Below are 57671 nucleotides of genomic sequence, written 5' to 3' on the forward strand. Positions count from 1 at the left end.
ACGCGGCCTCGGTAAGCGCGGCGTCGGCGAGCGGCAAGCAGGATGCGGTCACCCAGCTCTGGTCGGCGGCGGTCACGAACCCGGACGGCAAGGCGCAATCGCTCGCGATCTACAAGGGCCGGCCGATCGTGGTCAACTTCTGGGCCTCCTGGTGCGGCCCATGCGTCGAGGAAATGCCGGAGCTTTCCGCGCTCCAGCGCGAATACGCGAAGAAGGGAATTCAGTTCGTCGGCGTCGGTGTCGATTCGGCCGCGAACATCAAGACGTTCCTCAAGAAGGTGCCCGTCGATTACCCGATCTACATCGCCGGCTTCGGCGGCGCGGACGTCGCACGCGCATTCGGCAACAACGCGGGCGGCTTACCTTACACGGTGGTAATCGACGCGAACGGCGCCGTTCGTGCGACAAAATTAGGGCAAATCAAGCCGGACGAGCTTCGGCACACGCTCGACGCGCTTTGACGCAGCAGATCGTCTGACAAGATCTTAAGCGCCGTAACGGAGCTTTTGTCGTGAAAATCCTGTCATTTGACTGAAGATCGGCCCAGACCCTCGCCGCAAGGTGTAGTCGGGGCCATATCCCCTTATCGGAAAACTAGACAAATTTCTCTAATCGGCGCTAAAGTTCGCGCAATTCCACGGAAAAAGAAGCGACCATGACGCGACTGCTGGTTCTGCACGGCCCCAACCTCAATCTTCTCGGCACCCGGGAACCGGAGGTGTATGGGCGCGTGACGCTGCCGCAGATCGATCAGGCGCTCTCGGACCGTGCAGCGGACGCCGGCGTCGAACTCGCGACCTTCCAGAGCAATCACGAAGGCGCACTGGTCGACCGCATTCAGTCGGCCCGCACCGAGCAGACCGACTTCATCCTGATCAACCCGGCCGCGTACACGCATACGAGCGTTGCGATCCGGGATGCGCTGGCAGGCGTCGGCATCCCGTTCGTCGAGATTCATCTGTCGAACGTGCATCGCCGCGAGTCCTTCCGGCACCATTCGTATTTTTCCGACCAGGCCGAAGGTGTGATTTGCGGCCTCGGCTGGAAGGGTTATCTCTACGCGCTCGAATACGCGCTCGACCGGCTCGCTGCCCGGTCGGCGGCCTGATTCCTGCGCCGGATGACCGTCAATACCTGAACAACAACCCGTGTCGGGACGCGCGCGCCCCGGCACTTCACGTATTCAAAGTAAAAGGGGCTGCACCATGGATCTACGTAAGCTGAAGACTCTGATCGACCTCGTCTCCGAATCGGGCATCTCGGAGCTCGAAGTGACCGAGGGTGAAGGCAAGGTGCGCATCGTCAAGAACGCGCCGCCCGTTTACGTGCAGCCGGGCCCCGCGCAATACGCGGCGCCGGTCATGGGTGCTCCGCTCGCTGCGCCCGCCCATGTCGGCGAAGCAGCCGCTGCGGCTCCCGCCGCGCCCGCCGTGCCGCAAGGCCACGTCGTGACCTCGCCGATGGTGGGCACGTTCTACCGCGCGCCGTCGCCGGGCGCCGACCCGTTCGTCCAGGTTGGCGACACGGTCAAGGAAGGCCAGACGCTTTGCATCATCGAAGCAATGAAGCTGCTCAACGAGATCGAGTCGGACACGGCCGGCGTGGTCAAGGAAATCCTCGTCGAGAACGGTCAGGCAGTCGAATACGGCCAGCCGCTCTACGTGATCGCCTAAGCTTTTCTGCGCGCGGCGGCGGCCTTCCTTTTTGGCCGCGCCGCGTTTGTCGCGTTTGGCGCCCCATGACGGCGACGCACGCGACCGATCCTCTGAGGTGTACGCACATACGACTTGCGACGCCCATTGATGAGTCGAATACCCACCATGTTTGAAAAAATCCTCATTGCCAATCGTGGCGAAATCGCGCTCCGCATCCAGCGCGCGTGCCGCGAACTCGGCGTCAAGACGGTCGTCGTCTATTCGGAAGCCGACAAGGAAGCCAAGTACGTGAAGCTCGCCGACGAGGCGGTCTGTATCGGCCCGGCGCCTTCGAATCTCTCCTACCTGAACATGCCGGCGCTCATCAGCGCGGCCGAAGTCACCGACGCAGAAGCAATCCACCCCGGTTACGGCTTCCTCTCCGAGAACGCCGACTTTGCCGAGCGTGTGGAACAGTCGGGCTTCACGTTCATCGGCCCGCGCCCGGAAACGATCCGCATGATGGGCGACAAGGTCACGGCGAAGCAGACCATGATCAAGACCGGCGTGCCCTGCGTGCCGGGCTCGGAAGGCGCACTGCCCGACGATCCGAAGGAAATCGTGAAGATCGCGCGCGCGATCGGCTACCCCGTCATCATCAAGGCGGCGGGCGGCGGCGGCGGGCGCGGCATGCGCGTCGTGCACACGGAAGCGGCGCTCGTGAACGCGGTCAACATGACCCGCGAGGAAGCCGGCCGTGCGTTCGGCAACCCGCAGGTCTACATGGAGAAGTACCTCGAGAACCCGCGTCACATCGAGATCCAGATTCTCGCGGACTCGTTCAAGAACGCCGTGTGGCTCGGCGAGCGCGACTGCTCCATGCAGCGCCGCCACCAGAAGGTGATCGAAGAAGCGCCGGCGCCGGGCATCGCGCGCCGCCTGCTCGATCGCATCGGCGATCGCTGCGCCGACGCGTGCAAGAAGATGGGCTACCTCGGCGCGGGCACGTTCGAGTTCCTGTATGAGAACGGCGAGTTCTACTTCATCGAAATGAACACGCGCGTGCAGGTCGAGCACCCCGTCACCGAGCTGATCACGGGCATCGACATCGTGCAGGAGCAGATCCGCATTGCTGCGGGCGAGAAGCTCTCGTTCCGCCAGCGCGACATTCAGCTGAAGGGCCACGCGATCGAGTGCCGTATCAACGCGGAAGATCCGTTCAAGTTCACGCCGTCGCCGGGCCGTCTCACTTCGTGGCACATGCCGGGCGGCCCTGGCGTGCGCGTCGACTCGCATGCCTACAATGGCTATTTCGTGCCGCCGAACTATGATTCGATGATCGGCAAGCTGATCACCTACGGCGCGACGCGCGAGCAGGCTATTCAGCGCATGCGCATCGCGCTCTCGGAAATGGTGGTCGAAGGCATCCAGACCAACATCCCGCTGCATCGCGAGCTGATGCTCGACGCGAAGTTCGTCGAAGGCGGCACGAGCATTCACTACCTCGAAAGCCGTCTGGCCGAACGTCAGGCAGTGAAGAAGGACGAAGCGTAATTCATGAGCTACCGGGAACTGATCGTCGAGCTCGAGCGTGACCGCGCGGAAGAACTTTCCGACGCGTTGATCGAGCTTGGCGCCCTCTCGGTGTCGGTGGAAGACGCCGACGCCGACACGCCCGATGAGCAGCCGCTCTTCGGCGAGCCGGGCTTAACGCCCGAGCGCACCGCGTGGCAGCACTCGCGCGTGATTGCGCTGATCGGCGCCGATCAGGATCCCGCCGTGCTGCTCATGGCTGCTTCGAACGAGCTGGGTCTCACGCAAACGCCGAAGTTCTCGCTGCGCGAAGTCGAGGAGCAGGACTGGGTGCGTCTGACGCAATCGCAGTTCGACCCGATCCAGATCGGCGAGCGTATCTGGGTCGTGCCGTCGTGGCACGATGCCCCGGACCCGAACGCGCTCGTGCTCGAACTGGACCCCGGTCTCGCATTCGGCACGGGCAGCCATCCCACCACGCGTCTGTGCATGGAATGGCTCGAACAACACGTGCAGCCGGGCAATTCGCTGCTCGACTACGGCTGCGGCTCGGGCATCCTCGCGATCCTCGCGAAGAAGTGCGGTGCGAATCCCGTGATCGGCATCGACATCGACCCGCAGGCAGTCGAGTCGGCGCGCCACAACAGCGAGCGTAATCGCACGGAGGTCACCTACGGCCTGCCCGACGATTGCCCCGCCGGCGAGTTCGACATCGTCGTCGCCAACATTCTTTCGAATCCGCTCAAGCTGATGGCCTCGATGCTCTCCTCGCGCGTGAAGCCGGGCGGACGCATCGCACTTTCGGGCATTCTCGCGCGCCAGGCCGAGGAAGTCGCGCAGGTGTACGCGCAGTGGATCGACATCTCGGTCTGGCGCGAACACGAAGGCTGGGTCTGTCTCGCGGGCATTCGGCGCGCGTAATCCCTCTGCGTTCCGATCAGGCTCGCGCGAGCCTGATCGCGCCCCAAGCGGCAAGACCGAAGTCGTAGACTGCGGTGGATTGCCAGTAGAATGCGGGTATCACCAATCCTCCGGTCTACCCAGATCCTCGGCCCACATGCTTCTGGCAACGCGCTGCCCCTTCTGTGAAACCGTATTCCGCATCCAGCCAACGCAGCTTGCCGTGCGGCGAGGCCTCGTGCGTTGCGGACATTGTCAGGAAGCGTTCGACGCGTCGGGCAGTTTGTACGAGATGCCCGAAGGCGGCGACTTCACACGCGCCGTGCCCGTTGCTGCCGAAATCGCGGCCAGTCTGACCTCGCCACCGTCGGAGCCCGCTTCACACTTTGCTGCTCAGTCCGCTTCACAGTCCGCTTCACAGTCCGCCTCACTGATCGCATCGCAGCAGCCCGATGTTCAGCCTGACGAGGCGAATCAACCCGCAGCAGCAGCGCCATCGCAAGAGCCGCCCCCAACACTGGGCGCCACACCCAATTTCACGAATCGCACGTGGGACCCGTGGGCACCGCCGCAGGACAGCCAGCGCGATCCGCGCCTGAAATACGAGGCCGACAAACTACCGGGAGCAAGCGTTGGCCGTGGCGCCACGCCTGAGGTGACGCCCGAAGCCGAATCGCGGGTCGCCTTCGACGACGAACCGACGCTTGCGCGCGCACCACAAGATGCGCCACACGCGCCCGCGACGGCAGCGACGCCGCCCCAGCAGCCCGCAGCGGCCGAACCCTTCCCGCCCGCCGCGCGCTGGACGCGCAGCGAGCCGAACCTGGGCACGAGCGGCCCGGCAGAGCCGACCTTTTCGGCCAACGAAGCATCGGCTGCGGCTCACATGAACGACCCGGAGCCCGCGCTCGGCCCGCGCACTCGCGAACCCGCACCCGAGCCTGCGTTCAGCGCGCTCTCGCCCAACGACGGCACCTCGCCTTTCGCTGTCACCCGCGAAGCGCCTGCGCGCCCGCGTGGTTCGCGCGGCCTCGTCTGGCGTATTCTCGGCACGCTCATCGCCATCCTGCTGTTTGCGCTGCTCGTCGTGCAGCTCGCGTGGTGGCAGCGTGAAACGGTCATGGTCTACTGGCCTGACTCGCAGCCGCTCTATCAGCAGGCGTGCGAGCAGCTCGGCTGCCGCGTGCTGCCGCCGCGCGACATCGACGGCCTGCTGGTCGAGCCGTCCGATCTGCGCCAGGTCGACAACGAGCCGCATCATCTCGAACTGAAGGTGCCGCTGCGCAACCGCTTCAACGTCGCGCTCGCGTACCCCGCGATCGAGCTTTCGCTGCTCGACCGGCAGAACAACATCGTCGTGCGGCGCGTGCTGTGGCCGCAGGACTACGTCACGCCCGGCACGTCCATCGAAGCCGGTCTGCCCGCACGCACCACGCAGACCATGATCGTGCGGCTCGACACGGGCGACGTGGTGGCGTCGAACTTCCGCATCGAAATTTTCTACCCCTGATTTTCCGTCTGTGCGCGGGCGCACTGGGGTGCCCCGCGCGTTTCCCGGCGTCCCGCATCGCGGGCAGGCCATTCACCACAACATGCATTCCCGGAGAGCAAATCATGAGTCAAGTCACGCTAGGCGGTAACCCGATCGACGTCGCCGGCACCTTCCCGAGCGTCGGCCAGAAGGCCCCGGCGTTCTCGCTCGTCGGCAAGGATCTGAAGCCTGTCTCGCTCGCCGATTTCGCCGGCAAGCGCAAGGTGCTGAACATCGTGCCGAGCCTCGACACGCCGACCTGCGCCACCTCCACGCGCAAGTTCAACGAAGCCGCTGCCGGCCTGAACAACACGGCTGTCGTCGTGATCTCGGGCGACCTGCCGTTCGCCGCTGCGCGCTTCTGCACGACCGAAGGCATCGCCAACGTCGTCACGGCCTCGACCTTCCGCGGCCATGAATTCGCGCAAGCCTACGGCGTGGACGTGACGAGCGGCCCGCTCACCGGCCTGACCGCGCGCGCCGTCGTCGTGCTCGACGAAAACGACAACGTCCTGCACGCCGAGCGCGTTGGCGAAATCAAGAACGAACCGAACTACGACGCCGCACTCGCCGCGCTGAAGTAATCCGGCGGCGGCGCACCCGCGCCTCGCGCCTGCGCTTTCAGGTCAATGCGCAGGCGACGCGCAGGCCGGTGCGCCGCCCCCTTCCCCTACCACGCCCTACAGGAATTTCCGCCTTGGCTACGCTGATCTGCGGCTCGCTCGCCTACGACAACATCATGACCTTCGAAGGTCGCTTTCGGGAGCACATCCTGCCCGAGCAGGTGCACATCCTGAACGTGAGCTTTCTCGTACCGACGATGCGCCGCGAGTTCGGCGGCTGTGCCGGCAACATCGCCTACGCGCTGCATCTGCTCGGCGGCGACGCCCGCATCATGGCGACGCTCGGCGCCGCCGACGCGCGCCCCTACCTCGAACGCCTCGACACGCTCGGCCTCTCGAAGGCGCACGTGCGCGTGCTGGACGATACGTGGTCCGCGCAGGCGATGATCACGACCGACCTCGAGAACAACCAGATCACCGCGTTCCACCCGGGCGCGATGATGCAATCGCATTTGAACCGCGCCGACGAAGCGCCCGGCATCAAGCTCGGCATCGTCGCGCCGGACGGCTTCGACGGCATGGTCCAGCACGTCGAGCAGTTCGCGAAGGCCGGCGTGCCGTTTATTTTCGACCCGGGCCAGGGTCTGCCGCTCTTCGACGGCGCATCTTTGCGCCGCGCCATTGAACTTGCGACCTACGTAGCGGTCAACGACTACGAAGCCAATCTTGTCAGCCATCGCACCGGCTGGTCGTACGACGAAATCGCCAGCCATGTCGACGCGCTGATCATCACGCGCGGCGAGCACGGCTCGCAGATCTACCACAGCGGCAAGATCGAGGAGATTCCTCCGGTCAAGGCCGCTCAGGTGCTCGACCCGACCGGCTGCGGCGACGCTTTCCGCGGCGGCCTGCTCTACGGCATCGAGAACGGCCTCGACTGGGCAACCACGGGGCGTCTCGCGAGCCTGATGGGCGCGCTCAAGATCGAGCATCTCGGTCCGCAAAACTATGCGCCTACGCGAGCGCAGATCAACGAACGGTTCAAGGAGGCATTCGGCTACGAACTGCCGAACTGAACGCGGGAGCCGCACACGAACGGCGCCCATTGGAGCTACGGGAATGAAAATAACAAGTCGTCTGATTGTTGCAGCCATGCTCGCGGGGTCGCTCGCGATGTCGGGCTGCGCCTATAACAGCAGTTCCGCCGACGTGTACACGGCCTCGCAGGCGCAGCGCGAGCAAACGGTGCGTATGGCGACGGTCGAAAGCGTGCGCGCGGTGAAGATCAGCTCCAACAACGGCCAGCCGAGCGGCCTTGGCGCGATCGGTGGCGGCGCGCTCGGCGCGGTGGCCGGCAGCCAGATCGGCGGCGGCACGGGCTCGATCGTCACCGGCATCATCGGCGGCATTGCGGGCGCCGTGGCCGGCAACGCGGTCGAGAACGGCGTGGCCATGCGCGACGGCCTCGAGATCACGGTGCGCCTCGATAACGGCGACTATCGCGCCATCACGCAATCCGCGACCGGCGAAGTCTTCAACGCGGGCGACCGCGTGCGGCTGCTCTCGAGCGGCGGCGTGACGCGCATCACGCACTAAAGCTTTCCCCTGTACCGCAGCGGCGCCTCGCGCCGGATGCGGAACCTCAGGCGCATGTGCTCCCCTGTGCATGCGCCTTTTTTCATGCCCGCACGCGGCATGCGCGTGGCCTCACGCCAACTATTACGAACTCCAGACGAAAAAAATCCCGCCGCGGAAAACCCAGCGACGGGATCGGGATCGAGCCTTGCGCATCATGCCGCCTGGCCCGAACGACGAAGCGCGCGTACGGCGTAGCCTGCGCGCTTCGTCTCGGACTGCTTACGGACGGCTGCCGGTCGGGAACGGCCATGCTGCGGCCGGATTCAGGGCAGTCTTGACCGTTGCTGCGGGCGCGGACGGTTGCGCAGCAGGGGCAGCAGGTGCGGCAGCGGCCTTCGCAGGCGCCTTCTTGGCAGCCTTCTTGGCGGCAGCCTTCTTCGCAGGCGCAGCCTTCTTGGCAGCAGCCTTCTTCGCAGGCGCCTTCTTGGCTGCAACCTTCTTCGCAGCAACCTTCTTCGCGGCGGCCTTCTTCGCCGGCGCTGCCTTCTTCGCAGCAACCTTCTTCACGGCGACTTTCTTGGCTGCAACCTTCTTCGCTGCGGCCTTCTTCGCCGGTGCTGCCTTCTTCGCAGCAACCTTCTTCACGGCGACTTTCTTGGCTGCAACCTTCTTCGCTGCGGCCTTCTTCGCCGGTGCTGCCTTCTTCGCAGCAACCTTCTTCACGGCGACTTTCTTGGCTGCAACCTTCTTGACCGCGACCTTCTTCGCTGCGGCCTTCTTCGCCGGAGCTGCCTTCTTCGCTGCAACCTTCTTCACTGCGGCCTTCTTAGCCGCCGGTTTCTTCTTGGCAGTAGCCATTTTTTTCTCCTTCAGGTTCAGATGAGAGTCAGTTCAAACTACACCCTTCGTCAAAACCCGCTTCCCGCGAACGCTTCTCACGGCGCACGCTGCGAAGCGGGCTATTCATCGGCGTACGCTGATCCCGCGCGCTTACGCTAATGAATGCGGTAAGGCGCGCCGTGCCACGAGGCACAGCGCGCCAAGTCATTCCGGCGTCGGCTACCGACACCGGGCAACGTTCGTTGAAAGCGGCGGCCTCACGACACGCGAAGCCTGCGCGCTTTTCCGGGGGGAAGTTTGCCCATCCCTCTGAAGGGTTCGCAAAGTGCCTGTCACGTCGGTGAGCCAACCTGGCTCCGGGCATGCTTTGCATCAGGCGTTCCTGCTCCTAATCATCATGCCGGTCGAGGCGCCTGCACGGCGCCTCGCGGCAACCCCAAAAGACTTGCACCGCAGTGCGCCCGGGTTATTCCCAGGACAGCGCACCGCCCGTCTGATATTCGATCACGCGCGTCTCGAAGAAGTTGCGTTCCTTCTTCAAGTCGATCATCTCGCTCATCCACGGGAACGGATTCTCTTCGTTCGGGAACAGCTGATCGAGACCGATCTGCTGGCAACGGCGGTTGCAGATGAAGCGCAGATAGCTCTTGAACATCGATGCGTTCAGACCGAGCACGCCGCGAGGCATGGTGTCCTCGGCGTAGCGGTACTCGAGGTCGACCGCATGCTTGAACAGTTCGGTGATCTCCGCACGGAACGCCGGGGTCCACAGGTGCGGGTTTTCAAGCTTGATCTGGTTGATGAGGTCGATGCCGAAGTTGCAGTGCATCGACTCGTCACGCAGGATGTACTGGTACTGCTCCGCGGCGCCGGTCATCTTGTTCTGGCGGCCGAGCGCGAGAATTTGCGTGAAGCCGACATAGAAGAACAGGCCTTCCATGATGCAGGCGAACACGATGAGCGACTTGAGCAGGTTCTGGTCGGCTTCGAGCGTGCCGGTCTTGAACGACGGATCAGTCAGCGTCTGGATGAACGGGATCAGGAACTCGTCCTTGTCGCGGATCGACTTGACCTCGTGGTACGCGTTGAAGATCTCGCTTTCGTCCAGACCCAGCGACTCGACGATGTACTGGTAGGCGTGCGTGTGGATCGCCTCTTCGAACGCCTGGCGCAGCAGGAACTGGCGGCATTCGGGCGCCGTGATGTGCCGGTAGGTGCCGAGCACGATGTTGTTCGCGGCGAGCGAGTCGGCGGTCACGAAGAAGCCGAGGTTACGCTTGACGATGCGGCGCTCGTCCTCGGTCAGACCGTTCGGGTCCTTCCACAGGGCGATGTCGCGGGACATGTTGATTTCCTGCGGCATCCAGTGGTTCGCGCAGCCCGCCAGGTATTTTTCCCAAGCCCACTTGTACTTGAACGGGACCAACTGATTCACGTCGGTCTGGCCGTTGATGATGCGCTTGTCGGCGACATTCACGCGCGCTTCGGTCGAGACCGGCGCTTGCGGCGGCGGTGCGACAGCGAAGTCGCTGGCGAAGATGTTGGTCGCCGTGGAAGCCTGAGGAGCGGAACGCAGACCAAACTGCACCTCGGCAGCCTGGACAGCCTGACCCGCGGGGTTGCGCATTGCGTTTTGCTGCGCACCGCTCGACGGAGTTACGGCCGTGATCTCGTCATCCCAGTTGAGCATAAATGTCACCATCAATTTAGATCGGTTTGTACCATCTTTTCGTGAGCGATAAAAGGGTTCGCACACGAAAAATCCTGTTTTCGATTCGCGTTGCGACCTCGATACAACACTTTGTTATCGCATCGTGTCGATTGCATCGCGTGAGCACTGTGTAGAGAGCACTGATTCGTCGTGCTCACTTCGCATGTGCGATGTGCTTCGAAGGTCTTCGCGACATCGAGAGCGTGTGTGAAAGACGGTGTTCGCCGCGCGCTTTTCGCTCGCGCTGCGAGTGCGTTTTCACTCGCCGCTCACTGCCTGCCGCGCGCGGCGCTGGATGCTCGCGCGGCCTTGAGTCTTGTCCCTGCGAGAAACTCCAGGGATTCCTTCCTGTTGCCTCTTTCGCGTACTGCAACGCGCGTGGTGCGAGTTGCCGGGAGAGTCGGCGCGCATTGCGCGCGCCTCGTTCGCTGTTACATCTCGCTACGACTGCTTCGACTACTGTTTACTACTGATGCTTCGGTCCTCGCATGATGCGAGCGGCGTTGCACCGCGCGCATCATGCGTAGCCAGCTTTACTGGCAAGCCTCGCACTCTTCGAAGCCGGGGTCGCCCGGACGCATCATGCATACCGGACCATCTGCTTCCGGCGCCGCTTCAACCGCGGCTTGCGGTGCGGCCTGCATCGTGGTCGAGCCTGCTGCACCGCCGAATGCGCCGCCCGTTGCACCGCCGAACGCGCCGCCTGCATTGCCGCCGCCTTCGCCACCCGTCGGCACGGCGTTGAGCGCGCCGTGCGCAACCGTCGACTTCTCGACGTGCGTCGCCCCCATCGTGCGCAGGTAGTACGTGGTCTTCAGACCGCGCACCCATGCGAGCTTGTAGATCTCGTCGAGCTTCTTGCCCGAAGCGCCCGCCATGAAGATGTTCAGCGACTGCGCCTGGTCGATCCACTTCTGGCGACGCGATGCGGCTTCGACGAGCCACGTCGGGTCGACTTCGAACGCCGTTGCATACACAGCGCGTAGATCGGCCGGCACGCGGTCGATGCGCGAGAGCATGCCGTCGAAGTACTTCAGGTCGGCGACCATGACTTCGTCCCACAGGCCGCGCGCCTTCAGGTCGCGCACCAGGTAGTCGTTCACCACCGTGAATTCGCCCGAGAGGTTCGACTTCACATAGAGGTTCTGGAACGTCGGCTCGATGCAAGGCGACACGCCGATGATGTTCGAGATGGTCGCGGTCGGGGCGATCGCGATGCAGTTCGAATTGCGCATGCCGTGCGTCGCGATGCGCTCGCGCAGCGACGTCCAGTCCATCGACTCGCTCGAGTCGACTTCGACGTAGCCGCCGCGTGCTTCGGCGAGCAGCTTGAGCGTGTCCTGCGGGAGGATGCCGCGATCCCACAGCGAGCCGCGGTAGGTCGAGTAGCGGCCGCGCTCGGCTGCCAGCTCCGTCGACGCCCAGTACGCGTAGTAGCAGACGGCTTCCATCGAGCGGTCGGCGAACTCCACGGCTTCCTGCGAAGCAAACGGCGTGCGCAGAACGTGCAGGCAGTCCTGGAAGCCCATGATGCCCATGCCCACCGGACGGTGCTTCAGGTTCGAGTTGCGCGCCTTCGACACCGCGTAGTAGTTGATGTCGATGACGTTGTCGAGCATGCGCATCGCCACGCTGATGGTGCGCTTGAGCTTGTCGTGGTCGAGCGCGAACGTGCCGTCGGCCTGCTCCACCATGTGCGCGACCAGGTTCACCGAGCCCAGGTTACACACGGCGATTTCGCTGTCGCTGGTGTTCAGCGTGATTTCCGTGCACAGGTTCGACGAGTGGACGACGCCCACGTGCTGCTGCGGCGAACGGATGTTGCACGGATCCTTGAACGTGATCCACGGGTGACCCGTTTCGAACAGCATGCCGAGCATCTTGCGCCACAGTTGCGCGGCCGGCAGCTTCTTGAACAGCTTGATCTCGCCGCGCGCGACCTTCTCTTCGTAAGCCGTGTAAGCCTGTTCGAACTCGGCACCGAACTTGTCGTGCAGATCCGGGCAGGTCGACGGCGAGAAGAGCGTCCAGTCGCCGCCTTCCATCACGCGCTTCATGAACAGGTCGGGAATCCAGTTCGCCGTGTTCATGTCGTGGGTGCGGCGGCGGTCGTCGCCCGTGTTCTTGCGCAGCTCGAGGAATTCTTCGATGTCGAGGTGCCACGATTCCAGGTACGCGCACACCGCTCCCTTGCGCTTGCCGCCCTGGTTCACGGCGACAGCCGTGTCGTTCACGACCTTCAGGAACGGCACGACGCCTTGCGACTTGCCGTTGGTGCCCTTGATGTGCGAGCCGAGCGCGCGCACGCGCGTCCAGTCGTTGCCCAGACCGCCGGCGAACTTCGAGAGCAGCGCGTTGTCCTTGAGCGCTTCGTAGATGCCGTCGAGGTCGTCGGCAACCGTCGTGAGGTAGCACGACGAGAGCTGCGAGCGGTGCGTGCCCGAGTTGAACAGCGTGGGCGTGGACGACATGAAGTCGAACGACGAGAGCACGTTGTAGAACTCGATCGCGCGCGCTTCGCGGTCGATCTCGTTGAGCGAGAGGCCCATCGCGACGCGCATGAAGAATGCCTGGGGCATTTCGATGCGCGTGCCGCCGACGTGCAGGAAGTAGCGGTCGTACAGCGTCTGCAGGCCGAGGTAGCCGAACTGCAGGTCGCGGCTCGCGTCGAGCGCGTTACCGAGACGCTTGAGGTCGAACTGCTGGAGCTTGTCGTCGAGCAGGCCCGCTTCCACGCCGCGCTTGATGAACTGCGGGAAGTAGTCGGCGTAACGCACGGCCATTTCGGCTTGCGTCACTTCCTCTTCGAGAATTTCGCGACGGATCGTGTGCAACAGGATGCGCGAGGTCACCTGGCTATATGCCGGGTCCTTTTCGATCATCGTGCGCGCAGCGAGGATGGCCGAGTCGTAGACCTGGCTCATCGGCACGCCGTCGTACAGATTCTTCACCGTCTCCGCGACGATCGGCTCAGCGTTGACCGCGTCGCCGAGACCGTCGCACGACGAGTCGATCAGCGCGCGCAGCGCGTGCATGTCGAGCGGGCGCGTCACGCCGTTGTCCGTGACGTTGATGCCGGGCGCTGCGGGCGCTGCCGTTTCCGGCGCGTTGGCGCGCTCCTGGTTGCGCTTCTCGCGATACAGCACGTAGGCGCGCGCGACGTTGTGCTCGCCGCCGCGCATCAGCGCGAGTTCGACCTGATCCTGGATGTCTTCGATGTGGAACGTGCCGCCATTCGGACGGCTGCGCACGAGTGCGCGCACGACGTTCTGCGTGAGCTGTTCGACGAGCTCGCGAACGCGCGCCGAAGCCGCGCCCTGGCCGCCGTTCACGGCGAGGAAGGCCTTCGTCATCGCGATCGCGACTTTCGAAGGTTCGAACGACACCACGCTACCGTTGCGGCGAATCACCTTATGGTCGGCGAACTGCTGCGCGCTCGTCTGGCCGTCTTGCGGTTGGCCACCCAGCGTGTGCGCGGCGGGCGCGCCTTCATACCGGGTCGAGACGTTATCGGTCGTTTGCATGTGCAAAGCTCCTGGGTCCTGGAAAGGTGCGAAGAGAGTTCGCGGATTAAGACGGACGCCGACGTCGTGCCCCCGTGTGCACGCTCGATCGGGCAGAGAAAAAAGTCCAGCCTGGCGAGGCTGCCGGATGCGACAAGGCAGATGAATCACGGACTGCTTCGGTCTTCATCGTGGATGTCGCGATCATTGGCTGTACCTTCTCTCTCGATTACAGCCGGTGCGCCGGTTCTCTCGGCCGACGGCACCGTACAAAGTTTCTGTTTTTTCTATGCTGGCAACGCGCGCGGCGCCTTGCTCGTGAAACGGAGCGCCGCGGTACAACACAACATATGGTGTGAAGCCTTGTTTCGGGTACCAAGTATAGTGGAAGAAACAGTACGATCAAACGGCTTTTTTTGCTGGTCCTATCTTGACAAGACCACAAGCCAAGCAGCGCGGGGCTTGGCGGCGAATGCCACTTCGAGTGGTCTGCGAGGCGCGCGCAACGACCCCGCGTTTGCGCGCGAGAGATGCTTATTTCTTGTGCAGCTGACGAGGGTTTAGCAGGCGTTCGAGCGCGTCACGACACCGCGTTCTGCGTGCCGTGCCCCTGGATATAGGGGAAGCTGGCATCGGCGAGCTGCGTATCGTGTTTGAGGCGCGCCCAGTCGAAGTGCGGGCCGGGATCGGTCTTGCGCCCAGGCGCGATGTCCGAGTGGCCCGCCAGCGCCTCGATCGGATAGTGCGCGACGAGCGCCTTCACGAGCGCGGCGAGCGTCGCGTATTGCGTCGCCTCGAAGGTCGTCGTGTCGCTGCCTTCCAGCTCGATGCCGATGGCGAAATCGTTGCAGCGCTCGCGGCCGAAGAAGCTCGAAGCGCCCGCGTGCCACGCGCGCTCGTCGCACGAGACGAACTGCTCGAGCGCGCCATCGCGATGAATGACGAAGTGGGCCGAGACGCGCACGCCGCGCAGGTTGGCATCGAAGTATGGATGCGCGTCGCAGTCGAGGCGGTTGAGAAAGAGATCGGCGATCTCGGGCCCGCCGAAGACGTTGGGTGGCAGGCTGATGTTGTGGACGACGATGAGCGTCGGCACGGCGCCTTGCGGGCGGGCCTCGAAGTTAGGCGAAGGCAGGTGTTGCGCGCCGGGCACCCAGCCCTGCGCATCGACTTCGTACGTGCGCGATCCCGGCAGTCCTGGCGATGCAGCAGCGCTCATCGTGCGGGGCGATCCTGGGCCGTGGTGCGAGCGTCGTACGCGCGCGCGTGCTCGGCGCTGCAGAACGAGCGCACGCCGACATTCACCGATTCGCTGCGCGGCGCATGCACACCGCACTCGGCGCAGCGGACCATCGGCTCGGGCAGCGCAGCCTTGCCGCTCGCGCTCGCGCCATTGGCGTTGCGCGCGGCGCCCTGTCCCGGCTGCGCGCCTTGCCCCGGCTGCGCACCGGTACGCGTTTGCGTCTGCGCACGGCGCAGCGCCTTGACGAACCACTGTCCGACCACGAACAGCAGTACGAGGAGAAGAATCTGTCTCATCGGAACACGCGACTCACACGACTCAAACCACAGGGCGGTGCAGCAGCACCTCGAAGACGAAACGGCTGCCCACATAAGCGAGCAGCAAGGCGATGAACGATGCGATCACCCAGCGCAGCGCAGCGCGGCCGCGCCAGCCGGAAACCTTGCGCGCGGTGAGCAGCGTGCCGAACATCAGCCACGAAAGAATCGCGAAGACGGTCTTGTGATCGAGCGAAAGCGGCCGGTCGATCAACTGCTCGCTGAACACGATGCCCGAGACGAGCGTGGCCGTGAGCAGCACGAAGCCCGCGCCGATCAGGCGGAACAGCAGCTTTTCCATCGTGAGGAGCGGCGGCAGCGTCTCGATCCAGTTCGACAGCCAGCCACCGCCGCGATTGCTCGCGTTGCGCTGGAAGCCTGCGCCCTTCAGCGCATGCAGCCGGCGCTCGACAGCGAGCATCAGCACCGCATGCAGCGCGGCGATCGCAAAGAGCCCGTAGGCGATGTTCGCGATGACGAAGTGCAGCTTGAACATCGGCGCGGCCGCATAGGGCAGCACGCGCACGCCGCCGAACACGAGCGGCAGGATCGACGCGAAGGCGGCCAACGGCAGCAGCAAAAGACGCAGGCCGTCGAGCGAAAAGAAAAAGCTCTCGATCCAGTAGATACCCGCGCCGAGCCAGAACATGGCCGACAACGCGAAGGCGAAGCCGAACACCATTTCGTTGGCGGGGAAGATCGTCATGTGCAGGAGCATGCCGTGCGCGGCGAGCGCGGCGAAGAGCAGCGCGCGCGAAAGCGGGCCGAAGGTCCGCGCGCGCAGGGCGTCGCCGCCCGCGCCGAGCGTCACCGGAACGGGCGGCACGCTGCCTGGCAGCGACATGCCGCCCGCGCGGCGCAGCGCGCGCCAGTCGGCGCCGCACAATCCGCCGTACAGGAGCACGGTGAGGGCATACAGTACAATATCCATGTTCGAAGTTTACTATAGGCCCCCTGGCCGCGCGCTCCCCTAACGAATCGGCGACGAAACGCGGCGCTTTCCCGTTTAGCGCGCGCGGGCCGGGCCGCACTGCTCACCGCCTCCCCATGCTCGACAATCTCACTCAACGGATGGCGCGCGTCGTCAAGACGCTGCGCGGCGAAGCCCGGCTGACCGAAGCCAATACGCAGGAAATGCTGCGCGAGGTGCGTCTCGCCCTGCTCGAAGCGGACGTGGCGCTGCCCGTCGTGCGCGAATTCATCGCCAAGGTGAAAGAGAAGGCGCTCGGCGAGGAAGTGATCTCCAGCCTCTCGCCGGGCCAGGCGCTCGTCGGCGTGGTGCAGCGCGAGCTGACCGCCGTGATCGGCGGCGACTATGAAGGCAAGGCGGCCGAACTCGATCTCGCCGTTACGCCGCCCGCCGTCATCCTCATGGCGGGTCTGCAGGGCGCCGGTAAAACGACCACCACCGGCAAGCTCGCCAAGCTCCTGCGCGAGAAGTACAAGAAGAAGGTCCTCACCGTTTCGTGCGACGTCTACCGCCCTGCCGCTATCGCGCAGTTGAAGACGGTGACGGAACAGGTCGGCGCGGACTTCTTCCCCTCGCAGCCGGACCAGAAGCCCGTCGAGATCGCCGCCGCGGCGGTCGACTGGGCCAAGCGCCACTATCACGACGTGCTGCTCGTCGACACGGCCGGCCGCCTCGGTATCGACGAGGCGATGATGAACGAGATCACCGCGCTGCACGCATCGCTCAAGCCCGCTGAAACACTCTTCGTGGTCGACGCCATGCTCGGCCAGGACGCGGTCAACACCGCGAAGGCGTTCAACGACGCCCTGCCGCTCACCGGCGTCGTGCTCACCAAGCTCGACGGCGACTCGCGCGGCGGCGCGGCGCTCTCCGTGCGCCACATCACGGGTAAGCCGATCAAGTTCGTCGGCGTCGCGGAAAAGCTCGATGGCCTCGAGGTGTTCCACCCGGACCGCATGGCGAACCGTATTCTCGGCATGGGCGACATTCTTGCGCTCGTCGAGGAAGCGCAGCGCGGCGTGGACGTCCAGGCCGCGCAAAAGCTCGCCGACAAGGTCAAGAAGGGCGGCGACTTCGACCTCAACGATTTCCGCGCGCAACTTTCGCAGATGAAGAGCATGGGCGGCCTGTCGTCGCTCATGGACAAGCTGCCCGCGCAGTTCCAGCAGGCCGCCTCGGGCGCCGACATGGGCCAGGCCGAGAAGCAGATGCGCCGCATGGAAGGCATCATCAACTCGATGACGCCCGCCGAGCGCGCCAAGCCCGAACTCATCAAGGCCACGCGTAAGCGCCGCATTGCGGCGGGCGCGGGCGTGCAGGTTCAGGAAGTGAACCGCATGCTCAACCAGTACGAGCAGATGCGCACCATGATGAAGAAGCTCAAGGGCGGCAATCTGCAAAAGATGATGCGCGGCATGAAGGGCATGATGCCCGGCATGCGCTGATCCTGCGGGCCGACGGCGCACATCGCGCACACGGCGGCCCCACTCGACGCGGCGCGCGACGGACCAAATGCGCGGGTTTATGCTGTAGCGCGCGCCGCCGTTATTTTCCACACTTCAGTAGCTACAGCTACCTTCCCGCCAGAGTCATGAATCGCGAAGAAGCCCTGCACATTTTCCGCCACTCCGAAGAGATCGTTTCGGAGGGCGACGTCAATGCGTCGATCGGCCGGATGGCCGAAGCCATCCGCGCCGAGATCAGCGAGGACTTCCCGCTCGTGCTGTCGGTGATGGGTGGCGCCGCCGTGTTCACCGGCATGCTGCTGCCGCACCTCGACTTCCCGCTCGAGTTCGACTACATCCACCTCACGCGCTACCGTAACGCGATCAAGGGCAGCGCCGAGATGCAGTGGCGCGTGGCGCCGCGCGAGTCGGTAAAGGACCGGGTGGTGCTCGTGCTCGACGACATCCTCGACGAAGGCGAGACCATGGCCGCGATTCGCGACCGCATCATGGACATGGGCGCGAAGCGTTTCCTCTCGGCCGTGCTGTGCGAGAAGACGCTTACGAAGGCCAAGCCGCTGCATCCCGACTACTGCGGCTTTTCGGTGCCGGACCGCTACGTGTTCGGCTGCGGCATGGACGCCAAGGGGTACTGGCGCAATCTGCCGACTATCCGCGCGCTGACCGAAGGCGCGTGAAACGCGCGTCGACTATCTGACGCACCATGAAAAAAGCAGCCCGCGGGCTGCTTTTTTGTTGCCTGCGACGCCCGCTGCATGCGGCGTCAGAGGTGATGCACGAAGTTGGCGATGCCCGCGAGAATCATCTCCACCGATATCGCCACGAGCACGAGGCCCATCAGCCGCTCGAAGGCCGTCACCACGCGCTCGCCGAGCCACTGCTGGATGCGCTCCGCCATCACCAGCACGACCGCGCAAATCACCATCGTCACGACGAGCGCCGCCACCCATTCATAGAGCTTGCCGGGCGCCTGCGAGGTGAGCAGCATGACCGTGGCGAGCGCCGAAGGCCCCGCCAGCGCGGGAATGGCGAGCGGCACGATGAGCGGCTCCCCGCCCTTGTCGCCGCTGCCGAACGGGCCGCCCGGATGCGGAAAGATCATGCGCAGCGCGATGAGGAACAGCACGATGCCGCCGCCGATGCGCAGCGAGGTATCCGTGAGCCCCATCATGCGCAGGAAGCTGTTGCCGGCGACCATGAAGATCAGCAGGATCACGAATGCGATCGCGACCTCGCGCAGGATCACGACCGCGCGGCGCTGCTTGGCAACGCCGCGCAGGCAACTGATGAAGAGCGGAATATTACCGAGCGGGTCGGTGATGAGGAGCAGCAGGACCGTAGCGGACAGAAAACTGTACTCCACGCTCGCAGCGCTCCTTTAACCGGGATGGAAAGTCGTTAAACCGCGAGTGCCGCGCGGATCTTCTGCACCACTGCCTGCGCGGCCTCATCGGCCGGCAGCAGCGTCGCTTCGGTATCGCGGCGGCCCTGGTACTCGATCTTGCCGTCCTTCAGGCCGCGCTCGCCGATCACGAGACGATGCGGCACGCCGATCAGCTCCCAGTCGGCGAACATCACGCCCGGACGCTCGCCGCGGTCGTCGAGAATCACATCCACGCCCGCTTCGAGCAGCTCGTTGTAGACGCGCTCGGCGTGCTCGCGCACGAGCTCGCTGCGGTCCATGCCCATCGGGCACACGACGACCTGGAACGGCGCGATCGACTCAGGCCAGATGATGCCCTTCTCGTCGAAGTTCTGCTCGATGGCTGCACCGAGGATACGCGTGACGCCAATGCCGTAGCAGCCCATCTGCATCGGCGCGGGCTTGCCGTTCTCGGCGAGGAACGTGGCGTTCATCGCTTCCGAGTACTTCGTGCCGAGCTGGAACACGTGGCCCACTTCGATGCCGCGGCAGATGTCGATCACACCCTTGCCGTCCGGCGAGGGATCGCCCTTCTTCACGTTGCGGATGTCGGCGACGACCGGCTCCGGCAGGTCGCGGCCCCAGTTCACGCCCGTGGTGTGGAAATCGACTTCGTTCGTGCCGACCACGAAATCGCTCATGTTCGCGACCGTGCGATCGGCGATCACCTTGACCGGCTTCTTCGTGTTGAGCGGACCGAGGTAGCCCGGCGGCGTGCCGAACCACTCGACGATTTCCGCTTCGGTCGCGAAGCGGAAGCCGCTCAGGCCTTCGAGCTTGCCGACCTTGATCTCGTTCAGATCGTGGTCGCCGCGCAGCATCAGCAGCCAGATCGTGGGCTCGGCGCCTTCGTTGTCCGTCGCGAGGATGATCGACTTGATCGTGCTTTCGAGCGGAATGCCGAGCAGCTCAGCCACAGCCTCGCACTTGGCCGCGCCCGGCGTGGGCGTCTTCGTGAGCGCTTGCGTGGGGGCGCCGCGCTGCGCGATGAGCGGCAGCGCTTCGGCGGCTTCGACGTTGGCCGCGAAGTCAGAGGTCGGGCAGTAGGCGATGTCGTCCTCGCCCGTTTCCGCGATCACGTGGAATTCGTGCGAGCCGCTGCCGCCGATCGAGCCGTTGTCGGCCGCGACTGCGCGGAACTGCAGGCCGAGACGCGTGAAGATACGCACGTAAGCGTCGTACATCTTCTGGTACGAGAGCTTGAGACCTTCGACGTCCTTATCGAACGAGTACGCGTCCTTCATGATGAATTCGCGCCCGCGCATCACGCCGAAACGGGGACGGATTTCGTCGCGGAACTTCGTCTGCACCTGATAGAAGTTCACCGGCAGTTGGCGATAGCTCTTGATCTGGCCACGCGCGATGTCGGTGACGACCTCTTCGTGCGTCGGGCCCATCACGAAGTCGCTTTGCTTGCGATCCTTGAAGCGCAGCAGTTCCGGCCCGTACTGTTCCCAGCGACCCGATTCCTGCCACAGCTCGGCCGGCTGCACGGCCGGCATGAGCAGCTCAATGGCGCCGGCACGGTTCATTTCTTCGCGCACGATCTGCTCGACCTTGCGGATCGAACGCAGGCCGATCGGCAGATAGTTATAAATGCCGCCAGCGATGCGACGGATCATGCCCGCGCGAACCATCAGCTTGTGGCTGACGATTTCCGCGTCAGCGGGCGCTTCCTTCAGGGTGCCGATAAAGAAACGGGAGGCTTTCATTCAAATTATCCAAAAGCGGCGGCCCGGTGCAGACCGCCCGAAGAAGTGACCAACGGAGGAGTTCACGAACCCGCCATTATGACAACGCGCCGGGTGCCGCGCCGATGACGCCGGCCAGATTCGAGGCCGATCGCGCCCCGAGACCGTTTTGCGCGGTCGCGGCCATTCGCCGACCTTTCCGGACGCGGGTCACGGACGGCGGGTGCGTGAGGACCGTTATCTGTTTATAATCAAAGCAATTTTAAAGGATTCGAAGGTGGTTGTATGCTGGATCGTGAGGGGTTTCGCCCGAACGTCGGCATCATCCTCTTGAACGCGCGAAACGAGGTGTTTTGGGGCAAGCGGGTTCGCGAACATTCCTGGCAGTTTCCGCAAGGGGGCATCAAATATGGTGAAACCCCCATGCAGGCAATGTTTCGGGAGTTGCACGAAGAAACCGGTTTGCATCCGGAGCACGTCAAGATCGTCGGTCGCACACGCGACTGGTTGCGTTATGAGGTGCCGGACAAGTTCATCAAGCGCGAAGTGCGCGGCCATTATCGCGGCCAGAAACAGATCTGGTTTCTGCTGCGTATGGTCGGGCGCGATTGCGATATCTGCCTGCGGGCAACGGAGCATCCCGAGTTCGATGCGTGGCGCTGGAATGAATACTGGGTGCCGCTCGAAGCGGTCATCGAGTTCAAGCGTGACGTCTATCAGCTCGCGCTGACCGAGCTCTCGCGCTTCCTGCGCCGGCCTGCGCCGCGTCAGGAGCGCCTGGGCGTGCAGGCTCACGAGGTGCGCTACCCGCGCATCGTGACGTCGGCACACGCAGACGCGGTGCACGCCGAGCCGTATGAGGCCATGCCGGAAGGCGCAGCCGAACGGACAGCGCGTACGCCGATCGAAAGCGATTGCGCGTCGGCGCAGAGTATCATCGAGCCTGCGCAGGACGAGCAGGATCAAGGGGCTTGAGCCAACGCAAAGAACGCCCGAACCGGCGGGACCCGACGCATCACGCGCCGGGCCCCGCCGGTTCGCATTCGCGGCGCAGTTCGTTCGTAACTGACGCCCGTGCTTCGAGGAAAACCAATTTGAAACGATTTGCTCTTGCTGCGGCATGCGCCGCAGGCGGTGTGCTGCTTGTGTCAGGACTGGCCGCGTGCTCCAGTTCCGGTTCCACGAACAAGGACGACAGCGCGTTCGTCTACCTGCTGGACCGCAAGGGCGAATGGCAGGAGAACAAGCTCGAAGGCCTGCCGCCGCTGCCGCAGGCCGGCGCGACGCTGCTGCCGTTCGACGTCTCGAACAATTCCCCGCTCAAGTTCGCCATCGACCCCGCATCGCTCACGGTCGGCACGGATGGCGTCGTGCGCTACACGATCGTCATCTCGAGCCCGAGCGGCGCGCGTAACGTGAACTACGAAGGGATTCGCTGCGACACCTACGAGTGGCGCCTCTATGCGAGCCTCGACGCCGATCACAACGGCTGGGACCAGACCGTCGCGAACAACTGGTCGCGCATCGAGAACGGCACGCTCAACGCGTACCAGTCGAGGCTCTATCAGGACTACTTCTGCGCCAACAAGATGCCGATCGCGAAGGCGTCAACGCTTATCGAGAACCTGCGCTACGGGCGCACGCAGTCGACGCTGGTGCGTTAACTGCCTCTGATGGGCATGAAAAAAGCCGCTGCGGCCTTTGGCCACAGCGGCTTTTTAACTTTTGAAGATGTGCGGTTGGCTGGGAGACGCCATCAAACCAGCACGAGATTGTCGCGGTGGATCAGCTCCGGCTCGAGCATATAGCCCAGGATGCCCTCGATCTCACCGCTCGGATGACGCTGGATCAGCTTCGTTTCTGCGCTGCTGTAGTTGGTAAGCCCGCGCGCCACTTCAACGCCGACGCCGTTCAGGCAAGCGATCACTTCACCGCGTGCGAATGCGCCCTGCACGCCGGTCACGCCGATGGGCAGCAGGCTCTTGCCGTCTGCCGTGAGCTTTTGCACCGCGCCGTCGTCGATCACGACGTGGCCGCGCACCTGCAGGTGGTCGGCCATCCATTGTTTGCGCGCCGCCATGCGCGCCGTGCGTGCGATGAGCTGCGTGCCGATCGCCTCGCCCGCAGCGAGGCGCACGAGCACATGCGCTTCGCGCCCGCTTGCGATCACCGTGTTCGCGCCGCTATGCGCGGCGCGCTTGGCCGCGAGGATCTTGGTAAGCATGCCACCGCGGCCGATGCTCGACCCCGCGCCGCCCGCCATTGCCTCGAGTTCCGGCTTGCCAGCGTCGGCTTCCTGCACGAGCGTCGCACTCGGGTCCTTGCGCGGATCGGCCGTATAAAGGCCGCTCTGGTCGGTGAGGATGATGAGCGCATCGCCTTCGATCAGGTTCGCGACGAGCGCGCCGAGCGTGTCGTTGTCGCCGAACTTGATTTCGTCGGTGACCACGGTGTCGTTCTCGTTGATGATCGGCACGACGCCGAGGCGCAGCAGCGTGAGCAACGTCGAGCGCGCATTGAGATAGCGTTCGCGGTCAGCCAGGTCGGCATGCGTGAGCAGGATCTGCGCCGTGCGGATGTCGTGCTCGGCAAAGCGGCTTTCATATACCTGCGCGAGCCCCATCTGCCCGACTGCCGCGGCAGCCTGAAGCTCGTCGATCTCGCGCGGCCGCTTCGTCCAGCCGAGCCGTTGCATGCCTTCGGCGATCGCGCCCGAACTCACGAGCACGACTTCCTTGCCCTGCGCACGCAGCGCCGCAATCTGCGCGGCCCAGCGGCCGATTGCCGCATGATCGAGCCCGCGGCCATCGTTGGTGACGAGGCTCGAACCGACTTTCACTACCAGACGCCGCGAATCGGCGATGACGGAACGCATGCTGCGCGGTCTCCCAAATGACTGATGACGCGTGAAGTTTCCTTCGTGCGGCCTGCGCGGCTCGCGCGCCGGCCGTTGCCGAAATTACTCCTGCGGCTGCTCCGCGTTCCCGCCCTGTCCCTCGCGGAAGCGCACGTCCGATGCGAGGTCTTCGGCTTCGGCCGCACGGCGCGCGTCCGAGTGCGAGGAGACGTAGTCGTACACCGCGTAACACAGGTTTTCGCAGCCCTGCCCCGTGAGCGCGGAAATCTCGAACACCGGACCGTCCCACTCGAAGCGCTTCACGAAGTCGGCAATGCGCTCGGCGCGCTCGTCCTCCGGCACCATGTCGAGCTTGTTCAGCACGAGCCAGCGCGGCTTTTCAAAGAGCGTCTCGTCGTACTTGCGCAGCTCGCCGACGATCGCTTTCGCCTCCGCAACCGGATCGACGCTTTCGTCGAACGGCGCGAGGTCGACCAGATGCAGCAGCAGGTTCGTACGCTGCAGGTGGCGCAAGAACTGGTGACCGAGGCCCGCACCTTCCGACGCGCCTTCGATCAGGCCCGGAATGTCGGCAATCACGAAGCTCTTGCTCGGCCCCACGCGTACCACGCCCAGATTCGGCGCGAGTGTCGTGAACGGGTAGTCGGCGATCTTGGGCTTCGCGTTCGACACCGAGGAGATGAACGTGGACTTGCCCGCGTTCGGCATGCCGAGCAGGCCGACGTCGGCGAGCACTTTCAGCTCCAGCTTGAGCATGCGGCGTTCGCCGGCCTTGCCGTCGGTCTTCTGACGCGGCGCGCGGTTCGTGGACGACTTGAAATGCAGGTTGCCGAGGCCACCCGCACCGCCCTGCGCGACCATGACTTGCTGCTCGTGCTCGGTCAGGTCGGCGATCAACTCGCCCGTATCCTGGTCGGTGATGACCGTGCCCACCGGCATGCGCAGCGTGATGTCGTCGCCGCCCTTGCCGTAGCAGTCCGAGCCACGGCCGTTCTCGCCGTTGCGCGCCTGGTGCTTCTTTGTGTAGCGGTAGTCGATGAGGGTGTTGATGTTGCGGTCCCCGACTGCGTAGACGCTGCCGCCACGCCCGCCGTCACCGCCGTCCGGCCCGCCGAACGGGACGAACTTCTCGCGTCGCATCGACGCGCTGCCATCGCCCCCATCGCCGGCGATGACTTCGATCTTCGCTTCGTCAATGAACTTCATGAGTTACTCCGTCCCGTGAATATCGGTATTTTGCCCGCCATGGCGGAAACTGGCCAACCTGGCCAACCTGGCCGAACGGCCAACGACGCTCAGCAAGTCAACGGAAGCCCGTTACGACCCCGAAAGATTACGGATAAATAAAAAGGCCCCGCAAACTTCGCGGGGCCTTCTTTGCGTCGCGTGTAGCCCGCTCGCGAGCGGTCTAAAGCTTAGACCGCTGCCGGGACGACGTTGACCAGTTGCTTGTTGGCTGCGCCCTTGATCGTGAACGCGACGTGGCCGTCGACCAGCGCGTAGAGCGTGTGGTCCTTGCCAATGCCGACGTTCAGGCCCGGGTGCATGCGCGTGCCGCGCTGGCGAACGATGATGCCGCCTGCGAGGATCGCCTGGCCGCCGTACACCTTCACGCCAAGTCGTTTCGACTCTGAGTCGCGGCCGTTACGTGACGACCCGCCTGCCTTTTTGTGTGCCATTTGTTTGCTCCTTTACCTGCGTGCGCTTACGCGTTGATCGCGTCGATGCGCAGTTCGGTGTAGTTCTGGCGGTGGCCGCCATGCTTCTGGTAGTGCTTCCGGCGACGCATCTTGAAGATGGTCACTTTGGCGTGTCGGCCTTGCGACACAACGGTGGCCTTGACGGAAGCCCCACTGACCAGCGGCGTACCGAACTTAATCGATTCGCCTTCGCCCACTGCGAGAACCTGGTCGAGCGTGATTTCTGCGTCAATGTCAGCCGGTATCTGTTCTACTTTAAGTTTTTCGCCAACGGCAACTTTGTACTGCTTGCCGCCGGTTTTTATGACCGCGTACATTGAGAACCTCACTCTGAGTAATCTTTTCAGGCACACTGCGCGCCCGAAACCTTAGATTATACATAGAGTTAGCTTCGCGGTCAAAAGACACGTACGTCCGTTGCGCGAGTGCGTGCGAGGGACTTGGGGCCCGTCAGATGGGCCCTGGGGCTATCCGAACGGCATAGCGCCAGCATCCATGCGGCCGCCCGGGCCGCGGGAAAATAGAGGGAGCCATCAGCCGGACGGTAGCGGAGCGTCCGGCATGCAGTCGATTCGCCTTATAATCCGCGGCACTACCCATATTTGCCATCATGTCGTCCACCGCCACCCCATCCCCCAGCGCAGCCACCCTGCTTGCACCCATCGCCAGTGACATGGAGCAGGTGAATCGTGTCATCCGGCAGAGCCTGGCGTCCGAGGTGATGCTGATCAACCAGATCTCCGAGTACATCATCGGCGCGGGCGGCAAGCGGCTGCGTCCGGCGCTCCTGCTCATGGTGGCCGGCGCGCTCGGCGACCACGGCACGGAGCGTCATGTGCTCGCGGCGGTCGTCGAGTTCATTCACACGGCTACGCTCCTGCACGACGACGTCGTCGACGAATCGGACCTGCGGCGCGGCCGCCAGACGGCCAACGCGCTGTTCGGCAACGCTGCCAGCGTGCTGGTGGGCGATTACCTGTATTCGCGCTCGTTCGAGATGATGGTGGGCGTCGGCAAGATGCGCGTGATGGAAATCCTGTCCGCCGCCACGACGATCATCTCCGAGGGTGAAGTCCTGCAGCTCCTGAACATGCACGACGCGGACGTGGACACCGACCGCTACATGCAGGTGATCCGCTACAAGACCGCCAAGCTTTTCGAAGCCGCGGCGCAGCTCGGCGCGGTGCTTTCGGGGGCGGATGCGCGCACCGAGGAAGCCGCGGCCGAATACGGGCGGCGCATCGGCACGGCATTCCAGATCATGGACGACTGGCTCGACTACACGGGCACGCCAGAATCGATGGGCAAGAACGCGGGCGACGACCTGCGCGAAGGCAAGCCCACGCTGCCGCTGATCTGGCTGATCGAGCACGGCACGGCTGCGGAAGCCGCGCTTGCACGCGAAGCGATCGAACAAGGCGGCACGACGCGCTTCGACGAAATCTTCGCGGCGATCACGCGCTCGGGCGCGCTCGAGCACACGCTGCAATGCGCGCGCACTGAAGCCCAAGCCGCCGCCGATGCGATTTCGGCGTTCCCCCCTTCCATTTACAAAGATAGCCTGCTAGAATTATGTTCTTACTCGACGACGCGCCAGTCTTGAAACAGACGAAGCGGGTTGTGGAGTCCAGCAGTAAATTCGGGGTGTAGCTTAGCCTGGTAGAGCGCTACGTTCGGGACGTAGAGGCCGGAGGTTCGAATCCTCTCACCCCGACCAGAATTCGAGAAAAACCGCGCATGCATTGCGCGGTTTTTTTTCGCCTGTAGCTCCCGCACTCGCATCCTGTCCGGCAACTCGCGGCGCACCACGCCTCGCACAGCCGGCAGCGGCCTTATCCGTTCGGCCAGTCGCCCTGGAACTGCGGTACCCCTCTGTTATAGTTTCCCCATCCGCCCCCCTCACTTTCTCGACGCGTGGACCACCTTCCCTTATGGGCGCAGATTTGCGCCGTCTTCGTCCTGCTCATCTGCTCCAGCTTTTTCTCCATCTCCGAAACGGCGATGATGGCGCTCAATCGCCATCGGCTCAAATACCTCGCCAATCACGGCACGCTCGGCGCGAAGACCACCCAGAAGCTGCTCGCGCGCACCGACCTGCTGCTTTCGGTGATCCTGATCGGCAACAATCTCTTCAACACCATCATCCCGGTCCTCACGACTTCGATTGCGCTCCATACCTTCGGCCGCAACAATCTCGTGCTCTCGATCGCAACGGGCATCGTCGCGTTCCTCATCATCGTGTTCGCGGAAATCACGCCGAAGATTGTGGGCGCAACGTTTCCGGAAAAAATCGCGCTGCCCGCGAGCCTCTTGATCGCGCCGCTCATGCGTGTGACGAAGCCACTCATCTGGTTCGTCAACATGTTTGCGAACACCATCCTGCGCATCCTGCACATCAATACGCACAAGGCGCATGACCAGCGGCTCTCCACCGAGGAGTTGCGCACCATCGTGCTCGAGTCGGGCAGCTTCATGCCGACCAAGCACCGCAGCATCCTGCTGAACCTGTTCGATCTGGAGAACATCACCGTCGACGACGTGATGATTCCGCGCCGGCGCATCGAGGCGCTCGATTACGATGCCCCGCTCGAAGACATCCTGCATCAGCTCGAGACCTGCTATCACAACAAGCTGATCGTCTATCAAGGCGACATCGACCGCGTGCTCGGCGTGCTGCATGTGCGCAAGACGCTGGCCGCGCTGCACAACCAGGAATTCGAGCGCGAGACGCTGCGCGAACTGCTCGCCGAACCGTACTTCGTGCCCACGGGCACGCCCGGGTTCCAGCAGCTCCAGTACTTCCAGGAAAGCCGCCACCGCATCGCGCTCGTCGTGAACGAGTACGGTGAGATGGAAGGACTCGTGACACCCGAAGACATCATCGAGGAGCTGATCGGCGAATTCACCACGTCGATGCCGCGCAGCGGTACCGGACGCGGCGGCTGGAACGACGAAGGCGAATGTATCGTGCCGGGCAGCATGCCCTTGCGCGAACTCAATCGCTGGCTGCATATCAAGCTGCCCACGGATGGGCCCAAGACGCTCAACGGCCTGATCCTCGAAGTGCTCGAAGAGATTCCCGAAGGCGACGTGTGCCTGCAGATCGGCGACGTGAAGCTCGAAGTGCTGCGCAGCGACGACCAGGCCGTACGCACGGTCAAGCTCTTCAAGCCCGGCGCCAAGCCGCGCCAGGGCACGCTGCAAAAGGCCAAGAAGCTGCTGCCCGGACGTTAGCCGTTCTGCCAGGTGGCGGCGCAGTGCGCCGCGCGCCATGATGAAGGCGTCATCTGTCCGAGGCGGCTTCGCGCCGGCATGCCGATGCTTTCTACTCCTTATCGTGCGTATCGTGCGCGCCCTTTCGCCGCCGTGGCTGCCGATGGCGGTACGGGCGGTGGGTCAACGGCGCGCACACCTCCACTAGTCTCCGCACCGCAGGCCGACGACGCACCCGCCGTTCGCCTGCTCTCCGAAACGCTGCGCGAAGCCGCGCGGCGCAATGCCTCCGATCTACACATCGAGCCGATGGAACAGGGCTGGCGCGTGCGTCTGCGCATCGACGGCGTGCTGCACGAGATGGCACGCCCGCCTGTGCATCTGCGCGACGCGTTCGTCACGCGGATCAAGGTGCTCGCGCGCATGGACATCGCCGAGCGGCGCGTTCCGCAGGACGGCAGGCTGCGGCTCGCGCCCTCGGGGGCGTCGCAAGCCGCCGAGGACTATCGCGTGAATTCGCTGCCCACGCTTCATGGCGAGAAGCTCGTCTTGCGCAGGCTCGAAGCGCTTCCCGCCGACTTGTCGCTTGCCGAACTCGGGCTCGATGAAGCTCAACAGCGTGCCGTAGCCGAAGCGATCAGCGCGCCACACGGTCTTGTCCTCGTCACGGGCCCCACAGGCAGCGGCAAGACACTCTCGCTCTACTGTTTCCTGCAAAGACTCAACGGTACGGCACGCAATCTCTGCTCGGTGGAAGATCCTGCCGAAATCCAGCTCGCGGGCATCAATCAGGTCAACGTGCGCGAGAAGGCCGGGCTCACCTTTGCGGTGGCGCTGCGTGCGCTGCTGCGCCAGGACCCGGACGTCATCATGATCGGCGAAATTCGCGACGAAGAAACCGCCAGCGTGGCCGTCAGGGCCGCGCAGACCGGCCATCTCGTCCTCTCGACCGTGCACACGAACGACGCGAGTGCGGCCTGCGCACGGCTCGTCGACATCGGCGTCGAGCCGTACAACCTGGCGGGCTCGTTGCGGCTCGTCACCGCGCAACGTCTCGTGCGGCGGCTATGTCCGCAATGCCGCGTGCGCGGCGAGGCTTCGCAGTCGGCGCTCATCGCAGCGGGACTGAACGTGCGCGACAGTGACACGACACAGCCTTATGTCGCGCGCGGCTGCGAGGCTTGCCATGGCATCGGCTATCGCGGTCGCGTGGGTATTCACGAGGTCTTGCCGATATCGGAGACCATCCGCGAGCTAATCGTCGCTGGGCGCGGCGCGCACGAAATCGCACGCGAAGCACGCCGAGGCGGTGTGGCAACCTTGCGCGACGCAGCGCTCGCACGCGTGCGCGACGGCACCACGAGCCTCGCCGAAGCGCTTGCCGCGACGCAAGCGCCATGAGCGACACGCACGCCCGTCGCGGCCCATCCGAGTGGCGCTTCGCGTGGCGCGGTCTCGATGCATCGGGCGCGACGAAGCGTGGCACCGTGATCGCGCTCGACGCTACAGCTGTGCGCGACGCGCTCAAGCGCGATCGCATCACCGTGCTCGCCATCGAGCGCAAATCGAGTGCGGCCGCGCCCAAGGCAAGCCACGCGGACGTCACGCGCTTTACGCGCCAGCTCGCGAGCCTCTTGCGCGCGGGCCTGCCGCTTGCGAATGCGCTCGATCTGCTCGCGCTGTCGCCGGGGCCGAACGGCATGCCGCGCATTGCCGCGGCGCTCGCGCGCGACATCGCCGGCGGCCTGCGCTTTGCCGACTCGCTCGCGCAACATCCGGCGCGCTTCAACGCGCTGTATTGCCAGCTCGTTGCCGTTGGCGAAGCTTCGGGTGCGCTCGCTGCAGTACTCGGGCGCCTCGCCGACGACCGCGAGCGTGCCGCCGCGCAGCGCGCCAAAGTGCGCGCCGCGCTCACCTACCCCGTCGCGGTGCTGTTGCTCGCGGTTGTCATTACCGCGGCGTTGCTGGTCTGGGTCGTGCCCACGTTCAAGCAGATCTTCGACGGCTTCGGCGCCGCACTGCCCGCGCCCACGCAGTTCGTGCTGATGCTCTCGGCGGGCGCCGCGCGCTGGAGCGTGCCGGCCGCCGTAGCCGCGGCCACCGGCACGCTCGCCCTGCAAGCGGCCTTACGGCGCTCGGAAGCCTCGCGCATTGCGTTCGGACGCGCGATGCTAAAGCTCCCGCTTTGCGGCACGCTGCTCACCACACTGTGCGCCGCCCGCTGGAGCCGCGCGCTCGGCACGCTCCTCGCCGCCGGCACGCCACTCGCCGACGCGTTCGATTCGCTCGTGCACGCAAGCGGCAACGCATTCTTCGATCGAGCAAGCGCGGGGATCAGTGAGCGCCTGCGGCACGGCGAGCGGCTCGCCGCAGCCATGCGCGCGGCGGGATGCTTTCCTGCAGACGTGGTTCAGCCTGTTGCGGTCGCGGAAGAATCGGGCGCGCTCGACGCGATGTTGCTCGATGTGGCTTCGCTCGCCGACCGTCAGGTCGACGAAAAGATCGCGCTCGTCTCGAGCCTGTGCGAGCCGCTCGTGATTGTCGTGCTCGGTGCGCTGGTCGGCGGCCTCGTCGTTGCGATGTATCTTCCCATCATTCAACTGGGCAACGTGGTGTAGCATCGCTGCCAGATTCCGGTTCCGTCTCATGCCCGTCCAACTTCTTTCCGCGCCCGATACCGCAACGCCGCTCGCAGCCGCTCTCGCCGGACTGCCCTTCGGCGTGCTCATGGTCTTCACCATTGCGTTCGGCCTCGTCATCGGCAGCTTTCTCAACGTCGTCGTGCACCGGTTGCCGATCATGCTGGAGCGCGCGTGGCGCGCCGATGTTGCGGAAGCGACCGGCACGCCCGGTCCGCTCTTCGAAGAAGACGGGGTGCCCGCGCGCTACAACCTCTGGCTCCCACGCAGCGCGTGCCCGCACTGCGGCCACGTCTTGCGCGCCTGGGAAAACATTCCGGTGCTCAGCTGGGTCGCGCTGCGCGGGCGCTGCTCGCACTGTCATGCGCGCGTGAGTGTGCGCTACCCGCTCATCGAAATCGCGAGCGCGGCTTGCGCGGCCGGCGCGTTGCTCGCCTTCGGGCCCACCGGCAAGGCGCTCGCCGCCTTCGTGCTGTGCGCCACGCTCATCGCAGCGAGCGCCATCGACCTTGAACACCAGATGCTGCACGATGAAATCACCCAGCCGCTGCTGTGGGCCGGGTTGCTGATCAATTTTGCAGGGACCTTCGTCACGCTGCGCGAAGCGGTGATCGGCGCGGTCGCGGGTTATCTGGCGCTGTGGTGCGTCTACTGGGTCTTCAAGCTGTTGCGTGGCGTGGAAGGCATGGGCCACGGGGACTTCAAACTGCTCGCCGCACTCGGCGCATGGCTCGGCTGGAGCGCGCTGCCGCAGATCGTCGTGATCGCCGCGGTGGCCGGCGCGCTCGTCGGCATAATCTCTACGTTGACGGGACGCATGCGTTTCGAAGAGCCGCTGCCGTTCGGCCCGTATCTGGCCGCTGGCGCGCTCGTCACATTGTTTGCGGGCACACCGCTGTATGGCGTATTTGCGTGGGGGAACTGATCAAATGTTCGCGGTCGGATTGACGGGTGGCATCGGCAGCGGCAAGTCCACGGTCGCGGATGGCTTTGCCGCGCGCGGCGTGACGATCGTCGACACCGATCTCATCGCGCATCGCATTACTGCGCCGCATGGCGTCGCGATGGCGCAGATCGCCGCGGAATTCGGCCCTGAATTCGTCGCGCCGGACGGCTCGATGGACCGCGTGCGCATGCGCACGCTCGTGTTCGGCGACGAGTCCGCGCGCAAGCGGCTCGAGGCCATCACGCACCCGTTGATCCGCTCCGAGACCGAACGCGAAACGCGAGAGGCAAGCGGGCCTTACGTGATCGTGGTCGTGCCCTTGCTCGTAGAGTCGGGCACCTGGAAGACGCGTGTCGATCGTGTGCTCACCGTCGATTGCAGCGTGGAAACGCAGATCGAGCGCGTCATGCGCCGGAACGGCTTCACACGTGAGCAAGTACTCGCGATCATCGCGCGGCAGGCCACGCGCGAAGCACGCCTCGCAGCCGCCGACAACGTGGTGGTCAACGACAACGGCGCGACGCTCGAATCGCTCGATCAGGACGTCGACGCATTGCATCAGACGTATCTCAAGCTTGCTGCCGCAAAGGCCGGTAAAGCGTAAAACGCGCCATCCGCGCGCGATTAGCGGGTCACATCGGCATAGCGCCAGGCCGGCGCGATTGCGACCGTAGTCCCACGGCATTAGAATGTCCTGCAATCCGTCACCTACCACGCCCGAGGCGAGCGCGCTTGATTCTTTACGAGTATCCCTTCAACGAGCGAATCCGAACGCTGCTGCGCCTCGAAGACCTGTTCGAGCGCTTCACGTTTTTCCTGACCCAGGAGGATCCGAGGGAACATCACGTCGCGCTCACGACGCTCTTCGAAATCGCCGAAGTCGCAGGCCGTGCCGACCTGAAGTCGGATCTCATAAAGGAACTCGAGCGGCAGCGCCAAACGCTCGCGCCGTTCCGCGGCAATCCCGGCATCGAGCAGAATGCGCTCGAAACCGTGCTGGGTGAAATCGAGCAAACGCTCGCCGGCCTCACGCAGATGCAAGGCAAGACGGGCCAGCATCTGATGGACAACGAGTGGCTCACGAGCATCCGCAGCCGCGCGATCATTCCCGGCGGCACCTGCAAGTTCGATTTGCCGTCGTATTACGCCTGGCAACAGTTGCATCCCGATCAACGCCGTCAAGACATCGCGAAGTGGGTCACGCCGCTGCTGCCGCTGCGCGACGCCGCCGCCATCGTGCTGCGCCTCGCGCGCGAGTCGGGCCAGGCGTCGAAGGTGATGGCGATGCAGGGCAGCTATCAGCAGATGCTGTCGGGCCGTGCGTATCAGCTCATGCAGGTACGCGTGGCACCGGAATTGCGCATGATTCCCGAAGCGAGCGCCAACAAGTACATGCTGTGGGTGCGCTTCACCGTGCAGGATGGCGATCTGCGTCCGCGGGCCGTCGATCAGGACGTGCCGTTCCAGCTCACGCTCTGCAGCCTGTGAAACCGAGCGCGTCGCCAGGCCAGACTCAACGCAACCAAAGTTCTATCGCATGACCACTGTCGTCAAATGTCCGACCTGCGGCAAGGAAGTCCGCTGGGTGCCGGAGAACCGCTTCCGGCCTTTCTGCTCCGAGCGTTGCAAGCAAATGGATCTCGGCGCATGGGCAGCCGAAAAGTACCGCATCGGCGGCGCCGACGACGAAACGCCGCCGGAAGACGCGCCGCCCACGGATACGCGCCAATAAGCAACAGTAAGCAATAAGCGCCGCGACGCGCTTGCGCCAGACAAAAAAGGCCGCTGTGCATCACGCACAGCGGCCTTTTGCATTGTCGTGGCCCTTAGAGCGTCACTCCGCGGCGAGCCATTCCAGCACAGGAATCGTCGCGGGCAGGAGCGGCTCGACGCTCGCCGGCAGCGACTGCCAGACAAACGCCTGACCTTCGCGGCCATGCGGCTCGCCGGTCCACTCGGTCACCTTGCAGAAGTAGAGCCGCACATAGGCGTGCGGGTAATCGTGTTCGAGCGTGTGCCACAGATGGCACGCCTTCACGTCGATGCCCAGTTCCTCGTGCAACTCGCGCGCGAGCGCCGCTTCGACTGTCTCGCCCGCTTCCAGCTTGCCGCCCGGAAACTCCCAGTAGCCTGCATAAGGCTTGCCTTCGGGGCGCTGGGCGAGCAGGTAGCGGCCATCGGGCTGCACCAGCACACCCACCGCGACTTCCGTCACGGGGCGTGCGTTCGCGGAAGCATCCTTCGTGGTGTTGGCTTCGGCGCTCATGCCTCTTGCGCCTTCTTGCCCGACCAGTCGCGTGCGAATTGCCACGCCACGCGGCCGGAACGCGAGCCGCGTTCCAGCGCCCAGACGAGCGCGTCGCCGCGCGCCGATTCGACTTCGGCGTCGTCGCAGCCGAAATGGCGCAGCCAGTGGGCGACGATCGTCAGATAGTCGTCCTGCTTGAACGGATAGAAGCTCACCCAAAGGCCAAAGCGCTCGGACAACGAGATCTTCTCTTCCACGACTTCGCCCGGATGAATCTCGCCGTCGGGCATGTGCTTGTATGTCTCGTTATCGCTCATGTACTCGGGCAGCAGATGGCGCCGGTTCGAGGTCGCATAGATCAGCACGTTGTCCGACTGCGCGGCCACCGAGCCGTCCAGCGCCACCTTCAGCGCCTTGTAGCCCGATTCGCCTTCCTCGAACGAGAGGTCGTCGCAGAACACGATGAAGCGCTCGGGGCGCGTCGAGATGAGATCGACGATATCGCCGAGGTCATGCAGATCGTCCTTGTCGACTTCGATCAGGCGCAGGCCCTCTTGCGCGTACGCGTTCAGGCAGGCCTTGATCAGCGACGACTTGCCGGTGCCGCGCGCGCCGGTGAGCAGCACGTTGTTCGCCGGCTTCTTCTGCACGAACTGGCGCGTGTTGCGGTCGATGAGATCTTTCTGCCGGTCGATGTTCTGCAGGTCGTCGAGCGAGATCAACGAGATCGCCGGCACCGGCTGCAGGAAGCCGCGCCCCTGGCGCTTGCGCCAGCGAAACGCGACGGCCGCGTTCCAGTCGACATCGGGTGCCGACGGCGGCAGCACGGCTTCGAGGCGGCCGAGCAGCGCTTCGGCGCGGGTCAGAAACTGTTCGAGCTTGTCCATGTGGTGAAGGCGCTTGAAATCAGGAGCGGTAATCCGCGTTGATGCTCACGTAGTCGTGCGAGAGGTCGCAGGTCCAGATCGTGGCCTGCGCGTCGCCGCGGCCGAGCAGCACGCGAATCAGGATCTCGCTCTCCTTCATGACGCGCTGGCCGTCCTCTTCGCGGTAAGCCGGGTTGCGACCGCCCGCTTTCGCGACGAGCACGTCGTCGAGATACAGGTCGATCTTGTCGACGTCGAGGTCCGTCACGCCGGCATAGCCGATCGCGGCGAGGATACGGCCGAGGTTGGGGTCCGATGCGTAGAACGCCGTCTTCACGAGCGGCGAATGGCCGATCGCATAAGCGATCTGGCGGCACTCGGCCACATCCTTGCCGCCTTCCACCTGCACGGTCATGAACTTGGTCGCACCTTCGCCGTCGCGCACGATGAGCTGCGAGAGTTCCTGGGCGACGGCCGTCACGGCGTCGCGCAGCGCGGCGTAGGCGGGCGTGTCCGTCGACGTGATCGCGGGCAGGCTCGACTTGCCCGAGGCGATCATGATGAACGAGTCGTTGGTCGAGGTATCGCCGTCGATGGTGACGCAGTTGAACGAGCGGTCGGCCACGTACTTCACGAGTTCGTCGAGCACGGGCTGCGCAACGTTCGCATCGAAAGCGAGGAAGCCGAGCATGGTCGCCATATTCGGCTTGATCATGCCCGCGCCCTTGCTGATGCCCGTGAACGTGATGGTGTGGCCGTCGACCGCGACCTGACGCGACACGGCCTTCGGCAGCGTGTCGGTCGTCATGATGGCCTGCGCGGCGTCGTACCAGTTCGCGGCCTTGCGGTTCGCCAGCGCGGCGGGCAGGCCCGCCTTCAAACGATCGATGGGCAGCGGCTCGAGAATCACGCCAGTCGAGAACGGCAGCACCTGCGAGGACTCGAGGCCGGCCAGGCGCGCGAGTTCATCGCAGGTTTCGCGGGCGTGCTTCATGCCCGGCTCGCCGGTGCCCGCGTTCGCGTTGCCGGTGTTCACCACCAGCGCGCGAATGCCCTTGCCACCCGCGCGCACCTTCGCGAGATGTTCGCGGCACACCGTCACCGGCGCGGCACAGAAGCGGTTCAGCGTGAACACGCCGGCTACGCTCGCGCCTTCGTCGACGGAAATCACCAGGACGTCCTTGCGATTGGGCTTGCGGATGTTGGCTTCCGCCCAGCCGAGCGTCACGCCGGCGACCGGATGAAGTTGTGCGGGATCAATCGAGGGGAAATTGACAGCCATGGTGGCGACCTGTCGAAATGGCGATGCCGGCCAGGGCGCTGGAGCCTGGCCGGCATCGGGATTCAAAACGCAAGGCCCGCGAGAAGAAGCGGGCCACCGGAATCTACGTTCAAGCCTGCGTCACGCGATCTTGCCGTGACACTGCTTGTACTTCTTGCCGCTGCCGCACGGGCACGGATCGTTGCGGCCCACCTTCGGCATTTCGCTGCCCACCGGCGGCGTATGGCTCATGGCCGCGCCCACCATTGCGGCGGCGGCGTCTGCGGCCACCGGTGCGGCAGCCGCGGGAGCCGGCGCCGTGTCGGCTTCGGCGAATTCGGCATGGCGGAACTCGACGTTCTCGACATGATGGCCCTGCTCTTCGATCTGCTCGGCAGCCTGTTCGAGCTGCTCCGGCGACTGGATCTGCACGTTCATCACGATACGCGTGACTTCGAGCTTCACGGCTTCGAGCATTGCGGCGAACAGTTCGAACGCCTCGCGCTTGTACTCCTGCTTCGGGTTCTTCTGCGCATAGCCGCGCAGATGGATGCCCTGACGCAGGTGGTCGAGCGCCGCGAGGTGTTCGCGCCAGCTGCGGTCGAGCGTTTGCAGCATGACCGAGCGCTCGAACGCGCTGAACGATTCGCGGCCCACGAGCGCGACCTTCTGCTCGTACGCTTCGTCGCCGGCGGCGAGCACGGCTTCGAGAATTTCATCGGCGTCGATCGACGACGACTCGTTGATCATCTCCTGGATCGCGAGGTCGAGCTGCCATTCGTTGCGCAGCACTTCTTCGAGCTCGGGCACGTCCCACTGCTCTTCGATACTGCCGTGCGGCACGAACTGGCGCACGATGTCGGTGATCACGCCATGACGCATCGCGCCGATCGTTTCGGTGATGTCATGCGCTTCGAGCAGTTCGTTGCGCTGCTGGTAGATCACCTTGCGCTGATCGTTCGAGACGTCGTCGTATTCGAGCAGCTGCTTGCGGATGTCGAAGTTGCGCGCTTCGACCTTGCGCTGCGCCGACTCGATCGAACGCGTCACGATGCCCGCTTCGATCGCCTCGCCTTCCGGCATCTTCAGGCGGTCCATGATCGCGCGCACGCGGTCGCCCGCAAAAATGCGCAGCAGCGGATCTTCGAGCGAGAGATAGAAACGCGACGAACCCGGGTCGCCCTGACGGCCCGCACGGCCGCGCAGCTGGTTGTCGATCCGGCGCGACTCGTGACGCTCGGTGCCGATGATGTGCAGACCGCCCGCGGCCTTCACCTGATCGTGCAGCGTCTGCCACTCGTCGTTCAGTTGCTGGATGCGGCGCGCCTTTTCGTCGGCGGGGATGGCGTCGTCGGCCTCGATGAACGAGGCCTGCTTTTCTGCATTGCCGCCCAGCACGATGTCGGTACCGCGGCCCGCCATGTTGGTGGCGATCGTGACGCGCTTCGGACGGCCCGCTTCGGCAACGATCGCCGCTTCCCGTGCGTGCTGCTTCGCGTTGAGCACTTCGTGCGGCAAACCGGCCTTGGTCAGCAGGTTCGAGAGCAGTTCCGAGTTCTCGATCGACGTCGTGCCCACGAGCACCGGCTGACCGCGCTCGTAGCAATCGCGGATATCGCGGATGACGGCCTCGTAGCGCTCCTTCGCGGTCTTGTAGATCTGATCCTGCTTGTCGATCCGCTTGGGCGTGCGGTTCGTCGGAACCACGACCGTTTCGAGGCCGTAGATCTCGTTGAATTCGTACGCTTCGGTGTCGGCCGTACCCGTCATGCCCGAGAGCTTCGCGTACATGCGGAAATAGTTCTGGAACGTGATCGAAGCGAGCGTCTGGTTCTCGCTCTGGATCTTCACGTGCTCCTTCGCTTCCACGGCCTGGTGCAGACCGTCCGACCAGCGGCGGCCGGCCATCAGACGGCCGGTGAATTCGTCGACGATGATGACTTCGCCGTTCTGCACCACGTAGTGCTGGTCCTTGTGGAACAGCGTGTGGGCACGCAATGCGGCGTACACGTGGTGCATCAGCGTGATGTTCTGCGGCGCGTAGAGGCTTTCGCCCTGGCCGATCAGACCCCACTCGGAGAGCATGCGCTCGGCCTTCTCGTGGCCCGATTCGGTGAGGAACACCTGGCGCGCCTTTTCGTCGAGCGTGTAGTCGCCCGGCTTTTCCACGCCCGTGCCGTCGGCCTTCTCTTCGCCGATCTGCTGCTCGAGGAGCGGCGGCAGCGCGTTCATGCGCACGTAGAGTTCGGTGTGGTCTTCGGCCTGGCCCGAGATGATGAGCGGCGTACGCGCTTCGTCGATCAGGATCGAGTCCACTTCGTCGACCACGGCGAAGTTCAGCGCACGCTGCACGCGCGCCTCGGTCTCGTAGACCATGTTGTCGCGCAGGTAGTCGAAGCCGAACTCGTTGTTCGTACCGTAGGTGATGTCCGCGGCGTACGCTTCCTGCTTCGTCGCGTGGTCCATCTGCGACAGGTTGATGCCGACGGACAGACCGAGGAAGTTGTAGAGGCGCGCCATCCATTCGGCGTCGCGCTGCGCGAGGTAGTCGTTGACCGTCACGACGTGCACACCGCGGCCCGACAACGCATTCAGGTACACGGGCAGCGTGGCGACGAGCGTCTTGCCTTCGCCGGTGCGCATTTCAGCGATCTTGCCGTAATGCAGCACCATGCCGCCGATCAGCTGCACGTCGAAGTGGCGCATCTTCAGCACGCGCTTGCTCGCCTCGCGGCAAACGGCGAACGCCTCGGGCAGCAGTTCGTCGAGCGACGTGCCGTTGGCCACGCGCTCGCGGAACTCGGCCGTCTTCGCGCGCAGTTGCTCGTCGGTGTACTGCTCGATCTTCGGTTCGAGCGCGTTGATCGCCGCGACCGTCTTCTGATATTGCTTGATCAGGCGCTGATTGCGGCTGCCAAAGATTTTCTGTAAGAAACCGGTGGTCATCGGATCGGTGTCTGCGTCGCGGCTTCGGCCGGGATTCCTGAGGGTGGGTTCAGCGGGTTGTGCAGGGTGTGCACTACGCATCCAGACCGGAGGGACCTCGGCGGCTTTAGCCCAAAAATGGTGGATTCGAATCGGGCATTTTAGCACGCGCCCCCTCACCCGCCTGTGTCAGCGCAAAGACGGCTCTGGCGCGCGCGTTGCCCGCGCGGACGGCCTTCCCGCCGTGCGACGAAGGGCCGCGATGCGGCCCTGGCTGAACGGCCTGAAGGCGCTTGGGCGAGCGGTGCGCAGGCTACAATGACGGCATCGCAGTCCCGTAGTGCGCTTAGGCTTCTTGCATTCAGAAACGAGACGCCGCCCTGCGCGCTTGCCCATCTTGACACCACATGAGCCGTTTCTCGCCGTTTTCAAGGTCCAGGGGACCACGCGCCCCCCAGCCGCTCGCTGAAGTGCTGAGCCGCACTGACGCGTTCGCGCCGCTGCGCGCCGGCGTGGAGCAGATCGCGGCGATCCAGCGCGACCTGAATGCGCTGCTGCCCGACTATCTCGCGGCAAGCGTCGAGCCCGGCTTCATTAAGGACGGCACGCTGGCCCTTTTCACTGCGCACAACGCGCTCGCCGCGCGGTTGCGGCATCTGGAGCCGCGGCTCGTGGCCGACCTGCAGGCGCGCGGCTGGGCCTTGAACAGCGTGCGCATCCGCGTGCGCCCCCAAGCCGTGAAAGATCCGGCACCGCCCAAGCAGGCGCGCATGACGCCGGCAGGCGCCGCAGCGCTCCAGGCGCTGAGCGAAACGCTCGAGGCTTCACCGCTGCAGGCCGCCCTCGCGAAGATGGCGGCGCGCCACATGAAAAAGCGCTGATCCGGCGCGCCCAAGTCTCACGAAACTGCGCAACGAAGCCGCGCAAAAAGAAAAAGGGCAGCTTTAAGCTGCCCTTTTTACTGGCAAATCGCTTGCGAAACTCAGGCGAATGCCGTCTGTGCCTCGTAGCCGAAGCCGCGCGGCGCCTTCTGCGGATCGTCGAACGTGACGATCTCGTAGGCGTCCTCATTCGCGAGCAGCTCGCGCAGCAGCGCGTTGTTCAGGCCGTGACCCGACTTGTACGCGTCGTACGCCGCCAGCAGCGGATGGCCGACCACGTACAGGTCGCCGATCGCGTCGAGCATCTTGTGCTTCACGAACTCGTCGTCGTAGCGCAGGCCGTCGTTGTTCAGAATGCGGTACTCGTCCAGCACGATGGCGTTGTCCATGCTGCCGCCGCGTGCGAGGCCGAGCTCACGCATCATCTCGACTTCATGCGCGAAGCCGAACGTGCGGGCGCGCGCGATTTCGCGCACGTACGAGGTATTCGCGAAGTCCACTTCGAGCGCCTGGCCCGTCTTGTCGACGGCCGGGTGGCGGAAGTCGATCGTGAACTTGAGCTTGAAGCCGAAGTAAGGGTCGAGACGTGCGAACTTGTCGCCGTCGCGGATCTCCACGGGCTTCTTGACCTTGATGAACTTCTTCGGAGCGTTCTGCTCCTCGATACCCGCCGACTGGATCAGGAACACGAACGAAGCCGCGCTGCCGTCCATGATCGGAATTTCCTCGGCGGTCACATCCACGTAGAGGTTGTCGATGCCAAGGCCTGCGCAGGCGGACATGAGGTGCTCGATCGTCGAGACACGTGCGCCGTCTTTCTGCAGCACCGAGGCGAGGCGCGTGTCGCCAATCGCCATCGCCGATGCGGGGATATCAACCGGCGTCGGCAAATCCACGCGCGAAAACACGATGCCCGTGTTCGGCGCCGCCGGACGGAGCGTCAAGTCGACCTTGCGCCCCGAATGCAGGCCGATGCCGACTGTCTTCACGATTGATTTGATGGTTCGCTGCTTCAACATGGTCTTCTTGCTCATTGAAAATCCCAATCGGGATTTTTTAATTCATAGCACGAATTATACTCCAGTTGCGCCGAGTCCGTCGTTTTCACCGGCGTGACAAACTGTTTCCCCGTGTTACCCAATGGGGATGGAGCGCGGGCCGATGCCCGGAACGGAGGCGTTCCCGGGTGATCGGCCCGCTGGGCTCACGTAATGGCCTGTCACATTTGCGCCGCAGGTGCGCGTTGCTTCAGGGCAACGCAGCGCCCGCTAACGCGCTCATGCGCGGGTCAACGTGGCAAGTATGCTCGCAGCATCGCTCACTTCGAACTTGCCGGGTGTTTCGACGTGCAGCGTCTTGACCACGCCGTCGTCGACCACCATCGCATAGCGCTGGGAGCGGATTCCCATGCCACGCGCCGACAAATCCTGCTCCAGTCCGAGTGCACGAGTCAACGCTGCGCTGCCGTCGGCCATCATGCGTACCTTGCCCGAGGTACGCTGATCGCGTCCCCACGCGCCCATGACGAACGCGTCGTTGACGGACACGCACCAGACCTCGTCGACACCGGCCGCGCGCAGCGCGTCAAAGTGTTCGACGTAACCCGGCACGTGCTTCGCGGAGCACGTGGGCGTGAATGCGCCCGGCAATCCGAAGATCACCACGCGCTTGCCCGCCGCTTCCTTTTGCACGTCGAAGCTGTTCGGCCCCAGCGTGCAACCCTCGCGCGCGTCTTCGACGAACTCGAAGAGGGTCGCTTCGGGCAGCGTTTCACCCTGTTTGATCATGACTCGTCCTTCGCAACGATGCGCAAGCGTGTCGCGCCGGCGTCGTGCAATGTTGGGCAACGATGTACTCCAAGGTTACACAGGAACGCCTGGCGACACCGCGCCTGTCCCCCCCACGCTCTACGCGTGGCGGGCAACCGTCCCTGCCGCGCATCCTGGCGGATGCGGCCTTGCTGGTCTTGCTCGCCTTCATTGCTACGCAGCGCGCTCTCTGTCTGCGGGCGAGGGCAACGCGTGCCCTGCCGCAGTCAGATCGGCTCGCGTGTCAGTCCGCCTGCTTGCGCAGGAACGCCGGGATATCGTACGTGTCGACGCCCTTTTCCTGCAGCGCCTGCACGTGCGAAGCCGCGGTGTCGCGCGACGTGCGCCACACTGCCGGCGTGTCGAGCGCGCCGTAGTCGGCCGTGTTGCCGTGGCCGCTGTGCTGCGGTGCGTACGAACCCGCCGGAGCCGGGATCGGCTGGTTGTCCGTGCCCGTGCGCAGCAGTTGCATCGGCGCGGCTTGCTGCTTCTTCGCAGCGCGGCCGAGACCCGTTGCGACCACCGTCACGCGCAGCGCGTCGCCCATCGCGTCGTCGTACACCGCACCGAAGATCACCGTCGCGTCTTCCGCAGCATAGCTCTTGATGGTGTTCATCACTTCGCGCGTTTCCGACAGACGCAGCGAACGGCTCGACGTGATGTTGACCAGCACGCCGCGCGCACCCGACAGATCGACGCCTTCGAGCAGCGGGCTCGCCACGGCCTGTTCCGCCGCGAGGCGTGCGCGATCGACGCCGGCAACCGTCGCCGTGCCCATCATCGCCTTGCCCTGCTCGCCCATCACCGTCTTCACGTCTTCGAAGTCGACGTTCACGAGACCGTCGACGTTGATGATTTCGGCGATGCCTGCAACTGCGTTGTTCAGAACGTCGTCCGCGCACTGGAAGCACTTGTCCATCTCGGCGTCATCGCCCATCACGTCGAACAGCTTGTCGTTCAGGACGACGATCAGCGAGTCGACGTGATCCTCCAGTTGCTGCGAGCCGGCTTCCGCCACACGCATACGCTTGCCGCCTTCGAACTCGAACGGCTTGCTCACCACGCCAACGGTGAGAATGCCCATTTCCTTGGCGATCTGCGCGACGACCGGGGCTGCGCCCGTGCCGGTGCCGCCGCCCATGCCGGCGGTAATGAACACCATGTGCGCGCCGCGCAGTGCGTCGGCGATGCGCTCACGTGCTTCTTCTGCTGCCGCGCGGCCCATCTCCGGCTTCGCACCGGCGCCAAGGCCCGTGTTGCCGAGCTGAATCACGGCCGATGCACGCGAGCGCGAGAGCGCCTGTGCGTCCGTGTTCATCACGATGAAATCGACGCCTTGCACGCCGCGGTTGATCATGTGCTGCACGGCATTGCCGCCCGCACCACCAACGCCTACCACCTTGATGATGGTGCCGTTGGTTTCGGTTTCCAGCATCTGGAATTCCATGTTGCCTCCGTCAAGAAAAAGATTCCGCTCCTCGGCCGTTATCCAGTGGAAGATCGGGCAACCTTCCACTGCGCGCTAGCCGCCGTCACCAGCGCGATTTTCGAAGCTTGTACTTCGCCTTCTGTCCTGCGACTTCTGTCGTCAGAAGTTGCCGAGGAACCAGTCCTTCATGCGTGAAAAGACCTGGCCCATCGACCCCGACTGCACTGCAACCTTGCGCCCGCGCATACGCTGCGAGCGGCCTTCGACGAGCAGGCCCATCGCCGTCGAGTAGCGCGGATTGCGCACCACGTCGGCCAGACCGCCCGCGTATTCCGGCACGCCAATGCGCACCGGCTTCAGGAAAATGTCCTCGCCCAGCTCCACCATGCCCGGCATCATCGCGGCGCCGCCCGTGAGCACGACGCCCGAGCTCAACAGTTCTTCGTAGCCCGACTCGCGCACCACCTGCTGCACGAGCGAGAAAAGCTCTTCCACGCGCGGCTCGATCACAGCGGCAAGCGCCTGGCGCGACAGCGTGCGCGGACCGCGTTCGCCCAGACCCGGCACTTCGATCATCTCGTCCGGATCGGCGAGCGCCTGCTTCGCGATGCCGTAACTCACCTTGATGTCTTCCGCGTCGGGCGTGGGCGTGCGCAGCGCCATGGCGATGTCGCTCGTCACCTGGTCGCCCGCGATCGGAATCACCGCGGTATGGCGAATCGCGCCTTCGCTGAAGATCGCGATATCGGTCGTGCCGCCGCCGACGTCGACAAGCACCACGCCGAGTTCCTTCTCGTCCTCGGTCAGCACCGCCAGCGACGAAGCGAGCGGCTGCAGGATGAGGTCGTTCACTTCGAGGCCGCAGCGGCGCACGCACTTCACGATGTTCTGCGCCGCGCTCACCGCGCCCGTCACGATATGCACCTTCACTTCGAGGCGGATGCCGCTCATGCCGATCGGCTCGCGCACATCTTCCTGGCCGTCGATGATGAATTCCTGCGTGAGGATATGCAGCACCTGCTGGTCGGTCGGAATGTTGATCGCCTTCGCCGTTTCGATCACGCGCGCGACGTCTGCCTGCGTGACCTCCTTCTCCTTGATGGCGACCATGCCGCTCGAGTTGAAGCTGCGAATGTGGCTGCCCGCAATACCGGTGAATACGTTAGTGATCTTGCAGTCGGCCATGAGTTCCGCTTCTTCGAGCGCTCGCTGGATAGACTGCACAGTGGCCTCGATGTTCACCACCACGCCCTTCTTGAGACCTTTCGATTCGCTCTGGCCGAGACCGATCACTTCGTAGTGGCCTTCGCCCTTCAATTCGGCGACGACGGCCACCACCTTCGACGTCCCGATGTCGAGGCTGACCAGCAGATCCTTATAGTCTTTACTCATATCGTGCTCGTTGCGTGTGATGTCCTGTTACTTCTTGCCCGGAGCGGGCGTGTCACTGATGAAGCGCATGCCGGCCGCCCTTATCGCAAACCCGTTCGGATAACGCAAGTCCGCGTATTCGATCTCTTTGCCCCAACGTTGCGTCACCGCCGACCATGCTGCGATGAGGCGGTGCGAACGCTCGCTCAGTGTGTCGGCGTTACGCTCGCGGCCCAACTCCACCTGCATGCCGTTCGAGAGCTTCACCGTCCATGCGTAACGCGGCGAGAGCGTCACTTCGTCGGGCGTGAGCCCGAGCGGCGCGAACCACTTCTCCAGGTCGCGGTAGCGCGCAACCACCTCGGGCGCCGTGCCGTCGGGGCCGTCGAACGCGGGCAACTCTTCGTCGAGTTCGCCCTGGTTCGCCGTGAACAGCTCGCCGTCCGTGCTCACGAGCTGATCGCTGCCCCACGTACCCAGCGGTTTGTACTCTTCGAGCGTGACAGCCAGTGCGTTGGGCCACACGCGGCGCACGCTCGCGTGACGCACCCACGGCATCTGCTCGAACGCGGCGCGCGCCGTATCGAGATCGACCGTGAAGAAGTTGCCCTTCAGCCGGCCGACCACGCTCGCTCGCACGGTGGGCGAATTGATGTGCTCGGTGTCGCCCTCGATGCGGATCTCCCGCAGCGCGAAGTTCGGGCGCTGCACGAGCCAGTAGCAGCCAGCCGCCAGCAACGCGAACGCGAGCAGCGCGTGCAACGCGTTGGCGGCAAGGTTGAGCTGGCGTACGTTATTCCACATTTAGAGATTGTCGGTTCAATACCGGTTCGGCAATTCGTCGGTCAGAGATTAATTAGGGGTTCAATCTTTTAGCGTCTGTGCCAGCACGCGTACCACCAGATCGCGATACTCGATGCCGACCGACCGCGCAGCCTTCGGCGGCAGCGAGTGATCGGTCATGCCCGGCGCCGTGTTCACTTCGAGGAAGTACGCGTTGCCTGCGCCGTCCATCATGAAATCGGCGCGGCCCCAGTCGGTGCAGCCGAGCACGTCGAACGCGCGGCGCGCGAGCTTCTTCAGTTCAGCCTCTTTCTCCGGCGCGACGCCGCAGGGAATCAGATACTGCGTCGTGTCGAGGATGTACTTCGCGTCGTAGTCGTAGAACTCACCCGCCGGCACGATCTTGATGATCGGCAGATCGAGGTCGCCCGCGATGCACGCGGTGTACTCGCCGCCGCCTTCGATGCTCTTTTCCACCAGCACGATCTTGTCGAACTTCGCGGCCTCTTCGAGCGCCGGCACGAGTTCGGCTTCCGCCTTCACCTTGATCACGGCCACACTCGAGCCTTCGCTCGCAGGCTTCACGAAGAGCGGCAGGCCGAGCTTCGCGATGATCTGCGGCGCGCGCGCCGCGTAGTCGTCTCCGCGCAGCACCGCTTCGAACGGCGGTGTGGGAATGCCGAGCTGCTGCCACACGAGCTTGCTGCGGAACTTGTCGAGCCCGAGCGCGGAACCGAGCACGCCCGTGCCCGTATAGCGAATGCCGTAGAAGTCGAGCGCGCCCTGGATCTGGCCGTTCTCGCCGTAGCCACCGTGCAGCGCGTTGAAGGCGCGCACGAAGCCTTCGTCCTTGAGCGCCGAAAGCGGGCGCTCGGACGGGTCGAACGGATGCGCGTCGATGCCGGCGCTCTGCAGCGCCTGCAGCACGAGCGTGCCCGACTTGAGCGACACCTCGCGCTCGGCCGACACGCCGCCGTACAGCACCGCGACCTTGCCAAATTGTTTCGGATCGATACTGCTCATGTCACTCACGCCTTCTGTTCCTGTTGGGCGATTCGGCCCGGCACGCCGCCGATCGAACCCGCGCCCATCGTAATCACCACATCGCCGTCGCGCACCACTGCTGCAAGCGCCTCCGGCACTTCATCCACGGTCTCGACGAACACCGGCTCGACCTTGCCCGCCACGCGAATCGCGCGTGCGAGCGCGCGGCCATCCGCTGCGACGATCGGCGCTTCGCCGGCCGCATAGACATCGGTCAGCACGAGCGCATCGACGGTCGACAGCACGCGCACGAAGTCTTCGAAACAGTCGCGCGTACGCGTATAGCGGTGCGGCTGGAACGCCAGCACGAGACGGCGCTCGGGAAACGCGCCGCGCGCCGCTGCGATCGTCGCGGCCATTTCCACCGGGTGATGGCCATAGTCGTCGATCAACGTCCAGGCGCCGCCGCCGTTGACGGGAATCTCGCCATAGCGCTGAAAACGACGGCCCACGCCGTTGAATTCCGCGAGCGCGCGTTGAATATCGGCGTCCTTCACTTCGAGTTCGGTCGCGATCGCAATCGCGGCGAGCGCGTTCTGCACGTTGTGCGTGCCCGGCAAATTCAGCACGATGTCGAGCGACGGCGCGTCTTCGCGCATCACCGTGAAGTACATCTTGCCTTCGCGCGCGACCACGTTGACGGCCCGCACCTGCGCGTCGGACGCGAAGCCGTAACGGATGATCGGCTTCGAGACGAACGGCAGAATCTCCTTCACGTTCGGGTCGTCCACGCACAGCACCGCAATGCCATAGAACGGCAGGCGATGCGTGAATTCGATGAACGCCTGCTTCAGGCGCGCGAAGTCGTGCCCGTAGGTGTCCATGTGATCGGCGTCGATGTTCGTAATGACTTCGATCACCGGGAACAGGTTCAGGAACGATGCATCGGATTCGTCGGCTTCGGCCACGATGAAGTCGCCCGTGCCCAAGCGCGCGTTCGCGCCCGCGCTGATCAGACGCCCGCCGATCACGAAAGTCGGATCGAGCCCGCCCGCGGCCAGCACGCTCGCCACGAGCGAAGTCGTGGTGGTCTTGCCGTGCGTGCCTGCAATTGCGATGCCCTGCTTCAGACGCATCAGTTCCGCGAGCATTACGGCGCGCGGCACGATGGGAATGCGGCGATGGCGTGCCGCGAGCACTTCGGGGTTGTCGCTGCGCACCGCGGTCGAAACGACCACGGCATTCGCGCCTTCGATGTTCTCTTCGGCATGGCCGATCGCGATGCGCGCGCCGAGCGCGGCGAGTCGATCGGTGACCGCGTTCTTCGCGAGGTCCGAGCCGCTTACCTGATAGCCGAGGTTGACGAGCACTTCGGCGATGCCGCTCATGCCCGCACCGCCGATGCCAACGAAATGGATATGTTTGACGATGTGTTTCATTGCTTTCCTCCCGCACTTACGCCCGCCACAGCCGCGCAGATGCGCGCGACCTGATCGGCGGCGTCGGGTTTCGCGAGCGCGCGAGCGCGCCCGGCCATTTCCGCCAGCGATGTTCTGGTCTGATGCCGCAACCAGTCGGCGAGTCCTTCCGCCGTCAGGTCGCGTTGCTGCACCACGAGCGCTGCGTCCTTGTCGGCAAGGAACGCGGCGTTGGTGGTCTGGTGGTCGTCCACGGCGTAGGGGAACGGCACGAAGCATGCCGCCACACCCACGGCCGCGATTTCGGCCACCGTCATTGCGCCCGAACGGCAGACCACGAGATCCGCGTTCCGGTAGGCGCTCGCCATGTCGTCGATGAACGGCACGAGCTGCACCGTGTCATTCAGTTCGAGTCCGGCGTCGAGATAGTTTTGACGCAAGGCGTCGATGTGCTTCGCGCCCGCCTGATGCACGATGTGCGGACGTTCTTGCGGCGCGAGCAGCGAAAGCGCGCGCGGCACCACTTCGTTGAGCGCCGTCGCGCCGAGACTGCCGCCCACCACGAGCACGCGCAGCGGACCGCTGCGCGCGGCGTAGCGTGCCGCCGGCGCGTCGACGTGTTCGAGCGCTTCGCGGATCGGGTTGCCGGTCCACTCGGCGTTCGGCAACGCGCCCGGAAACGCCACGAGCACGCGCTTGGCCAGCTTCGCGAGCACCTTGTTCGCGAGGCCGGCGATCGAATTCTGTTCGTGCAGCACGAGCGGACGGCCCGACAGCGCACTCATCACGCCCGCCGGGAATGTGATGTAGCCGCCCATGCCGAGCACGACGTCGGGCTTCACGCGGCGTAGCGCCGCGAGGCTCTGCGTGCAGGCGCGCAGCAGGTTCAGCGGCAGCATCAGCTTGGTCTTGATACCTTTGCCGCGCACGCCGCCAAAGCGCACGTACTCCATCGTGATGCCGTGCTTGGGCACGAGCGTCGCTTCCATGCCTGCGGGATTGCCGAGCCACACCACGCGCCAGCCCCACTGCTCCATGCGATGTGCGACGGCGAGACCCGGGAACACGTGTCCCCCGGTGCCGCCGGCCATCACCATGAGCGTGCGCGTTGCTGCGGTCATACCTTGCCTCCGCGCATCAAGACCCGGTTCTCGTAGTCCACACGCAACAGCAGCGCCACCGCAATGCAGTTCAGCAAGATGCCCGAGCCGCCATAGCTCACGAGCGGCAGCGTGAGACCCTTGGTCGGCAACAGCCCCAGGTTCACGCCCATGTTGATGAAGGCCTGCGCGCCGAACCACACGCCAAGCCCCTTGGCGACGAGACCCGCGAACGTGCGGTCGAGCGCGAGCGCCTGGCGGCCGATCTCGAACGAGCGGCGCACGATCCAGTAGAACAGCAGGATCACGATCAGCACGCCGACGAAACCGAGTTCCTCGCCGATCACGGCGAGAATGAAGTCGGTGTGCGCTTCCGGCAGATAGTTGAGCTTCTCGACGCTGCCGCCAAGACCGACGCCAAACCATTCGCCGCGACCGAACGCGATGAGCGAGTGCGTAAGCTGGTACGCCTTGCCCTGCGCGTAGCGGTCGTCCCACGGATCGAGGTACGCGAAGATCCGCTCGCGGCGCCACGGCGACGCCCACACGAGAATCGTGAACGTACCGACTGCGGTGGCCACGAGGCCGCCGAACAGCTTGCCGTTCACGCCGCCGAGGAACAGCACGCCCATAGCGATCGCGGCGATCACCATGAATGCGCCCATGTCAGGCTCGAGCAGCAGCAGCGCGCCGACCACGCCCACGGCGAATGCCATCGGCAGGAAGCCTTTCGCGAAGCTATGCATGTATTCCTGCTTGCGCACCGTGTAGTTCGCCGCGTAGATCGTCACGGCGAGCTTCATGATTTCCGACGGCTGCATGTTCGTGATGCCGAGCGGAATCCAGCGACGCGCGCCGTTCACGCCCTTGCCGATGTGCGGAATCAGCACGACCACGAGCATGGCGAGCGAGATGAGAAAGAGCTTGGGCGCGTAACGCTCCCACGTCGAAACGGGAATACGGAACGCGATGAGCGCCGCGACCGTGGCGATCACGAGCGAAACGATATGGCGCGCGAGAAACGCCCAGTCGCGGTACGAGGCGTACTTGGGCGAATCGGGCATGGCGATCGAGGCCGAGTAGACCATCACCACGCCAAGACCGAGCAGCGCGATCACGGCCCACAGGAGCGAGTGGTCGTAGTCGAGCATGCGCGAGCGGCCAGGACGCACGCCGTTGACGACGCTCGCAAGACCGCCCGAGCGAGCGCCGCCGCCCGACGAACCGCCGGCCTGACCGTCTTCGCGCGAGAGACGCGCACCGAATCGCTCGGACCAGCTCATATCATCGTCCCCCGTTCTGCAGCGATTTCTTCTACGGTGTCGTGGAACACGGCCGCGCGATGGGCGTAGTTGCGGAACATATCGAGGCTCGCGCAAGCGGGCGAAAGCAGCACGACGTCGCCGGGTTGCGCGAGCGCCGTCGCCGCGCGCGTGGCTTCTTCGAGCGTCGCGTGATCGCTCATCGCGATGCCGGTTTCCTCGAGCGCCGCGCGGATCTTCGATGCGTCGCGACCGATCAGCATGACGGCGCGGCACCAGCGTGCAACCGGGGCGACGAGCGGGTCGAAGTCCTGGCCCTTGCCGTCGCCGCCGGCGATCAGCACGGTGCGCTGCGCGAGGCCGTCGAGCGCCGCCACCGTCGCGCCGACGTTCGTGCCCTTGCTGTCGTCCACATAGTCGATGCCGTCGATCGATGCGATCAGCTCCACGCGATGCGGCTCGCCGCGATACTCGCGCAGGCCGTGCAGAAGCGGCGCGGGCGCGAGATCGATCGCGCGCGTGAGCGCGAATGCCGCGAGCGCGTTGGCTGCGTTGTGCAGGCCGCGAATGCGCAGGGCGTCGGCAGGCATGAGGCGCTTCATGCCGAGATTTACGGGCGCCGCTTCCTGCTGCTTGCGGCGACGGGGAGACACAGGCACGTCGGCCGCGTCGAGGTCGTGCGCCTGCACGAGCCACTGCATGCCGTTTTCGCGCAAGAGGCCCAGGTCGCCGTCGTTCTCGGGCTCGTTCAGGCCGAAGGTCACGACCTTCGCGTCGCCACTCGCCTTCACGCTCGCGAGCGACATGACACGCGCGTCGTCGCGGTTAAGCACGCGCGTCGTGCGCGGCCCGAAGATACGGCCCTTCGCGGCTGCGTAGGCGTCGAGGCCGCCGTGCCAGTCGAGATGGTCCTGCGTGATGTTGAGGACCGCCGCGGCGTCCGGCTCGAACGTGTGCGCCGTCTCCAGCTGGAAGCTCGACAGTTCGAGCACCCAGACGTCGGGCAGCGCGGTGTTGTCGATGGCTTCGGCGAGCTTGTCGAGCATGGCTGGGCTGATGTTGCCTGCCACCGCTACGCGCTTGCCCGCGCGCTCGCAAAGCATGCCTGTCAGGCTCGTCGTGGTGGTCTTGCCGTTCGTGCCGGTGATGGCGAGCACCTTCGGTGCGTAGCCGCTCTCGCCGAGATGGCGCAGCGCCTGCGCGAAGAGTTCGAGTTCGCCCCACACTTCGATGCCGCGCTCACGCGCCGCCGCGATCAGCGGCACGAGATCTTCGGCGAGCGGCGAGAGGCCCGGGCTGATCGCTACGAGCTCCACGCCCTCGAGCAGCGCCGTCGTGAACGCACCGCCCACGAAATCGGCATCGATGCCGCGTGCGGCGACTTCGGGAAGATTGGGCGGCGCTTCGCGCGTGTCGGCAATGCGCAGGCGGCAACCATGCCGCGCGCACCAACGCGCCATCGCGAGACCCGATTCCCCGAGTCCCAGCACGAGCACCATCGGCTTTTGCCGATCCCGAAACTTCTCGCCGAACATCGCTTGCTTCCCTTGCTTACTTAGAGGCTCAACGCAGCTTGAGCGTGGACAGACCGATCAGACACAGCATCAGCGTGATGACCCAGAAACGCACGACAACCTGCGTTTCCTTCCAGCCAGACAACTCGAAATGGTGATGCAGCGGCGCCATCTTGAAGATGCGGCGCCCTTCGCCGTAACGCTTTTTCGTGTACTTGAACCAGGTGACCTGCAGCATCACGGAGAGCGTCTCCGCAACGAAGATGCCGCCCATGATGAAGAGCACGATTTCCTGACGCACGATCACCGCGATGGTTCCCAGCGCGCCGCCGAGCGCGAGCGCGCCCACGTCGCCCATGAACACCTGGGCCGGATATGTGTTGAACCAGAGGAACGCGAGCCCTGCCCCGCCCATCGCCGAACAGAAGATGAGCAGTTCGCCGGCTCCGGCGATATGCGGAAAGAGCAGATACTTCGAGTAGACCGAGCTGCCCATCACATAGGCGAACACGCCGAGCGACGCGCCGACCAGCACCACCGGCATGATCACGAGACCGTCGAGGCCGTCGGTGAGGTTCACGGCGTTGCTCGCGCCGACGATCACGAAATACGTGAGCGCGATGAAGCCCCACACGCCGAGCGGATAGCTGATCGACTTCAGGAACGGCAGCAGCAAGTCGGCGCGCGCGGGCAGGCCCATCGACAGGCCGCTACGCACCCACGCCATGAAGAGATCGAACACGCGTACGTTGCTCGCTTCGGAGACGCTGAACGCGAGATACACCGCAGCGAAGAGACCGATCACCGACTGCCAGAAGTACTTCTCGCGCGAAGACATGCCGCGCGGGTCCTTGTAGACGACCTTGCGATAGTCGTCGACCCAGCCGATCGCGCCAAAGCCGAACGTGACGAGCATCACGATCCAGATGAAGCGGTTCGTGAGGTCACCCCACAGCAAGGTGGAAACCGCGATGCCCAGCAGAATGAGCACGCCGCCCATGGTGGGCGTGCCGGACTTCACGAGGTGAGTTTGCGGGCCGTCCGTACGCACGGCCTGGCCGACCTTCATTGCGGTGAGCTTGCGGATCACCCACGGGCCGAGGAAAAGCCCGATCGCCATCGCGGTGATGGTAGCCATCACCGCACGGAACGTCAGATAACTGAACACGCGCAAGAAGCTTGCGTCATTCTGCAGCCATTGCGCCAGCGCCAGTAGCATGCCTTGTATTCCTTCGTATTTCAGTGCGCACCGGACTTGGCGTCCGGCGCAGGGTTTTGCGGATTCGTCGGCGGGTTTGTCAATGCCGCCACCACGCGCTCCATCTGCATGAAGCGCGAGCCTTTCACGAGAATCGTTGCGCCAGCGCCGTAACCGGCACCAGCCAGTGCGCGCACGAGTTCGCCCACGTCCGATGCATGCAGCGCCTGCGCGCCGAACGCCGCCGCGCTGTCACGCGCTGCGTCGCCGAGCGTGTAGAGCGCGTCGATGCCGCGTTCCTTCGCGTAAGCGCCCACCTCGCGGTGAAATGCGGGACCGTCGTCGCCGACTTCGCCCATGTCTCCGAGCACCAGCACGCGCGGCGACGTGCGCGAAGCCAGCACGTCGATCGCTGCACGCACCGAGTCGGGATTCGCGTTGTAGGTGTCGTCGATCACCATCGCGCCCGTCAACTCGCCAAGCGCCGCGCGCTTCACCTGCAAGCGGCCCTTCACCGGCTCGAACGCCTCGAGCCCGCGGCCGATCGCTTCGAGCGATACGCCCGACGCAATCGCCGCCGCCGTGGCCGCGAGCGCGTTGTGCGCGTTGTGTGCGCCCAGCACCTTCAACTCCACTTCGAGATGGCCTTCCGGCGTCGCGATCGCGAGACGGTTGCCCCCGAGCTTGTCGACGAGCTTGCCGGTGACTGCCGCTTCGACCGCACGCGTATCGGTATGCAACGCGAAATCGAGAATGCGCGAACCCGTAGCCGCCACGCGCCAGATGCTCGCGTAGGCGTCGTCGGCGGGAAACACCGCGACGCCCGTGGGCTTGAGCGTGTGAATCACGCTTGCATGCTCGAGCGCGACGGCTTCCACCGTCGCCATGAATTCCTGATGTTCGCGCTGCGCGTTGTTCACCACCGCGACCGTCGGCTCGGCGAATTTCGCGAGCAACTCGGTCTCGCCCGGGTGATTCATGCCGAGTTCGACCACCGCCAGCTGATGAGCGCCGTTCAAACGCAGCAACGTTAACGGCACGCCGATGTCGTTATTGAGGTTTCCGGTGGTCGCGAGACGCAAATTTTCACCAACGGCCGCCGCGAAAATCGACGCGATCATTTCCTTGACCGTCGTCTTGCCGTTGCTGCCCGTCACGGCGACGAGCGGCATCGAGAAGCGGCGGCGCCAGCCGAGTGCGAGCGCGCCCAGCGCCTTGCGCGTGTCGTCCACGCGCAGCGCGGGAATGCGCCAATCGCCGGGGCTGCGCGAAACGAGCGCTGCGCTCACGTGGCGGTTCGCGACCTCGCCGAGAAAGTCGTGCGCGTCGAAGCGGTCGCCCTTGAGCGCAACAAAGAGATCACCGGGGCCGGTGGTGCGGCTGTCGGTCGAAATGCGCTCGAACGTTGCGTTCTCGTCGCCGAGTACGCTCGCGCCGGGAATCAGCGCCGCGGCTTCCCGCAGGGAAAGCATCGTCATTCACCACCTCCGCGCCCGTGTGTGGCACGGGCGGCGAGTGCAAGCCGCGCATGGTCCTGATCGGAGAACGCGCGCTTCTTGCCCATGATTTCCTGGGTCGCCTCGTGGCCTTTGCCGGCCAGCACGACGACGTCTTCGCGCGCCGCGCCGCGCACCGCCTGCAGGATCGCGCTCGCGCGATCCTCGATGCGGCGCGCCTTCGCGGCGTCGCGCATGCCTTGCGCGATCTGCTCGATGATCGCGGCGGGCGATTCGCTGCGCGGGTTGTCGCTCGTCACGACGACCTGGTCGGCGAGGCGTTCCGCGATCGCGCCCATGAGCGGGCGCTTGGTCGCGTCGCGATCGCCGCCGCAGCCGAACATGCAGATGAGCTGGCCGCCGCGTGCGGCTGCCATCGGACGCAGCGCTTCGAGCGTTTTTTCGAGCGCGTCCGGCGTATGCGCGTAATCGATCACGACGAGCGGCTCGTCTTGATCGGCGCGGCCGCCAAGACGCTCCATGCGGCCGTTCACCGGCTGCAGCTTCGAGATCTCGTTGAGCGCCGCGACGAGCGGCACATTCGCCGCAAGCAGCGCGCCGAGCACGCCGAGCAGATTGCTCACGTTGAAGAGGCCGAGCACGTGCGCCTCGACTTGCGCCTCGCCCCAATCCGACGTTTCCAGATGAAACGCGGTGCCGGTGGCGGTCGCGCGCACGTCGTTCGCGCGCAGCCAAGCGTCTGCGACGGGTGCGTCGGCGGCGGGCGTCGCCACGCTATACGCAATCGTGCGTGCCTTGCCGCGTGTAGCGGCAATCAGGCGGCGGCCCGCTGCGTCGTCAGCGTTGATGATCGCGGCGCGCAGGCCCGGCCATGCGAACAGACGCGCCTTCGCGGCCTCGTAGGCCTCGAACGTGTGGTGATAGTCGAGATGGTCTTGCGTGAGATTCGTGAAGACGGCGATGTCGAACGAGGTCCCGTTCACGCGGCCCTGATGCAGCGCGTGCGAGGAGACTTCCATCGCAATCGCCTGTGCGCCGGCACCGCGCAATTGCGCGAGGCTGCGTTGCAGCTGCGGAGCATCGGGCGTAGTGAAACCCGTATGCACGAGCTGGCCCGGAAAGCCCGTGCCCAGCGTGCCGACGATCGCGCACTTCTGGCCGATGGCCGTGAACGCAGAGGCGATCCACTGGCTGCAGGACGTCTTGCCGTTCGTGCCCGTCACGCCGACCACGAGCATGGCGTCGCTCGGGTCGCCATACCAGCCGCTTGCGATTTCACCCGCGAGCACGTCGAGTTGCGGCACAGCGAGTGCAATCGACGCGTCGAGCTGTTCGCCCGCATAGCCTTCCGGCTGATACAGCACGGCTGCGGCGCCACGTTCGATCGCATTGGCGATGTGCGGGCGGTTGTCCGCGCCCTCGACGGCGTAGGCGAGAAACACGTCGCCCGGCTGGAGCGAGCGCGTGTCGGCGTGCAGGCCCGCTTCTGGCGCGACGTGCGCGCGCAGCCATGCGAGCGCGTCCGCGATCTGCCGGTGCGCGGGATGCTGGGTGCGCGTGGCGCTCATCGGACGACTCCGGGTCGATTTTTCGCGTTGTCCGCGACGGTCATGTGATGCGCGGCCGCGGCGCTTTTCGCGGTAGTCGTGTTCGCCACGTGCTTCACGGGCGCAGCGGGCGCGTTTGCGACGGACGGGGCCGAGGCGGCGGCGCTGTTGTCCTCGACGACGAGCTGTTTCACCGGCATATCCGGCGGAACGTTGAGCGAGCGCAGCGTGTCGCCGACGATGCCCGAGAACACCGGACCCGACACCGCGCCGCCAAAGTGGCTGCCTGCCGTCGGTTCGTCGACCGTAACGGCCACGACGATACGCGGATTCGGCATCGGCGCCATGCCGACGAACGACGCGCGGTACTTCGAATGATCGTAGCCGTGCGGCCCGTGCTTGTACGCCGTACCGGACTTGCCGCCCACGCGGTAGCCGGGCACGGCGGCGTCAGGCGAAGTGCCGTCCTTCGACACCACGCTCTCCAGCATCGTGCGCACTTCACGCGCCGTGGTCGGCGCGAACACCTGGGTGCCCTGCACCGGCTGCGTGTCGCCTGGGTGGCGGAAGATCGTCACAGGCAGAATCTGGCCGTCGTGCGCGATCGCCGTGTACGCGCGCGCAAGCTGGAACAGCGAAACAGAGAGGCCGTAGCCGTAGGACATCGTCGCCTGCTCGATGCGGCGCCAGCTTTTCCACGGACGCAAACGGCCCGCCGCCGCGCCGGGGAACCCGACCTTCGGCGCCTGACCGAGACCGATGCTGGTGTACATGTCCCACATTTCTTCGGGCTTGAGCGTCATCGCGATCTTGGTCGCGCCGATGTTGCTCGACTTCTGGATCACGCCACCGACCGTCAGGACGCCGAACGCCGCGTCGTCGGTGATGGTCGCGCCGTCGAGCGTGAAGTGCCCCGGGCCCGTATCCACCAGTGTACTCGGCGAGACGCGGTGCAGATCCAGCGCGAGCGACACCGTGAAGGGCTTCATGATCGAGCCCGGCTCGAACACGTCGGTGAGAATGCGGTTGCGCAACTGCTCGCCCGTGAGGTGCGAGCGGTCGTTCGGGTTGTAGGTCGGATAGTTCACGAGCGCGAGCACTTCGCCCGTGCGCACGTCCACCACCATCGCAGCGCCAGCCTTGGCCTTGAACTTCTCGACGGCGGCCTTCAGGTTCGAATAGGCGATGTACTGAATCTTGCTGTCGATCGACAGTTCGACGTCCTTGCCATCGTGGGGCACGACCGTTTCGTCGACGTCTTCGACGATGTGGCCCATGCGGTCCTTGATGACGTGGCGAATGCCCGGCACGCCGGCGAGTACCTTCTGATCCGACAGCTCGACGCCTTCCTGGCCTTCGTC

At 64.7% G+C, this 57671-nt stretch carries 53 protein-coding genes and 1 tRNA gene (2 of these 54 only partly in view); 23 read left to right on the plus strand and 31 right to left on the minus strand.

The genetic code is table 11. The annotated features are described in order from the left end of the window. From E1N52_RS11740 to E1N52_RS11780, 9 genes are all read left to right on the plus strand, one after another. Nucleotides 1–461, plus strand: the 3' portion of a protein-coding gene (locus E1N52_RS11740) for a TlpA family protein disulfide reductase (RefSeq protein WP_133182946.1). 106 nt of this gene lie to the left of the window's left edge; 461 of the gene's 567 nt are visible here — the last part of the coding sequence; the start codon falls outside the window, past its left edge; its stop codon occupies nt 459–461. A gap of 194 nt (nt 462–655) precedes the next feature. Next, on the plus strand, nt 656–1108 hold the full coding sequence (aroQ, locus tag E1N52_RS11745; protein ID WP_042270394.1) for a type II 3-dehydroquinate dehydratase: 453 nt from the start codon (nt 656–658) through the stop codon (nt 1106–1108). Nucleotides 1109–1205: 97 nt separating this feature from the next. Further along, nucleotides 1206–1673, plus strand: a complete 468-nt coding sequence (accB, locus tag E1N52_RS11750) for an acetyl-CoA carboxylase biotin carboxyl carrier protein (RefSeq protein ID WP_133182947.1) — start codon at nt 1206–1208, stop codon at nt 1671–1673. A 147-nt stretch (nt 1674–1820) separates the two neighbouring features. Next, the gene (gene accC / locus E1N52_RS11755) at nt 1821–3188 is read left to right on the plus strand and encodes an acetyl-CoA carboxylase biotin carboxylase subunit (RefSeq protein ID WP_028214031.1); all 1368 of its coding nucleotides are present in this window, start codon (nt 1821–1823) and stop codon (nt 3186–3188) included. Between the two features lie 3 nt (nt 3189–3191). Then, nucleotides 3192–4088: a 50S ribosomal protein L11 methyltransferase gene (prmA, locus tag E1N52_RS11760; RefSeq protein WP_133182949.1), complete on the plus strand. Its 897-nt coding sequence runs from the start codon at nt 3192–3194 to the stop codon at nt 4086–4088. 136 nt (nt 4089–4224) lie between these two features. Then, complete coding sequence (locus E1N52_RS11765; protein WP_133182951.1) at nt 4225–5577, plus strand: DUF3426 domain-containing protein; 1353 nt, start codon at nt 4225–4227, stop codon at nt 5575–5577. Nucleotides 5578–5681: 104 nt separating this feature from the next. Continuing rightward, nucleotides 5682–6182: a thiol peroxidase gene (tpx, locus tag E1N52_RS11770; protein ID WP_133182953.1), complete on the plus strand. Its 501-nt coding sequence runs from the start codon at nt 5682–5684 to the stop codon at nt 6180–6182. A 113-nt stretch (nt 6183–6295) separates the two neighbouring features. After that, complete coding sequence (locus tag E1N52_RS11775) at nt 6296–7237, plus strand: carbohydrate kinase family protein (RefSeq protein ID WP_133182955.1); 942 nt, start codon at nt 6296–6298, stop codon at nt 7235–7237. A gap of 43 nt (nt 7238–7280) precedes the next feature. Continuing rightward, complete coding sequence (locus tag E1N52_RS11780) at nt 7281–7757, plus strand: outer membrane lipoprotein (RefSeq protein WP_133182957.1); 477 nt, start codon at nt 7281–7283, stop codon at nt 7755–7757. Between the two features lie 261 nt (nt 7758–8018). On the opposite strand, the gene E1N52_RS11785 is transcribed toward E1N52_RS11780, so the two are convergent. The 7 genes from E1N52_RS11785 to E1N52_RS11815 form a co-directional block, all read right to left on the minus strand. Then, on the minus strand, nt 8019–8597 hold the full coding sequence (locus E1N52_RS11785) for a histone H1-like DNA-binding protein (RefSeq protein WP_069268515.1): 579 nt from the start codon (nt 8595–8597) through the stop codon (nt 8019–8021). A 28-nt stretch (nt 8598–8625) separates the two neighbouring features. Further along, a complete protein-coding gene (locus E1N52_RS44815; protein ID WP_083245612.1) occupies nt 8626–8952 on the minus strand; it encodes a hypothetical protein in 327 nt (108 codons plus the stop codon). A gap of 93 nt (nt 8953–9045) precedes the next feature. Continuing rightward, nucleotides 9046–10269, minus strand: a complete 1224-nt coding sequence (locus E1N52_RS11795) for a ribonucleotide-diphosphate reductase subunit beta (protein ID WP_028207823.1) — start codon at nt 10267–10269, stop codon at nt 9046–9048. Between the two features lie 554 nt (nt 10270–10823). Continuing rightward, entirely contained in the window at nt 10824–13814 is a 2991-nt protein-coding gene (locus E1N52_RS11800; protein WP_133182958.1) for a ribonucleoside-diphosphate reductase subunit alpha, read from the minus strand. A gap of 559 nt (nt 13815–14373) precedes the next feature. Next, nucleotides 14374–15012: a 1,6-anhydro-N-acetylmuramyl-L-alanine amidase AmpD gene (gene ampD / locus E1N52_RS11805; protein ID WP_133182960.1), complete on the minus strand. Its 639-nt coding sequence runs from the start codon at nt 15010–15012 to the stop codon at nt 14374–14376. Beyond that, on the minus strand, nt 15009–15332 hold the full coding sequence (locus E1N52_RS11810; RefSeq protein WP_133182962.1) for a PP0621 family protein: 324 nt from the start codon (nt 15330–15332) through the stop codon (nt 15009–15011). The genes ampD and E1N52_RS11810 overlap by 4 nt, the downstream gene beginning before the upstream one ends. A gap of 22 nt (nt 15333–15354) precedes the next feature. Next, the gene (locus tag E1N52_RS11815; protein ID WP_133182964.1) at nt 15355–16284 is read right to left on the minus strand and encodes a cytochrome C assembly family protein; all 930 of its coding nucleotides are present in this window, start codon (nt 16282–16284) and stop codon (nt 15355–15357) included. A gap of 116 nt (nt 16285–16400) precedes the next feature. Here E1N52_RS11815 and ffh point away from each other — a divergent pair, with 116 nt between their 5' ends. Next, entirely contained in the window at nt 16401–17768 is a 1368-nt protein-coding gene (ffh, locus tag E1N52_RS11820) for a signal recognition particle protein (RefSeq protein WP_133182966.1), read from the plus strand. A gap of 146 nt (nt 17769–17914) precedes the next feature. Then, nucleotides 17915–18466, plus strand: a complete 552-nt coding sequence (locus tag E1N52_RS11825) for a hypoxanthine-guanine phosphoribosyltransferase (protein WP_028207817.1) — start codon at nt 17915–17917, stop codon at nt 18464–18466. A gap of 86 nt (nt 18467–18552) precedes the next feature. On the opposite strand, the gene E1N52_RS11830 is transcribed toward E1N52_RS11825, so the two are convergent. Then, entirely contained in the window at nt 18553–19152 is a 600-nt protein-coding gene (locus E1N52_RS11830; protein ID WP_133182967.1) for a MarC family protein, read from the minus strand. Between the two features lie 35 nt (nt 19153–19187). Continuing rightward, nucleotides 19188–20924, minus strand: coding sequence for a proline--tRNA ligase (locus E1N52_RS11835; RefSeq protein WP_133182969.1), 1737 nt, complete (start codon nt 20922–20924; stop codon nt 19188–19190). A 264-nt stretch (nt 20925–21188) separates the two neighbouring features. Here E1N52_RS11835 and E1N52_RS11840 point away from each other — a divergent pair, with 264 nt between their 5' ends. After that, nucleotides 21189–21878, plus strand: a complete 690-nt coding sequence (locus E1N52_RS11840; protein ID WP_133182971.1) for an RNA pyrophosphohydrolase — start codon at nt 21189–21191, stop codon at nt 21876–21878. 119 nt (nt 21879–21997) lie between these two features. Further along, a complete protein-coding gene (locus tag E1N52_RS11845) occupies nt 21998–22567 on the plus strand; it encodes a CNP1-like family protein (protein WP_133182973.1) in 570 nt (189 codons plus the stop codon). A gap of 92 nt (nt 22568–22659) precedes the next feature. Here E1N52_RS11845 and proB read toward each other — a convergent pair whose 3' ends face one another. The 4 genes from proB to rplU all read right to left on the minus strand — a co-directional run bounded on the left by proB (nt 22660) and on the right by rplU (nt 25777). Further along, a complete protein-coding gene (gene proB, locus E1N52_RS11850; protein WP_133182975.1) occupies nt 22660–23778 on the minus strand; it encodes a glutamate 5-kinase in 1119 nt (372 codons plus the stop codon). A gap of 84 nt (nt 23779–23862) precedes the next feature. Beyond that, on the minus strand, nt 23863–24966 hold the full coding sequence (gene cgtA / locus E1N52_RS11855; protein WP_133182977.1) for an Obg family GTPase CgtA: 1104 nt from the start codon (nt 24964–24966) through the stop codon (nt 23863–23865). Between the two features lie 209 nt (nt 24967–25175). Continuing rightward, the gene (gene rpmA / locus E1N52_RS11860; protein WP_133182979.1) at nt 25176–25439 is read right to left on the minus strand and encodes a 50S ribosomal protein L27; all 264 of its coding nucleotides are present in this window, start codon (nt 25437–25439) and stop codon (nt 25176–25178) included. Nucleotides 25440–25465: 26 nt separating this feature from the next. Continuing rightward, nucleotides 25466–25777 (minus strand): 50S ribosomal protein L21, encoded by a 312-nt coding sequence (rplU, locus tag E1N52_RS11865; protein ID WP_007180329.1) that lies wholly within the window; start codon nt 25775–25777, stop codon nt 25466–25468. Nucleotides 25778–26070: 293 nt separating this feature from the next. On the opposite strand from rplU, the gene E1N52_RS11870 reads away from it, so the two are divergent. The 9 genes from E1N52_RS11870 (at nt 26071) to E1N52_RS11910 (ending at nt 33990) form a co-directional block, all read left to right on the plus strand. Beyond that, nucleotides 26071–27063, plus strand: a complete 993-nt coding sequence (locus tag E1N52_RS11870) for a polyprenyl synthetase family protein (protein ID WP_069268503.1) — start codon at nt 26071–26073, stop codon at nt 27061–27063. A 37-nt stretch (nt 27064–27100) separates the two neighbouring features. Next, a tRNA-Pro gene (locus E1N52_RS11875) sits at nt 27101–27177 on the plus strand. A gap of 197 nt (nt 27178–27374) precedes the next feature. Next, a complete protein-coding gene (locus E1N52_RS11880; protein ID WP_083245610.1) occupies nt 27375–28694 on the plus strand; it encodes an HlyC/CorC family transporter in 1320 nt (439 codons plus the stop codon). Nucleotides 28695–28778: 84 nt separating this feature from the next. Further along, entirely contained in the window at nt 28779–30074 is a 1296-nt protein-coding gene (locus E1N52_RS11885) for a GspE/PulE family protein (protein WP_133182981.1), read from the plus strand. Further along, nucleotides 30071–31291 (plus strand): type II secretion system F family protein, encoded by a 1221-nt coding sequence (locus E1N52_RS11890; protein ID WP_133182983.1) that lies wholly within the window; start codon nt 30071–30073, stop codon nt 31289–31291. The genes E1N52_RS11885 and E1N52_RS11890 overlap by 4 nt, the downstream gene beginning before the upstream one ends. A gap of 28 nt (nt 31292–31319) precedes the next feature. After that, nucleotides 31320–32237 carry a prepilin peptidase gene (locus tag E1N52_RS11895; protein ID WP_133182985.1) on the plus strand — a complete coding sequence of 306 codons (918 nt, stop codon included), beginning with the start codon at nt 31320–31322 and terminating at the stop codon, nt 32235–32237. Between the two features lie 4 nt (nt 32238–32241). Beyond that, the gene (coaE, locus tag E1N52_RS11900) at nt 32242–32862 is read left to right on the plus strand and encodes a dephospho-CoA kinase (RefSeq protein ID WP_133182987.1); all 621 of its coding nucleotides are present in this window, start codon (nt 32242–32244) and stop codon (nt 32860–32862) included. A gap of 128 nt (nt 32863–32990) precedes the next feature. Next, nucleotides 32991–33746 (plus strand): cell division protein ZapD, encoded by a 756-nt coding sequence (gene zapD, locus E1N52_RS11905; RefSeq protein ID WP_133182988.1) that lies wholly within the window; start codon nt 32991–32993, stop codon nt 33744–33746. A gap of 49 nt (nt 33747–33795) precedes the next feature. Beyond that, entirely contained in the window at nt 33796–33990 is a 195-nt protein-coding gene (locus E1N52_RS11910; protein WP_028207803.1) for a DNA gyrase inhibitor YacG, read from the plus strand. A gap of 102 nt (nt 33991–34092) precedes the next feature. On the opposite strand, the gene mutT is transcribed toward E1N52_RS11910, so the two are convergent. From mutT to secA, 4 genes are all read right to left on the minus strand, one after another. Further along, the gene (mutT, locus tag E1N52_RS11915; protein WP_133182989.1) at nt 34093–34524 is read right to left on the minus strand and encodes an 8-oxo-dGTP diphosphatase MutT; all 432 of its coding nucleotides are present in this window, start codon (nt 34522–34524) and stop codon (nt 34093–34095) included. After that, entirely contained in the window at nt 34521–35393 is an 873-nt protein-coding gene (locus E1N52_RS11920; protein ID WP_133182990.1) for an ATP-binding protein, read from the minus strand. Before E1N52_RS11920 ends, mutT begins: the two co-directional genes overlap by 4 nt. A 19-nt stretch (nt 35394–35412) precedes the next feature. After that, nucleotides 35413–36654: a bifunctional glutamate N-acetyltransferase/amino-acid acetyltransferase ArgJ gene (gene argJ / locus E1N52_RS11925; RefSeq protein WP_133182991.1), complete on the minus strand. Its 1242-nt coding sequence runs from the start codon at nt 36652–36654 to the stop codon at nt 35413–35415. Nucleotides 36655–36774: 120 nt separating this feature from the next. Next, the gene (gene secA / locus E1N52_RS11930; RefSeq protein ID WP_133182992.1) at nt 36775–39579 is read right to left on the minus strand and encodes a preprotein translocase subunit SecA; all 2805 of its coding nucleotides are present in this window, start codon (nt 39577–39579) and stop codon (nt 36775–36777) included. A gap of 386 nt (nt 39580–39965) precedes the next feature. On the opposite strand from secA, the gene E1N52_RS11935 reads away from it, so the two are divergent. Beyond that, nucleotides 39966–40439 (plus strand): DciA family protein, encoded by a 474-nt coding sequence (locus tag E1N52_RS11935; protein WP_133182993.1) that lies wholly within the window; start codon nt 39966–39968, stop codon nt 40437–40439. Between the two features lie 101 nt (nt 40440–40540). On the opposite strand, the gene lpxC is transcribed toward E1N52_RS11935, so the two are convergent. The 14 genes from lpxC to E1N52_RS12005 form a co-directional block, all read right to left on the minus strand. Continuing rightward, nucleotides 40541–41458, minus strand: a complete 918-nt coding sequence (gene lpxC / locus E1N52_RS11940) for a UDP-3-O-acyl-N-acetylglucosamine deacetylase (protein WP_133183019.1) — start codon at nt 41456–41458, stop codon at nt 40541–40543. Nucleotides 41459–41716: 258 nt separating this feature from the next. After that, nucleotides 41717–42226 carry a peroxiredoxin gene (locus E1N52_RS11945; protein WP_133182994.1) on the minus strand — a complete coding sequence of 170 codons (510 nt, stop codon included), beginning with the start codon at nt 42224–42226 and terminating at the stop codon, nt 41717–41719. Nucleotides 42227–42491: 265 nt separating this feature from the next. Continuing rightward, on the minus strand, nt 42492–43694 hold the full coding sequence (gene ftsZ / locus E1N52_RS11950) for a cell division protein FtsZ (protein ID WP_028207795.1): 1203 nt from the start codon (nt 43692–43694) through the stop codon (nt 42492–42494). A gap of 141 nt (nt 43695–43835) precedes the next feature. Beyond that, a complete protein-coding gene (gene ftsA, locus E1N52_RS11955) occupies nt 43836–45068 on the minus strand; it encodes a cell division protein FtsA (RefSeq protein ID WP_042270315.1) in 1233 nt (410 codons plus the stop codon). 27 nt (nt 45069–45095) lie between these two features. Beyond that, nucleotides 45096–45851 (minus strand): cell division protein FtsQ/DivIB, encoded by a 756-nt coding sequence (locus E1N52_RS11960; protein WP_133182995.1) that lies wholly within the window; start codon nt 45849–45851, stop codon nt 45096–45098. A gap of 60 nt (nt 45852–45911) precedes the next feature. Then, on the minus strand, nt 45912–46853 hold the full coding sequence (locus E1N52_RS11965; protein ID WP_133182996.1) for a D-alanine--D-alanine ligase: 942 nt from the start codon (nt 46851–46853) through the stop codon (nt 45912–45914). Between the two features lie 5 nt (nt 46854–46858). Beyond that, nucleotides 46859–48253 (minus strand): UDP-N-acetylmuramate--L-alanine ligase, encoded by a 1395-nt coding sequence (murC, locus tag E1N52_RS11970; RefSeq protein ID WP_133182997.1) that lies wholly within the window; start codon nt 48251–48253, stop codon nt 46859–46861. After that, nucleotides 48250–49353: an undecaprenyldiphospho-muramoylpentapeptide beta-N-acetylglucosaminyltransferase gene (gene murG / locus E1N52_RS11975; RefSeq protein ID WP_133182998.1), complete on the minus strand. Its 1104-nt coding sequence runs from the start codon at nt 49351–49353 to the stop codon at nt 48250–48252. Before murG ends, murC begins: the two co-directional genes overlap by 4 nt. Continuing rightward, nucleotides 49350–50615 carry a putative lipid II flippase FtsW gene (gene ftsW / locus E1N52_RS11980; RefSeq protein WP_133182999.1) on the minus strand — a complete coding sequence of 422 codons (1266 nt, stop codon included), beginning with the start codon at nt 50613–50615 and terminating at the stop codon, nt 49350–49352. Before ftsW ends, murG begins: the two co-directional genes overlap by 4 nt. Then, nucleotides 50612–52129: a UDP-N-acetylmuramoyl-L-alanine--D-glutamate ligase gene (murD, locus tag E1N52_RS11985; protein WP_133183000.1), complete on the minus strand. Its 1518-nt coding sequence runs from the start codon at nt 52127–52129 to the stop codon at nt 50612–50614. Before murD ends, ftsW begins: the two co-directional genes overlap by 4 nt. Before the next feature lie 28 nt (nt 52130–52157). Continuing rightward, complete coding sequence (gene mraY, locus E1N52_RS11990) at nt 52158–53327, minus strand: phospho-N-acetylmuramoyl-pentapeptide-transferase (protein WP_028207787.1); 1170 nt, start codon at nt 53325–53327, stop codon at nt 52158–52160. A gap of 20 nt (nt 53328–53347) precedes the next feature. After that, complete coding sequence (locus tag E1N52_RS11995) at nt 53348–54784, minus strand: UDP-N-acetylmuramoyl-tripeptide--D-alanyl-D-alanine ligase (protein WP_133183001.1); 1437 nt, start codon at nt 54782–54784, stop codon at nt 53348–53350. After that, on the minus strand, nt 54781–56331 hold the full coding sequence (locus tag E1N52_RS12000) for a UDP-N-acetylmuramoyl-L-alanyl-D-glutamate--2,6-diaminopimelate ligase (protein ID WP_133183002.1): 1551 nt from the start codon (nt 56329–56331) through the stop codon (nt 54781–54783). Before E1N52_RS12000 ends, E1N52_RS11995 begins: the two co-directional genes overlap by 4 nt. Continuing rightward, nucleotides 56328–57671 carry the 3' portion of a peptidoglycan D,D-transpeptidase FtsI family protein gene (locus E1N52_RS12005; protein WP_133183003.1) on the minus strand. Its footprint extends 549 nt past the window's final position, so 1344 of the gene's 1893 nt are visible here — the last part of the coding sequence; its start codon lies off the right edge, out of view; it ends in the stop codon at nt 56328–56330. The genes E1N52_RS12000 and E1N52_RS12005 overlap by 4 nt, the downstream gene beginning before the upstream one ends.

The sequence above is a fragment of the Paraburkholderia guartelaensis genome, assembly GCF_004353905.1.
Lineage (GTDB): Bacteria > Pseudomonadota > Gammaproteobacteria > Burkholderiales > Burkholderiaceae > Paraburkholderia > Paraburkholderia guartelaensis.

Bases quoted from the DNA above. Each gene is read 5' to 3' on its own strand.
- aroQ (WP_042270394.1), top strand. From the start codon at position 656: ATGACGCGACTGCTGGTTCTGCACGGCCCCAACCTCAATCTTCTCGGC.
- accB (WP_133182947.1), top strand. From the start codon at position 1,206: ATGGATCTACGTAAGCTGAAGACTCTGATCGACCTCGTCTCCGAATCG.
- accC (WP_028214031.1), top strand. From the start codon at position 1,821: ATGTTTGAAAAAATCCTCATTGCCAATCGTGGCGAAATCGCGCTCCGC.
- prmA (WP_133182949.1), top strand. From the start codon at position 3,192: ATGAGCTACCGGGAACTGATCGTCGAGCTCGAGCGTGACCGCGCGGAA.
- E1N52_RS11765 (WP_133182951.1), top strand. From the start codon at position 4,225: ATGCTTCTGGCAACGCGCTGCCCCTTCTGTGAAACCGTATTCCGCATC.
- tpx (WP_133182953.1), top strand. From the start codon at position 5,682: ATGAGTCAAGTCACGCTAGGCGGTAACCCGATCGACGTCGCCGGCACC.
- E1N52_RS11780 (WP_133182957.1), top strand. From the start codon at position 7,281: ATGAAAATAACAAGTCGTCTGATTGTTGCAGCCATGCTCGCGGGGTCG.
- E1N52_RS11785 (WP_069268515.1), bottom strand. From the start codon at position 8,597: ATGGCTACTGCCAAGAAGAAACCGGCGGCTAAGAAGGCCGCAGTGAAG.
- E1N52_RS44815 (WP_083245612.1), bottom strand. From the start codon at position 8,952: ATGCAAAGCATGCCCGGAGCCAGGTTGGCTCACCGACGTGACAGGCAC.
- E1N52_RS11795 (WP_028207823.1), bottom strand. From the start codon at position 10,269: ATGCTCAACTGGGATGACGAGATCACGGCCGTAACTCCGTCGAGCGGT.
- E1N52_RS11800 (WP_133182958.1), bottom strand. From the start codon at position 13,814: ATGCAAACGACCGATAACGTCTCGACCCGGTATGAAGGCGCGCCCGCC.
- ampD (WP_133182960.1), bottom strand. From the start codon at position 15,012: ATGAGCGCTGCTGCATCGCCAGGACTGCCGGGATCGCGCACGTACGAA.
- E1N52_RS11810 (WP_133182962.1), bottom strand. From the start codon at position 15,332: ATGAGACAGATTCTTCTCCTCGTACTGCTGTTCGTGGTCGGACAGTGG.
- E1N52_RS11815 (WP_133182964.1), bottom strand. From the start codon at position 16,284: ATGGATATTGTACTGTATGCCCTCACCGTGCTCCTGTACGGCGGATTG.
- ffh (WP_133182966.1), top strand. From the start codon at position 16,401: ATGCTCGACAATCTCACTCAACGGATGGCGCGCGTCGTCAAGACGCTG.
- E1N52_RS11825 (WP_028207817.1), top strand. From the start codon at position 17,915: ATGAATCGCGAAGAAGCCCTGCACATTTTCCGCCACTCCGAAGAGATC.
- E1N52_RS11835 (WP_133182969.1), bottom strand. From the start codon at position 20,924: ATGAAAGCCTCCCGTTTCTTTATCGGCACCCTGAAGGAAGCGCCCGCT.
- E1N52_RS11840 (WP_133182971.1), top strand. From the start codon at position 21,189: ATGCTGGATCGTGAGGGGTTTCGCCCGAACGTCGGCATCATCCTCTTG.
- proB (WP_133182975.1), bottom strand. From the start codon at position 23,778: ATGCGTTCCGTCATCGCCGATTCGCGGCGTCTGGTAGTGAAAGTCGGT.
- cgtA (WP_133182977.1), bottom strand. From the start codon at position 24,966: ATGAAGTTCATTGACGAAGCGAAGATCGAAGTCATCGCCGGCGATGGG.
- rpmA (WP_133182979.1), bottom strand. From the start codon at position 25,439: ATGGCACACAAAAAGGCAGGCGGGTCGTCACGTAACGGCCGCGACTCA.
- rplU (WP_007180329.1), bottom strand. From the start codon at position 25,777: ATGTACGCGGTCATAAAAACCGGCGGCAAGCAGTACAAAGTTGCCGTT.
- E1N52_RS11870 (WP_069268503.1), top strand. From the start codon at position 26,071: ATGTCGTCCACCGCCACCCCATCCCCCAGCGCAGCCACCCTGCTTGCA.
- E1N52_RS11885 (WP_133182981.1), top strand. From the start codon at position 28,779: ATGCTTTCTACTCCTTATCGTGCGTATCGTGCGCGCCCTTTCGCCGCC.
- E1N52_RS11890 (WP_133182983.1), top strand. From the start codon at position 30,071: ATGAGCGACACGCACGCCCGTCGCGGCCCATCCGAGTGGCGCTTCGCG.
- E1N52_RS11895 (WP_133182985.1), top strand. From the start codon at position 31,320: ATGCCCGTCCAACTTCTTTCCGCGCCCGATACCGCAACGCCGCTCGCA.
- coaE (WP_133182987.1), top strand. From the start codon at position 32,242: ATGTTCGCGGTCGGATTGACGGGTGGCATCGGCAGCGGCAAGTCCACG.
- E1N52_RS11910 (WP_028207803.1), top strand. From the start codon at position 33,796: ATGACCACTGTCGTCAAATGTCCGACCTGCGGCAAGGAAGTCCGCTGG.
- mutT (WP_133182989.1), bottom strand. From the start codon at position 34,524: ATGAGCGCCGAAGCCAACACCACGAAGGATGCTTCCGCGAACGCACGC.
- E1N52_RS11920 (WP_133182990.1), bottom strand. From the start codon at position 35,393: ATGGACAAGCTCGAACAGTTTCTGACCCGCGCCGAAGCGCTGCTCGGC.
- argJ (WP_133182991.1), bottom strand. From the start codon at position 36,654: ATGGCTGTCAATTTCCCCTCGATTGATCCCGCACAACTTCATCCGGTC.
- secA (WP_133182992.1), bottom strand. From the start codon at position 39,579: ATGACCACCGGTTTCTTACAGAAAATCTTTGGCAGCCGCAATCAGCGC.
- E1N52_RS11935 (WP_133182993.1), top strand. From the start codon at position 39,966: ATGAGCCGTTTCTCGCCGTTTTCAAGGTCCAGGGGACCACGCGCCCCC.
- lpxC (WP_133183019.1), bottom strand. From the start codon at position 41,458: ATGTTGAAGCAGCGAACCATCAAATCAATCGTGAAGACAGTCGGCATC.
- E1N52_RS11945 (WP_133182994.1), bottom strand. From the start codon at position 42,226: ATGATCAAACAGGGTGAAACGCTGCCCGAAGCGACCCTCTTCGAGTTC.
- ftsZ (WP_028207795.1), bottom strand. From the start codon at position 43,694: ATGGAATTCCAGATGCTGGAAACCGAAACCAACGGCACCATCATCAAG.
- ftsA (WP_042270315.1), bottom strand. From the start codon at position 45,068: ATGAGTAAAGACTATAAGGATCTGCTGGTCAGCCTCGACATCGGGACG.
- E1N52_RS11960 (WP_133182995.1), bottom strand. From the start codon at position 45,851: ATGTGGAATAACGTACGCCAGCTCAACCTTGCCGCCAACGCGTTGCAC.
- E1N52_RS11965 (WP_133182996.1), bottom strand. From the start codon at position 46,853: ATGAGCAGTATCGATCCGAAACAATTTGGCAAGGTCGCGGTGCTGTAC.
- murC (WP_133182997.1), bottom strand. From the start codon at position 48,253: ATGAAACACATCGTCAAACATATCCATTTCGTTGGCATCGGCGGTGCG.
- murG (WP_133182998.1), bottom strand. From the start codon at position 49,353: ATGACCGCAGCAACGCGCACGCTCATGGTGATGGCCGGCGGCACCGGG.
- ftsW (WP_133182999.1), bottom strand. From the start codon at position 50,615: ATGAGCTGGTCCGAGCGATTCGGTGCGCGTCTCTCGCGCGAAGACGGT.
- murD (WP_133183000.1), bottom strand. From the start codon at position 52,129: ATGTTCGGCGAGAAGTTTCGGGATCGGCAAAAGCCGATGGTGCTCGTG.
- mraY (WP_028207787.1), bottom strand. From the start codon at position 53,327: ATGCTACTGGCGCTGGCGCAATGGCTGCAGAATGACGCAAGCTTCTTG.
- E1N52_RS11995 (WP_133183001.1), bottom strand. From the start codon at position 54,784: ATGACGATGCTTTCCCTGCGGGAAGCCGCGGCGCTGATTCCCGGCGCG.
- E1N52_RS12000 (WP_133183002.1), bottom strand. From the start codon at position 56,331: ATGAGCGCCACGCGCACCCAGCATCCCGCGCACCGGCAGATCGCGGAC.